A 56,514-nucleotide genomic window follows, 5' to 3' on the forward strand; every position below is an offset into this window, starting at 1 on the left:
GGCACCTGGCCGCTGATCACGACCAACGGGATCGAATCCATGTAGGCGGTGGCGATGCCGGTCACTGCATTGGTGACGCCGGGGCCAGAGGTCACGAGACACACGCCGACCTTGCCGGTGGAGCGCGCGTAGGCGTCGGCAGCATGCACGGCGGCCTGTTCGTGGCGCACGAGCACATGCTGGAATTTGTCCTGCTTGTACAGCTCGTCGTAAATGTAGAGTACCGAGCCGCCGGGATAGCCCCAGATGAACTCGACGTCTTCGTCGGCCAGTGCCTTCATGAGCACGGTGGCGCCGATAGAGTCTGCTTCGTGATGGGGGGTCGTATCCGACGTGGAGAATTCCGCGCTGGGCATATTCATTGATTGACCTTTCGAATTTTCGGCAAAAAATTGATCGGGTGCTCTCTGCCGGGCTTGTGGCTCGGGTTCAAGCGGCGCGTCCAGTTGACAGGCGGGCTTCTTGGGCCCCACCTCAATTGAGACAACTCACTTATGTTGCGAACCTGCGACGATAGCGGCTGCCACGCTGGTGGTCAAGCAAATATTGCCGTGGCTCGCGCGCCGGAGCCCGCGACCGGGTGGAACGTCGACCGTCAGGCAAATGCAAGCTTCGAGCGGGTTTCGCCCTATCGGAGCAAAAGTTTGTTAGCATCCGCGAGTTTTACGACATTTTTCGACCGATTACGCGCACGCTTGCTGCGCCGACCCCCACACGGATGGCATCAGACAAGGAACTCGCCGATTTTCTGGCGGGCGTCGAAAGGCGCGCATTCAAGCAGACGGTCTACGCCGTGCGGGACGACGATGCGTCCCTCGACATCGTGCAGGACGCGATGATCAAGCTCGCCGAGAAATACGGCGACCGTCCGGCTGCCGAGCTACCGCTATTGTTTCAGCGTATTCTGCAGAATGCGACGCACGACTACTTCCGCCGGGCCAAAGTACGCAACACATGGGTTAGTCTGTTCTCGTCGCTTGGCAATGCCGACGACGACGAATTCGATCCGCTGGAAACCCTTGCGGCCGAGACGGGTTCAACCGCCGCGGAGAGCAACGAACAGAAGCTGGAACGCGAGCAGGTCCTGCAGTTGATCGACGACGAAATCCAGAAATTACCGGCACGTCAACGGGAGGCGTTTCTCATGCGTTATTGGGAGGATATGGATGTCGCCGAGACTGCCGCCGCAATGGGCTGCTCCGAAGGCAGCGTGAAAACGCACTGCTCGCGGGCCACCCACACGCTGGCGCAAGCGCTCAAGGCGAAAGGAATTACGCTATGAGCTCCCTCGAAAACACAGAACTCGGGTTTGCGCGTCAACTGCGTCGCGCGCTCGACGAAACCACCGCCAGCCTCCCTCTTGCCACCGTCGACCGGCTCGCCGCCGCGCGTCGCGTCGCGCTGGCTCGCAAGAAGCCCGAAGCCGTCAGTGCACCGGCGTTCGTGCCCGCGTTCGCCGGCATGCCACCCCGGATGGCGGGACTGCCGCAAGGAGGTCTGGAGCCGCGCCGGCGCTGGCCGCTGCGCCGCTTCGCGCTCGCGTGGCCGCTCGCCGCGCTGGTCGTGAGCCTGGTCGGCATCGCGTACTGGGAAGACCACCAGCGCACCGCCGAACTCGCCGATATCGATGCCGCCATGCTAAGCGACGACCTGCCGCTCAATGCCTATCTCGACCACGGCTTTAACGCGTATCTTTCACGCGCCCACTGAGCGGGAGATTCCTCGGGTGAGTTACAAGCGCGGCCTGGCCGTTGTTTTCGGATGCACGATCGCGGCACTGGTGTCGTTTGCCGCGACGTATCCGCGCTTTCACCCGAGCCCGTCGTCGGCAGCCAATCCGTCGCCCGGTGTCAACGTCGCCGCGCCTGCGCCCCCACCCCAACTGTCCGTTGAATTGCCCGGCCTGCCGGGTAGCAATAGCCCGCTCGCGTGGTCGCGTCTGAGCGCCGCCGACCATGCCGCGCTCGCGCCATTCGCATCGCAATGGGATTCCTTTAGCGACGAACGCAAGCGCAAATGGATCAAGATCGCATCCCGATACGCGAAGATGTCGCCGGACGCGCAAAAGCGCCTGCATGAGCGCATGAGTGAATGGGTACGCATGACGCCCGAACAGCGCCGTGTCGCGCGCGAGAACTACCAGGTTTCGAAGCAGTTGCCGCGCGAGGCGCGCCAGAACGCGTGGAAAGCGTACCAACAGTTGCCCGAAGAAACGAAGGAGCGGCTCGCCGCCAGTGAGCACAAGCGGCGCCCTAGCGTCGTCAGCGCGCTGCCGTCGGGCCGCAACGAGATCAAGGGCATCGACCGGCTCGTGAACGCGCGCGAGCACGCCTCCGGCGCCAGCGGTGCCGCGGTGGCGAACCCGGCGCCAGCCGCCTCGGCAGCGGCCGCGGCCCCGCTGCCAGCGTCGCCCGCGATTCCGGCGGCGGGCAGCTTCGTGCCGGCAACGCCGCTGCCAGTGTCGCCGGCAGAAGCGCCGGCAATCTTCCACGGCTCCTGATTCCGATTTCGAGCCCGTTACGTGTCCCAGCCGCTTGCCCCTCCGAACCTGCCCGCCGCCGCACCCGGCGGCACGGCGCCCACCGTCCGGCGACGGCTGGCGGCACTGCTCTATGAAGCGGTCATTCTGTTCGGCGTCGTGTTCCTCGCCGGCTATCTGTTCAGCACGCTGACGCAGCAGCGTAACGGACTCGCGCATCACAATCTGCTCGCCGCCTGGATTGGCATCGTGGTTGGGGTGTACTTCGTCTGGTTCTGGACGCATGGTGGCCAGACGCTGCCGATGAAAACCTGGCGGTTACGGGTGGTCGGCGCTGATGATGCGCCGGTTTCGGTCGGGCGGGCGATTGGGCGGTATTTGTTTGCGTGGTTGTGGTTTTTGCCGCCGCTGGCGTTGCATCCGATGCTTGGGTTGCCCGTGCCGCAGACGCTTGCTGTTGCGGGTGTCTGGTTCGTGGTGTGGGCGGCAAGTGGGCGGTTTGATCCGCAGCGGCGGTTTTTACATGATCGGCTTGCGGGGACGCGGGTAGTTGCCGTTATGCGCTGAACGCGCGTCTCTTGGCTTTGTTCCTTGCGGTGTTGGCCAGAACAACGAAAAAACAGGCCCGCCAGGCCCGCCGTAATAAGAACTTCTCATGACTGTCACGCCGCAGTCACGCGCGCCCGGCCCAATACGGGCACCGCCACTCGACGCGTGAGCCATGGACCCCAATACGTCCGCGACTTCCCTGTTTCGTCAAACCGACCCGAGCGTCGACCCCGTCGCGTTCCGGCCCGCCCCGGGTTCTACCCATCACGGCCTGCCGCTGCCGGCGACGCCATCACTCGATGCCCACGCCGGCCATCCCGACGACAGCCACGACGATCCGCACCGTTATCGCACGATCTGGCTTTCGGATATCCACCTCGGCTCGAGCGGCTGCCAGGCAGGCTATCTGCTCGACTTTCTGCGCCATAACGAATCGGAGTACCTGTATCTGGTCGGCGACATCATCGACGGCTGGCAGTTGAAGAAAGGCTGGTACTGGCCGCAGGCGCACAACGACGTCGTGCAGAAAGTGCTGCGCAAGGCGCGCAAAGGCACCCAGGTCATCTACGTGCCCGGTAATCACGACGAAGCCGCGCGCCAGTTCTGCGATCTCGCGTTCGGCGACATCCACGTGCGCGGCGAAGCGTTTCACACGACGCTCGCCGGCAAGCGGCTGTGGATCGTCCACGGCGATCTGTTCGACGGCGTGATCCAGCACGCGAAATGGCTCGCCTATCTGGGCGACACGCTGTACACGATGATTCTGGTGCTGAACCGCTGGTTCAACCGGATCCGCAGCAAGCTCGGCTTTCCTTACTGGTCGCTGTCGCAATACCTGAAGCATCAGGTCAAGAACGCCGTCAACTTCATCTCGTCGTTCGAACGCGTGATGACCGACGAAGCGCGTCGCCGCGGCTGCGACGGCGTCGTCTGCGGGCACATCCACAAGGCCGAGATGCGCGAGATCGACGGCGTGCTCTATTGCAACGATGGCGATTGGGTCGAGAGTCTGTCGGCGCTCGTCGAGACTTATGAAGGCGAGCTCAAGGTGATCTTCTGGACCGCGCTGCGCGCGCCCCAGGCGGGCACGCAAAAAGCCCGCGCCACTGCCTGAGCACGTCCACTCTCTACTTCCACAGGGCCCGCAGCGATGAACAACGCGATGAAGATCATGATCGTCACCGACGCATGGGAGCCGCAGGTCAACGGGGTCGTGCGCACGCTGAAGAACACGCGGCGCGAACTCACCGCGCTCGGCCATCAGGTCGATCTGCTGACACCGCTCGAATTCCGCACCATCCCGTGCCCCACTTATCCGGAGATACGCTTGTCGCTGTTGCCGCGCCGCCGGGTGCGCGAGCGCATCGACCGTTTCGCGCCCGACGCATTGCACATCGCGACCGAAGGTCCGCTCGGCATGGCCGCGCGCGCGTATGCGCTGGAGCATAAGCTGCCGTTCACGACCGCGTATCACACGCGCTTTCCCGAATACGTGCAGGCGCGCTTTCGCATCCCGCTCGCGGCAACCTACAAATTTCTGCACTGGTTCCACAAACGGTCGCTCGCGGTGATGGCGCCGACGCCCGTCGTCAAGCAGGACCTCGAGAAGTTCGGCTTCACGAACGTCGTGCTGTGGACGCGCGGCGTCGATCTCGAGATCTTCCGCCCGATGGACTCGAAGGTGCTCAACACCGCTCGGCCGATCTTCCTGTACGTCGGACGCGTGGCGGTCGAGAAAAACGTCGAGGCATTTTTGCAGCTCGATCTGCCCGGCTCGAAGTGGGTCGCGGGCGAGGGTCCGGCGCTCGCCGAGCTGAAGTCACGCTATCCGCAGGTCAACTATCTAGGCGTGCTGTCGCAGGCCGAACTCGCGAAAGTCTACGCGGCCGCCGACGTCTTCGTGTTTCCGAGCCGCACCGACACGTTCGGGCTCGTGCTGCTCGAAGCGCTCGCATGCGGCACGCCGGTGGCCGCCTATCCGGTCACGGGCCCGATCGACGTGCTCGGCGACGGCGGCGCCGGTGCGATGCATGAGGATCTGCGCGAAGCCTGTCTCGAAGCACTGAGGATCGATCGAGCGGAGGCGCGCGCGTGGGCCGAGCGTTTCTCGTGGGCGGCGGCGTCCGCGCAATTCGCCACGCATTTGAAGCCGCTGCGCGGCGCGACGTATCGCGAGGAAAGCGCCGCCGCGTGACGCGGCGCGCGCGGAGCTATTCATGCGAAGCAGTCGATCCAGCGCTGAAGGCGCGTCGAACGGCGCGCTACGCGCCGTCGAGTCCGCCCGCGACACCACGAGCATCGAACCGTTCGACGATGTACGCGAGCCGGGTGTGACCGGGCACACGGATGTCACGCCCCGGGTGAACGGCGCCAACAAGCCGATCAAGGGCGACACGCACGTCGCAGAGGACGCGCAACGCAACGCTGCGCACGACTCGACTCACGACTCGACCCGCGACGCCCCTCACGAACCGCTCAGCCCCGACGACCCCCTCGCCCCACTGCCCTTCAACCCCTACAAAGGCAACCGCGGCCTCACGCGCGCGTGGCATGCGATGAAAAACTCGCTGGCCGGCTTTCGCGTCGCGATTCGTGAGGAAAGTGCGTTTCGTCAGGAACTCACGCTGGCCGCGATCCTGATCCCGTGCGGCCTCGTCGTGCCTGTCGATCCCGTGTCGCGCGTATTGCTGCTCGGCTCGGTGCTGCTGGTGCTGATCGTCGAGCTGCTCAATTCCAGCGTCGAAGCGGCGATCGACCGGATCTCGCTGGAACGCCACGAGTTGTCGCGCCGCGCGAAGGACCTCGGCAGCGCGGCCGTGATGGTCGCACTCGGCATGTGTCTGATGACGTGGGGGGTGATCGTCGGGCCGCTTGTCGTCGGCTGGATTCGTGCGTGGCTTTGATGGCTCGATGTGGGTTGCAGCGCGCGCCCGGCCACGTCCCATGGAATGGAAATCCGCACCGCCGGTTGGGTATTAGAACGCTCGGTTTATAATCGTTCGATGGTCTCACAGGACAGCGCCGGCGCAACGCAACACCGTCGGACCTCATCCTGCCCTTTCGAGGGGCCCGCCGCATGGCGGTGGGTTCGGGAGCGCTCAAAATACCAACCGCGTCCGGGTGGAGCACGCAGCAGCGGCACGCCGCCGCGCGCCCAGCCCGGCATAACCAGGGCCGGACGACATGGAAGCCAAACCTCCCCGCCGCACGCGCGAACGGATTCTCGAACTGTCGTTGAAGCTGTTCAACGAAATCGGCGAGCCGAACGTCACGACGACGACGATCGCCGAGGAAATGGAAATCAGTCCAGGCAACCTGTACTACCACTTCCGCAACAAAGACGACATCATCAACAGCATCTTCAGCCAGTTCGAGCAGGAGATCGAGAAGCGTCTGCGTTTCCCCGACGACCATCGCGCGACCATCGACGAAATGTGGTCGTACCTGCAGTACATGGTCGATTTCACGTGGCGCTACCGCTTCCTGTACCGCGACCTGAACGACCTGCTCGCGCGCAACCGCACGCTCGAGACGCACTTCAAGCAGATCATCAGCCACAAGGTGCGCTTCGCGAGCCAGTTCTGCGAGCAGCTCGTCGCCGACGGCGAAATGGTCGCGACGCCGCAGGAATTGGAGGTGATCGCGACCAACGTCGGCGTGATCGGCACGTACTGGCTGTCATATCAGTTCGTGATGAATCCGCGCAAATACAACGAGCAGGAAGCAATCCGCGAGGAGTTGCATCAGGTGAGCGTGCAGATCGTCTCGCTGATGGCGCCCTACCTGCGCGGCCGCTCGCGGCAGCTCTTCGACGACCTCGTCTCGGGCAAGCTGCCCAAGCGCGAGTTCTACGACTACCTGCCCCCCCGTGAAGGCGCCGCGCCTCGCAACGAATCCAAGGACAGTTGAGCATGAAGTCGGTGTGTGTGTATTGCGGCTCCTCGATGGGAGCCAAACCGTTGTATGCGCAGGCGGCGCGCGCCTTCGGCCGCGCGCTGGTCGAGGCCGATCTCGCGCTCGTCTACGGCGGCGGCAAGGTGGGGCTGATGGGCGTCATCGCCGATATCGTGATGGCCGAAGGCGGCCGCGCGATCGGCGTGATTCCCGAACTGCTGGTCAGCAAGGAAGTGGGCCATAACGGCCTGACCGACCTGCACGTGGTGCCCGACATGCATCATCGCAAGAAGATGATGGCCGAGCTGTCCGATGCGTTCGTCGCGATGCCCGGCGGCGCGGGCACGCTCGAGGAGCTGTTCGAGGTCTTCACGTGGGCGCAGCTCGGCTACCACGGCAAACCGGTTGCACTTCTCAACACCGGCGGCTTCTACGAGCCGCTGATCCGCCTGCTTCAACACACGGTCGACGAAGGCTTCTTGCGCAAGACCTATCTCGACATGCTGCAGATCGACGCCGATCCGCTCGCGCTGATCGGCAAGCTGCAACGCTACGCGCCGCCCGCGCGCGACAAATGGGCGGCGGTGCAAAGCGACGCGGTCTGAATCCCGCTTGGTCGAACCCGAGCGAGGCGAGCCGCGCGTACAGCGTTCCCTCCATGAGGTTGCGATGACGAAAGCTGTTCTGATCACCGGCGGCAGCCGGGGCATTGGCCGCGCCACCGCGCGTCTGCTTGGCGCGCGCGGCTGGTGCGTCGGCGTGAACTACGTGCGTGAGCTCGCCGCCGCGCAGCAGACGGTCGCCGAGGTCGAACACGCGGGCGGCCGAGCGGTGCCGATCGCCGGCGATGTCGCGAACGAAGCCGACGTGACCGGCATGTTCGATACACTGCAGCAAGCCTTCGGCCGCATCGATGCGCTCGTCAACAACGCCGGCATCGTCGCGCCATCGAGTCAGCTCGCCGATATGGACTTCGCGCGTCTGAAACGCATGTTCGACGTCAACGTGCTCGGCGCGTATCTGTGCGCGCGCGAAGCGGCGCGTCGCCTGTCGACCCAGCGCGGTGGCGCGGGCGGCGCGATCGTCAATGTTTCGTCGGCGGCGGCGCGGCTCGGTTCGCCGAACGAATACGTCGACTATGCGGGGTCGAAAGGCGCCATCGACACGATGACGCTCGGCCTCGCGAAAGAGCTCGGCCCTCAAGGCGTGCGCGTGAACGCGGTACGTCCGGGCCTGATCGACACTGAGATCCATGCGAGCGGGGGCAAGCCCGAGCGCGCCGCGCAACTGGGCGCGACCACGCCGCTCGGCCGCCCCGGCCGCGCGGGCGAAGTCGCCGAGGCCATCGTGTGGCTGCTCAGCGACGCCGCCTCATACGTGACGGGCGCGCTGTTCGACGTCGCCGGCGGCCGCTGAGCGAGGGCCGCGCGAGAGCGGCCGCAAGCGTCAAACGCAAAGCGCGGTCCGCTACGGCCTCGCGTTTTTCAGCGCTCCCATCTCTCTGCTGTCGTGCTACGAATCCGCGTCGATCTATCGTGAAACCGACACAGCCGCGCGTCCGAATACGCGCGCCTCTCTGCATCTGTAACCTTCAGTAATAATGCCGCGCTACAATCGACCAGATCGTATGCATCCGCAGGCGACGCAAGCAAAAACATAAGTACGAGGCCAGCGCCGCCGCGTACGCTGACCAGAGAGTTCCATGCAAGACAAGCAGCCCGCGCGCTGGCGCGCGCACGATGCCAGCGCGACGACCTCGGCCGCGCCAGCAGGCGGCGCGCATGAGGCCGCGCTGTCCGGCAGCACCGCGCACCCGCTTACCGGCGCGCAAACGCAGCCGGCAGTTGCGGATCCCGCGGCGTCGGCCGCAGCGATGCACAGTGCCGACACCGCCCAGGCATCGGGCTCCGCCGTTTCCGCCGACCGCGCGACGCGCGGCCTGCAGCGTTGGCACGCGCTCGCGGCGATCCGTCCCCTGCTGTGGCTCGTCGCGCTGGCGATCCTGTGCGCGTGGCTGATCCCAGGCATTCTCGGCCACGAGCCGTGGAAGCAGGACGAAACCTACACGTTCGGCATCGTCCAGCACATGCTCGATACCGGCGACCTCGTCGTGCCAACCAATGCCGGCCAGCCCTTCGTCGAAAAGCCGCCGTTCTACGACTGGGTCGCCGCCGGCCTCGCGTGGATGTTCGGCCGCTATCTGCCGCTGCACGATGCGGCACGGCTCGCGAGCGCGCTGTTCGCGGCCCTGACGGTGTACTACACCGCGCGCGTCGCGCGTCGCGCGGTCGATGCGTCGAGCTGGTTCGACCTGCGCGTGATCGGCACGCTCGCGCTGTTCGGCGGCACGCTCGCCGTCGTCAAGCACGTGCACGACATGATGACGGATGTCGCGCTGATGGCCGGCACCGCGCTCGGCTTTTGCGGACTGTTCGAACTCGTTCTCGTGCATCTGCGTGACGACCCGCGCGCCGCGTCGTATTTTCCGATGCATGCGCAGGCCGCGAGGCTGACCAAACCGCTCGATGCCCGCGAGCGGCGTCACGCGATCTTCAGCGGCGCGGCGATGTTCGGTGCGGGCATCGGCGTGTCGCTGCTGGCGAAGGGACTGTTCGTACCGCTCGTGTTCGGCGCGACCACCTGCGCGGCACTGCTGCTCTATCCCGCATGCCGCAGCCGCCGCTTCGCGGGCGCGCTCGGCCTCGCCGCGCTCATCTGCGCGCCGTTCGCGCTCATCTGGCCGATCTGCTTCTACCTGCGCTCCGAGGCACTCTTCAAGGTGTGGCTATGGGATAACAACGTCGGGCGCTTCTTCGGTTTTTCGGTTGCCGAGCTCGGCTCGGAAAACGAGAGCCGCCTGTTCGTGCTGCGCACCGTGCTGAGCGTCGGCTTTCCGGTCGTGCCGCTCGCGCTGGCCGCGCTCGCCGGCGGTGCGTGGCGGCGCTGGCGCGATCCGCGCGTCGCGTTGCCGGTGCTGTTCTCGGGCATCGGCTTCGCGGTGCTGCAAAGCTCGGCGACGGTCCGCGAGCTGTACATCCTGCCGTTCATCGCGCCACTCGCGCTGGTCGCGATGCAGGGCGTCGAGCGCTTGCCGACGCGGCTGCATACCGGCTGGGATATGACCAGCCGAGTGCTGTTCGGCAGCGCGGCCGCACTCGTGTGGATCGCCTGGTCGACCATGACGAGCCCGGCGAGCACGCATGCGTCGCTGCATCTGCTCGGCCGCTGGCTGCCGCTCGACTGGGTGCTGCCGATTTCGCCCGCGATGATCGTCGGCGCGCTGATTCTGACGATCGGCTGGCTGTGGCTGCTGCCGTCGTTCAAGCACGCGGGCAAATGGCGCGGCGCGCTCAGCTGGTGCGCGGGCGCGATGCTCGTCTGGGGGCTCGTCAGCACGCTGCTGCTGCCGTGGCTCGACTACGCGAAAAGCTACCGCTCGGTGTTCCAGGACCTCGGCGCGAAGATGGATATCGAATGGAACGACGGCGACTGCATGGCGAGCGCCGGACTCGGCGAATCCGAAGCGCCGATGCTCTACTACTACACCGGCATCGAGCATCAGCCGAGCGAAGATCCGCGCACTACCGCCTGCACGTGGCTGATCGAGGAAAGCCGCCACGACAACGCGCGGCCGCCGGCCGGCGAATGGCGACTGTTCTGGTCCGGCGCGCGGCCGGGCGATTCCGATGAGCTATTGCGCGTGTTCGTGCGCACGCCGGTGGCAGGCAAGCTGCACGGCAGCCACTAGAGCCGCGCCACGCGTCGCACCGGCCGCGTGGCCCGCGCGTGCGCGTTGATTCAGAACGACGAACCGGACTCGTGCAGGAACGCGATCTCCTCGTCGCTCGATTGCCGCCCGAGCAACACGTTGCGGTGCGGAAAGCGGCCAAACCGCTCGATGACTTTCGCGTGGCGCAGCGCGTACTGATAGTAGCCCTCACCGCCCGGCTCCTGCGCGAGCTGCTTGAACAGACGCAGCGACTCCTGCTGGCTCGCGAGCGTTTCATCGTGCTCGAACGGCAGATACGCGAACGCGCGGTGCTGCGCATCCGGCAACAGTCGATCGGCGCCGCTCGTGACCATCCGTTGAGCGGATTGCAGCGCCTTGTTGTCGGTCGCGAAGGCGCGCCGCGTATTGCGATGGCAGTTGCGCGAAAACTGGTCCAGCACGATGACGAGCGCCAACGCGCCCAACGGCGTGAGCTGCCATGCGTCGAGCTCACCCGCGTTTGCCGCATCGATCAGCTTACCGAACCGTTCGCGCAGCATCGTATCGACGGAGTCATCGCGTTTGAACCAGAGCTTGCGCTCTGTGCCGTGTTCCGGCGTGCCCGGCGCACCGAACCAGCAATCGAGAACCTCGCGCGCCCGCGGCGCAAGCGCCGCATAGTCGGCTTCGAACGAGTACGGTGCCGAGGTGGCGTGGTGCGGCGTGTCAGCCATTGCGGTTGCGCATCCAGTCGGCGGTTTCGAAGAACGAGCCGAGCAGGCGCTCGCGCAGCGGACCCGGCAAACCGGTATCCGCCATCGCCCACGCCATGCACCTCAGCCACTGATCGCGCTCGCTCGACGCGATCGCGAATGGCAGATGCCGCGCGCGCAGACGTGGATGACCAAAGCGGCTGATGTAATGATCGGGTCCGCCGAGCCAACCGCACAGGAACCAGAACAGCTTGTCGCGCGAACCCTCGAGCGACGCCGGATGCAGCGCGCGAATCCCGGCGAAATCCGCTTCGAGATCCATCAGGTCGTAAAACCGGTCGACCAGTTCGCGAACGCGCGCCTCGCCGCCCACCAGTTCGAAGGCCGTCGGCTTGTCCGAGGACACCTCATCGTTCAAATCGCTCATACCCTGCTCAACAGCAAAGAAACACCAGAAAAAAACTCACGCGTCGCGCAGCGATTGCAGCGCCGGCCGCGCCAACACATGGCGCAGGCTCAGCCACCCGCCGACACCCGCACACGCGATGCCAGCGGCAACGCCCGCCGGCAGCAGCCACGGATCGAAGTCCAGATAGAACTCGAACACGTGGGTGGCCAGCACCGAGCCGACGATCTGCGCGCCGAGCGCCGCCATCAGGCCGGCAAGCGCGCCGACCGCGACGAATTCGGCCACCTGCACCGCACGCACCTGACGATGCGACGCGCCCAACGCGCGCAGCAGCGCGGATTCTCGCATACGCTCGTCGCGCGTGCCGGCGAGCGCCGCGTACAGCACCAGCACGCCGGCCGCGAGCGTGAACGCGAACAGGAACTGCACCGCGCCGATCACCTGCTGCAAGACGCGCTGCACCTGGGCGAGGATCGGGCCGGTATCGATCGCGGTCAGATTCGGATATGCGCCGATCAGCCCGTCGATCGTCGACTGTTTGTTCGGCGGTAAATGGAAGCTCGTGATGAACGTCGCCGGGAAGTCCTGCAACGCGGCAGGCGGCATCAGTACGAAGAAGTTGACCTTGAACGAACCCCAGTCGAGCTTGCGCATGCTCGTCACCGGCGCCTCGACCGTGAGGCCGGTCACGTCGAAGCGCAACACGTCGCCGGGCTTCACGTTGATCAGCTTCGCGAGACCCTGCTCGATCGATATCTGCGGCTTCGTCGTCTCGCCGAACCAGCTACCCGCGGCGATCCGGTTGTCGTCGGGTAAATGCGTCGTGTAGGACAGGTTGAACTCGCGGTCCACCAGTCGCCGCGCGTCCTCGCCCTTGAACGAATCCGGGTTGACCGCGCGGCCGTTGATCGCGACGAGCCGCCCGCGCACCATCGGCGACAGCGCCGGGGCGGCGATGCCGTGCGCGTCCAGATACTGCGTGACCGCGTCGCGCTGATCGGGCTGGATGTCGATGATGAACTCATTGGGCGCATCGGGCGGGGTCGATTTGCGCCAGCCCTGCACGAGGTCGTTGCGCGTCATCGCGATCAGCAGCAGGCACATCAGGCCGATGCCGAGCGCGGTGATCTGCAGCGCGCTGGTGCTGCTGCGCCGCTCCAGCGACGCCAGCGCATAGCGCCAGCCGATGCCCGCATTGACGCGCTCGCTGCGTACCAGCCGCGCGGCGCCCCACAACGCGAGCCGCGCGATGCCGGCGAACACCAGCAGCCCGCCCGCGAAACCGCCCGCGACGATGCCGCCGAGCTTCAATTCCCCGGCGGCGAGAATCAGCAGCCCCGCGAACAGCACGATGCCGAACGCGTAGGCGGCCCATGCGGTGCGTCCCGCTTCGCCCCATTCACGGCGCAGCACGCGCACCGGCGGCACGCGCGTGAGCGGCAACAGCGGCGGCAGCGCGAAGCCGAGCAGCAGCACGAGTCCGGCCGCGATGCCCTCGAGCGCGGGCCACAGCGTCGGCTGCGGCAGCACCACGTCGATCAGGCCGCCGAGCCAGGTCAGCAGCGCGAGATGCCCGAGATACCCGAGCGCCACGCCGAGCACGCCGCCGATCACGCCGAGCCCGACGAATTCGAGCGTGAACAGCGCGCGCAGCGCGGCCTGGCTCACGCCAAGACAGCGCATTGCCGCGCAGCCGTCGAGATGCCGGCGCATGTAGCGGTGCGCGGCCATCGCGATCGCGACGGCCGCGAGCAGCGCGGTCAGCAGCGACACGAGCGTCAGGAAATGGCCCGCGCGATCGAGCGTCTGACGCACCTGCGGCTGGCCGTCTTGCAGCGACTCGAGCGCGACACCGCGCATCTTGCCGCCGTCGACACGGTCATGCGCGAATTGCGCGAAGCGCGCGACCGCGTCGTCGGAACCGGCCACCAGCAGCCGGTACGTGACGCGGCTGCCATAGGTGATCAGGCCGGTCGACGGTACGTCAGCGGCGTTCAGCATCAGGCGCGGTGAAAAGTTGACGAACGAAAAGCCGCGGTCGAGCTCGCGCGTGATCAGCGCGCCGACCGTGAAGCTGCGATTGCCGACCTTCACCGCATCGCCGATCTTCAGCTTCAGCGCGTCGAGCAACGCCTGGTCGACCCATACGGTGCCCGGCGCCGGAATCGAGGCCGCCGGATGATCGGCCGCACCCGGCGCCGGCGCAATGCGCAACGCGCCGCGCAGCGGATAGCCCGGCGACACCGCCTTGACGGCGGCGAGCCGCGACGCCGGTGGCGCGCCGGTCGATTTGATCATGCTCGGGAAGATCGCCGTGGTGGCGGTGCGCAGGCCGAGGGCATGCGCGTGGGCGGCGAATTGCGGATCAACCGGATGATCGGCGCGCACGATGAAGTCGGCGGCGATCATGCGCCGCGCGTCGCGCTCGAGCCCCTGATGCAGGCGGTCGCCCAGAAACCCGACGCTCGACAACGCCGCGACCGCCAGCACGAGCGCGAGCAGCAACATGGTCAGCTCGCCCGCGCGCCAGTCGCGCGCCGTCATCCGTATCGCCTGGCGCCACAGATCGATGCCACCAAGCCGCCGCGCCGGCCTCGTGTCAGCGCGCGTGCTTGAACCCGCGTTAGATCCCGGTAGTGCTTCGCTCAATCGTGCCTGCTCCTCACCAATCGCGACACCATGTGCGTGGCCATGCCGCGAAAACCGCCCTGCACGCCACGCCACAAGCGCGGCAGCGCCCACGCCGCGAGCAGCAGGAAGCCTACCATCAGGACCAGAAATACGAGCGGCACGAACAGCGCAAGCAGTACCCCGCCGAACACGAGGCCGTCCTCGGCGGTCGACGTGACAACATTCGACACCGGCTCCGGCGACAGATTGATCAGCGCGCGGGTGCCTGCCTTCGCGAGATGCGCGGTACCGGCGAGCGTGCCGCCCGCAAGCGCCGCAACGCTCAGCAGCGCCGGATCGGTGTGGCCGAGCGCGCCGGCGGCCAGCACGGCGCCGGCCGGAATGCGGATGAAGGTGTGGATCGCGTCCCACAGTGAATCGAACGCGGGGATCTTGTCGGCGAGGAATTCGGCCAGCGTCAGCACGGCCGCCGCGCCGATAACCCATGGCGATGACAGTGCGGACAACGTGTCCGGCAAGTGAATCAGGCCAAGACGTGCGAACACGCCGGCCAGCAGGACCGTCAGATAGAGGCGCAGACCGCTGCCCCATGAAAGGCCCGCTGCAAGCGAAAGTGATTCAAGCATGGCCGCCTCCACGCGCTTTGTGCATGCCGGGCGCCGCGGCGGGAACAAGCGGGTGTTCCGCGCCAAAGCCGTCAGGCTCGCAAGGCCGGCCGCGCCAGCCTGGCCGCGCCAGGCTGGCCGCGGGCAATCTCAAGGTCGTCCGTCTCATTATAGTCACGATAATTCGCAGAACGCAGAGCGGCGAAGCCTCGCTGTGGCTTGCAGGCAATGGCCGCCGGGTCAGCGCCCCGAGGACAGCTTCAGTCCGACGAGGCCGATCACGATCAGCGACGCGCTGGCGACGCGTGCGACCGTCACCGCCTCCCCCATCATCACGACACCGAAGATGAATGCGCCGACCGCGCCGATTCCCGTCCATACAGCATACGCAGTGCCGAGCGGCAACTGGCGCATTGCCAGCGCGAGCAGCACGAAGCTGCCTAGCGCGGTCACGACCGTGAAGACGGACGGCCACAAGCGGGTGAAACCTCCGGAAGTTTTGAGACCGGCCGCCCACGCGACTTCGAGCAAACCGGCGATCAATAGAAGAAACCAGGACATCGAAACAGCTCCATGAAAAATGGGGCCGTCCCCGATGATCGATGCAAGCGTAAGGTCGTCCTTACTTCAGGAAATGATAACCGGTGCGGCATAGTGGCCGGGCTCACACCGCGCCCACCAGCCGATACCCGACGCCCGTCTCCGTGACGATATGCTCGGGCTGCGCCGGATCGCGCTCGAGCTTGCCGCGCAGGTGCGCCATGTAGATGCGCAAATAGTGATGACTCTCGACATGCGACGGCCCCCACACGTCGCGCAGCAACTGCCGGTGTGTAAGCACGCGGCCGGCGTGGCGCACGAGCGTCGCGAGCAGCCGATATTCGATCGGCGTCAGATGGATCGCGGCGCCGTCGCGCGTGACCTGGCGCAGCGCGAGGTCGACGGTGACCGCGCCGAAGCGCACCTGCGGTGATTCGTTCGCGCCGCCGTGATTGCGCCGCCGCAGATGCGCGCGGATCCGGGCGAGCAACTCGGACACGCCGAACGGCTTGGTCAGGTAGTCGTCGGCGCCGGCGTCGAGCGCGGCGACCTTTTCGCTTTCCTGGGTGCGTGCCGACAGCACGATCACCGGCAGCTCGCTCCAGCCGCGCAACTCGCGGATCACGTCGAGGCCGTCGGTGTCGGGCAGGCCGAGATCGACGATCACGAGGTCGGGCTTGCGCGTCGCCGCTTCGACGAGCCCCTGCTTGCCGGTCTCGGCGTCGTACACGGCGATGCCCTCGCCTTCGAGCGCGGTGCGCACGAAGCGGCGAATCTGCTTCTCGTCTTCGATCAGAACGACTGTGATGCTCGGGTCACTCATGGGCGGGTCGGGTGAGCGGGTTGAGGTCGGCGGCGGTGTCGGTGGCGGCGCCCTCGTCTTCGAGCGGATCGGGTGCATCGGGCGGCGTCTTGACCGGCAGCGTGAACCAGAAGCGCGCGCCCTCGACGTGGCCGTTCGCGGCAATCCGGTTGAGCGCGCCGATTGTACCGCCGTGCGCCTCGACGATCGCGCGGCAGATCGCGAGCCCAAGGCCGATCCCCGGTTGCGCCGACTCCTTCTCGCCGCGCGTGAACTTCTCGAACACGCGCGCTTCCATGCCGGCGGGCAGGCCCGGGCCGTTGTCATCGATCGTGATGCGCACGAACGACGCGCCGTCCGCGTCGATCTGCTGCGCGCCGATCGCGAGCGGCGTGCCGGACGGGGTGTACTTGGCCGCGTTCTCGAACAGGTTCGAGAACAGCCGCTCCATCAGCACCGCGTCGAGGTGCAAGAGCGGCAGATCGGCGGGCAGCGTGACCTGTACCGGATGGTCCGCGAGCACGCGCCTGCAAGCGCGCAGCGCGGCGCCGACGGTTTCCTCGAGCAGCGTCCATTGCTGGTTCAGTTGCAGGCTGCCGGCCTGCAAGCGCGCCATGTCGAGCAGGTTCGTGACGATGCCGGTCATGCGCAGCGCTTCTTCGTGGATTGCATCGACGAGTTCGTCGCTGCGCTCCTCCTCGCCCGCCGACCTCTGCTGCCGCCCCTGCGCGAGCATCGACGAAAAGCCGACGATCGTCGTCAGCGGCGTACGCAGATCGTGTGAAATCGCCGACAGCAGCGAATTGCGCAGCCGCTCCGACTCCATGTTGACGAGCGCATCGCGCGCGATATCGACGTAGTGCACACGTTCGAGTGCGAGCGCGATCTGCGCGGCGAACGCATCGAGCATGCGCCGCTGCTCGGGCACGGTCAGCTCGCGCTCGTCACGCACGACGACCGCGAGCACGCCGCGCGTGCGCATCGGCGCCTTCAGCGGCAGATACAGCGCCGCGGCGGCCGGCAAGGTGTCGGTGCCGTGGCCTGCCGGCTTCTGCTGATCGTAAACCCACTGGCCGACGTCGAGATCGAGCGCGTCGCCTTCGAGCGTGATCGCCGCATCGGGGTCCTCGATCTTCTGTTTGACCTGATCGGCGCTGTCGGGCAGCAGAATCGCGACGCGCGCGCCGAACACCTCGCTCACGTGCCGGCTGCCGATCCCGACGATCTGCTCGGTGGTCAGCGCCGCGGCCAACTCGCGCGCCATTTCGTACATCGCGCCGGTGCGCTGCTCGCGGTGTCGCGCGACGCTCGCCTCGCGGCGCAGGCTCGCAGTCAGATTGCTGATCACGAGCGACGTCAGCAGCATGCCGAAGAACGTCAGTAAGTACTGCGTATCGGCGACCGACAGCGACAGGCGCGGCGGCACGAAGAAGAAATCGAACGCGGTGACGCTCGCGAACGACAGCACGACACCCGGCCCGCGCCCGAGTTTCACCGCCGTGAAGATCACGCCGAGCAGATACAACATCACGAGGTTGGTCAGATCGATGCGATCGATCAGCTGGCTCGACAGCAGCGTGATCGCCGTGCCGATCGCGAGCGCGAGCGCGTAGGCGCGCGGCGGTGAACGACGCTCGCGCGCCGCGCTCAACGCCTCGCGCCACGCGTTCGCGGTCGTGTTCAGCAGACGCCGCTGCTCGCCGCCGCCGCGCTCCGACGACACACGAATCAGCGTGAGATCGAGATCGCCGCTCTTCTCGGCGATGCGCTCGCCAACCGGCCGACGCAGCCAGCGGCTGATGCCGGTGCGCGACGACGCGCCCGCCACCAGCTTCGACACGTTGCGCGCCTGCGCATATCCGATCAGCGCGTCGAGCGCATCGGTGGCGGCGAGCGTCGCGGTTTCGGCGCCGAGCTCGCCGGCGAGCTTCAGCGCGTTCAACGTGCGTTCGCGGCGCGCGTCGGGTAGACGCTGCAACGCGGGCGTTTCGACATAGACCGCGAGCCAGTCGGCTTTCAGGCTAGCGGCGAGGCGCGCCGCCGAGCGCACCAGCGCCGGCGCCTCCGGACCGGGACCCACGCACACCAGCAACCGCTCGCGCGCCTGCCAGATACGCTGGATCGAACGATCGGCGCGGTACTCGCGCATCTGCGCGTCGACACGATCGGCAGTGCGGCGCAGCGCGAGTTCGCGCAGCGCGATCAGGTTGCCCTTGCGAAAGAAGTTGCGCACCGCGCGCTCTGCCTGCTGCGCCATGTACACCTTGCCGTCGCGCATGCGGTCGAGCAGTTCCTCGGCCGACAGATCGACGAGCGTGACTTCGTCGGCATGGTCGAACACGCGATCGGGGACCGTCTCCCACACGCGGATGCCGGTGATCTGGCCGATCACATCGTTCAGGCTCTCAAGGTGCTGCACGTTGACGGTCGTATAAACGTCGATGCCCGCATCGAGCAGTTCGTAGACGTCCTGCCAGCGCTTCAGATGGCGCGCGCCCTGCACGTTCGAATGCGCGAGTTCGTCGACGAGGATCAGTTGCGGCTTGCGCGCGAGCGCGGCGTCGAGATCGAATTCGCCGAGCTTGCGGCCGCGATACTCGATATGCGCGAGCGGCAGCACGTCGAGTCCCGCGAGCAGCGCGGCGGTTTCGCCGCGCCCGTGTGTTTCGGCGATGCCGACCAGCACGTCGATGCCTTCCTCCTCGCGGCGGCGCGCGGCCTGCAGCATCGCATAGGTCTTGCCGACGCCGGCCGACGCGCCGAAGAAAATTTTCAGCCGGCCGCGCTGACGTTTTTCTTCGTCGCGCTGCAGCTTGTCGAGCAGTTCGTCAGGATCGGGGCGGTTCATGCTCAGTGGTTTTGATCGTCGTGTGAGCGGCGGTGTCTGCATGGTGGCACGGCGCGCGCCGGCCCGCAAATGGCGGCGCGGCGCCACGCGGACGCCGCTGAGTTATCGATGAACCGCAAGGGCGGCCGGGTTGCCGTTGCGTTTGGGTGTCAACCGCGCTTCATTTCATCGAGCGCGAGATTGAGCTTCAGCACGTTCACGCGTGGCTCGCCGAGCACGCCGAACTGACGCCCCGTCGTATAGCGCTCGACGAGCGCCTGCACGTCGTTCGACGCGAGGTGACGCGCCTGCGCGACACGCTCGACCTGATACGCGGCCGCGGCCGGGCTGATCTCCGGATCGAGGCCGCTGCCCGACGACGTGACCAGATCGACCGGCACCGGCTTCGACATGTCGGTGCCCGCCGCCTTCAGCGCGGCGAGACGGCCCTTGATCTCGTCGAGCAGCGCCGGATTGTTCGGTCCGAGGTTCGAGCCGCCCGAGTTCTGCGGGTTGTACGGCATCGGGCTCGTCGCCGACAGCCGGCCCCAGAAGTACTGCGGCGCGTCGAACTGCTGGCCGATCAGCTGCGAGCCGACCACCTTGCCGTTCTGCTCGATCAGGCTGCCGTTGGCCTGTTGGTGGAAGGCCGCCTGGCCGAACGCGGTCATCACGGCGGGATAAGCGAGTCCGGTGATCGCGCTCAGCACCGCGAAGATCACGATCAACGGACGGAACAGATTTTTCATGATGGGTCTCTTTCCCTTTTCATCACTGCAGGTTACTTCGTAGCGACGCGGTTCGCGCTCAAACCCAATCGAACGCGGCCAGCACCATATCGATCAGCTTGATGCCGATGAACGGCACGATGATCCCGCCGAGGCCATAGATCAGCAGATTGCGGCGCAGCAGGATCGCCGCGCCGAGCGCGCGATAGCGCACGCCCTTCAGCGCGAGTGGAATCAGCAGCACGATGATCAGCGCGTTGAAGATCACCGCGGACATGATCGCCGAGGTCGGCGTCGCCAGATGCATCACGTTCAGCGCATTGAGCGCCGGATACGTCGATGCGAACGCGGCCGGAACGATCGCGAAGTACTTGGCGACGTCGTTGGCGATCGAGAACGTGGTCAGCGAACCGCGCGTCATCAGCATCTGTTTGCCGATCTCGACGATCTCGATCAGCTTGGTCGGATTCGAATCGAGGTCGACCATATTGCCCGCCTCTTTCGCCGCTTGCGTGCCGGTGTTCATCGCGACCGCGACGTCGGCCTGCGCAAGCGCGGGCGCGTCGTTGGTGCCGTCGCCGGTCATCGCGACGAGACGCCCTTCAGCCTGGTGCGCGCGAATCGTCGCGAGCTTGGTTTCGGGCGTTGCTTCGGCGAGGAAGTCGTCGACACCCGCTTCGGCCGCGATCGCGGCGGCGGTCAGGCGGTTATCGCCCGTCACCATGATGGTCTTGATGCCCATCTTGCGCAGCTCGGCGAAGCGCTCTTTGATGCCGCCCTTCACGACGTCCTTCAGCTCGATCACGCCGAGCACGCGCGCGCCCTGCTCGCCCTTCTCGGCGACCACGAGCGGCGTGCTGCCGCGTCGCGCGACATCGGCGACCGCGTTGCTGACTTCGTTCGGGAAACGGCCGCCGTGCGCTTCGACGTAGTGCTTGACCGCATCGGCCGCGCCCTTGCGGATTTCGCGGCGGGGCGTCCCGGAAGAAGTCCCCTGGGGGGACAGATCGACGCCGCTCATGCGAGTCTGCGCGGTGAACGCGAGAAACACCGCGTGCAGCGAGGCCATGTCGCGCTGACGGATGTTGAAGCGCTGCTTCGCGAGCACGACGATGCTGCGGCCTTCCGGCGTTTCGTCGGCCAGCGACGACAACTGCGCGGCATCGGCAAGCGCCTCTTCGCTCAGACCCGGCGCGGGCAGGAACTGCGACGCCTGGCGATTGCCGAGCGTGATCGTGCCGGTCTTGTCGAGCAGCAGCACGTCGACGTCGCCGGCCGCTTCAACGGCGCGGCCCGAGGTCGCGATCACGTTCGCCTGCATCATGCGGCTCATGCCGGCCACGCCGATTGCCGACAACAAGCCACCGATCGTCGTCGGGATCAGGCACACGAGCAGCGCGGCGAGCGCGGTGATCGTCACGACGTGACCGGCCTTCGCCGCTTCGACGGAGAACATCGAGAACGGCAGCAGCGTCGCGGTGGCGAGCAGCATCACGATGGTCAGCGCGACCAGCAGGATGGTCAGCGCGATTTCGTTCGGCGTCTTCTGACGCTTCGCGCCTTCGACCATCGCGATCATGCGGTCGAGAAACGCCTCGCCCGGATTCGCCGTGACGCGCACGACGATCCAGTCCGACAGCACCCGCGTGCCGCCCGTCACCGACGAAAAGTCACCACCCGACTCGCGGATCACCGGCGCCGACTCACCGGTGATCGCCGATTCGTCGACCGACGCGACGCCGTCGATCACTTCGCCATCGGCCGGAATCACGTCACCGGTCTCGACCAGCACGACGTCGCCTTTGCGCAGATCGGTCGCGGTTGTGATGCGAATTGGCGACTTCGGATGCGGCTCGTTGAGCTTCTTGGCCATCACGTCTTTCTTCGCGCTGCGCAGCGACGCGGCCTGCGCTTTCGAGCGGCCTTCGGCGATCGCCTCCGCGAAGTTCGCGAACAGCACCGTGAACCACAGCCACAGCGTGACCGCGAGAATGAAGCCCGCGGGCGCCTCGGCCTGACCGCCGAGCGCGGCGATCCACAGAATGGTCGTCAGAATGCTGCCGACGTACACGCAGAACATCACCGGGTTGCGAAACTGCGTGCGCGGCGTGAGCTTTTTGAAGGAGTCCACGATCGCCGGGCGCAGCAGCGCCGGGTCGAACATGGACCGCGTAGCGTTATGTTCAGTCATCGAATCCTCGAATATCCGTGTGCGCTTGCTCGGTTTCTGCGCGCAAGCGCCTGTTCGGTCGTTGTTCCCGGCCGCGCGTCACTGCACGCCGATCATCATCAGATGCTCGACGCCGGGACCGAGCGCGAGCGCCGGGACGTAGGTCAGCGCGCCGACCAGCAGCACCGTGCCGAGCAGCAGCACGACGAACAGCGGTCCATGCGTCGGCAGCGTGCCGCCGGTGACGCCGATGCGCTTCTTTCCGGCCAGCGAGCCGGCGATCGCGAGCACCGGCACGATCGTGCCGAAGCGGCCGAACCACATCGCGATCGCGGTGAGCCAGTTGTAGAACGGCGTATTCACCGACAGACCCGCGAATGCGCTGCCGTTGTTGTTCGCGGCCGAACTGAACGCGTAGAGGATTTCGGAGAAGCCATGCGCGCCAGGGTTCGCGATGCCGGCCTTGCCCGCATCGCTGAGCACCGCGATCGAGGTGCCCACGAGCACGAGCAGCGGCGTGAGCAGCACGACGATCGAGACCATCTTCATCTCGTAGGCTTCGATCTTCTTGCCGACATACTCAGGAGTACGTCCGATCATCAGACCCGCGACGAACACCGCGAGCAGCGCGAATACGAGCATGCCGTACATGCCTGAACCGACACCGCCGAAGATCACCTCGCCGAGCTGTATCAACAGCATCGGGTACAGGCCGCCGATCGGCGTCAACGAATCGTGCGTGTTGGCGACCGCGCCGCACGAAGCCGCCGTCGTCGCGACCGTGAAAATGCCCGACTGCGCGATGCCGAAGCGCGTTTCCTTGCCTTCCGCATTGCCGCCCGCCTGCAGCGCGTTCGCCGACTGATCGACGTTGAGCGCCGTGAACGCGGGGTTGCCGCTCTGCTCCGCACTGATTTCACCGAACACGCAGACACCGAACGCGATCGTCATCGCCGCGAGCACGGCCACGCCTTGCCGGCGGTCGCCGATCACGCGGCCGAACACGAGCGCGAGCGCGGCCGGGATGATCAGGATCGACAAGATCTGCACGAAGTTCGAGAACGGTGTCGGGTTTTCATACGGATGAGCCGAGTTGCCGTTGAAGAAGCCGCCGCCGTTGGTGCCGAGCATCTTGATCGCTTCCTGCGACGCAACCGGGCCCATCGCGATGGTCTGCGTCTTCACGGGCGTGTCGACCGTCACCGGATTGCCCTTCGCGTCCTTGACCGGATTGCCTTGCGCGTCGAGCTTCGGCGCGGCGTACGTGGTGGCCTGCAGCGTTGGTACGTCCTGATACGCCTTGAAGTTCTGGATCACGCCCTGGCTCATCAGCAGTGCGGCGATGATCGCCGCCATCGGCAGCAGCACGTACATCGTCACGCGCGTGATGTCGACCCAGAAGTTGCCGATCGTCTGCGCGGTATGACGCGCGAAGCCGCGAATCAGCGCGATCACGACGACGATGCCCGTTGCCGCCGACAGGAAGTTCTGCACGGTCATGCCAAGCATCTGCGTCAGATAGCTGACCGTTTGCTCGGGCGTGTAGTCCTGCCAGTTCGTGTTGGTGACGAAGCTGACCGCGGTGTTGAACGCGCTGTCGACCGACATCGCGCCGAACTGCTGCGGATTGCCCGGCAGCCAGCCCTGTACGCGCAGCAGCACGTACAGGAACACCACGCCGAGCACATTGAACGCGACCGTGGCGATCGCATAGTGCTTCCAGCCCATTTCCTGCGATGGATCGACGCCGGCGATACGGTAAAGCAGCCGTTCGAGCGGCGCGCCGAAGCGCACCACGCGCGAGCTGCCGTCCATCACGGCGCCGATGTAACTTGCCACCGGCACCGCGGCGGCCAACAGCACGACGATAAAAAGGCTCGCCTGCAGGACATTGTTCGCATTCATTCGATGTCCTCCGCGCGCAGCAGCGCATACACGAGATAAATGAACAGCAGCACGGTGGACGCGCCGGCCAGCCACAGCATCCAGGTCATGAGCGCGCTCCCTGCCCGCGGCGGAATTGCATCAGCTCTTCGCAGCCGCCAATCAGCCCAAAGGTCAGCGCGGCGAACACCACGAGTCCCCCGACATACAGCACATCCATTTTTGTTCCCCATGTACGGATTCTGGATAGCTGCAACGGTATGCCGATCCGCCTAAAGGGCTGGTCAAAGATGGCGGGGTGCGCGTAAAAATCGCGTAAACGCACAAGGCCGTTTCATCTCGCGATGAAACGGCCTTGATGGATGGCGTAGATCGCGGCCTGGGGCCGCGCCGTTACTTTTTACGGCAACAGAATCGTCGACCCGGTCGTGCGGCGGGCCTCGAGGTCGGCGTGGGCCTGCCCGACGTCCTTCAGCGCATAGCGCTGATTGATGCTCGTCTTGACCTTGCCGGAGGCCAGCACGTCGAACAGTTCGGCCGACATCGCCTCGTAATCGCTGCGTTTGGCCATATAGGTGAAGAGCGTCGGGCGCGTAAAGAACAGCGAGCCGCGTCCCGCGAACTCCGACGAATCGATCGGCGGCAGCGGACCCGACGCGTTGCCGAAGCTCACGAACAGGCCGAGCGGCGCGAGGCAGTCGAGCGACTTTTCGAAGGTGTCCTTGCCGATCGAATCGTAGACGACCGGCACGCCCGCGCCGTTGGTGATCTCGCGTACGCGCTTCGTGAAGTTCTCGCGCGTATAGACGATCGCGTGATCGCAGCCGTGCGCTTTCGCGATGTCGGCTTTCTCGTCGGAACCGACCGTGCCGATCACCGTCGCGCCGAGCGCTTTCGCCCACTGGCACACCAGCAGGCCGACACCGCCCGCCGCGGCCTGAATGAGGATCGTGTCGCCGGCCTTCACGCGGTACGTACGGCGCAGCAGATACTGCGCGGTCAAGCCTTGCAGCATCACCGACGCGGCCTGCTCGTCGCTGAGCGCATCGGGCAGCTTGACGGCCTGCGCGGCCTGCAGCAAGCGCTCCTGCGCGTACGCGCCGGGCGGCCGCGCGACGTACGCGACGCGATCGCCGACCTTCAGACCGCTCACGCCCGAGCCGATCGCGCTGACTTCGCCGGCCGCTTCCATTCCGAGTCCGCCCGGCAGCGGCAGCGGATACAGACCGGTGCGGAAATACACGTCGATATAGTTCAGGCCGACCGCCGTCTGGCGAATACGGATCTCGCCCGCGCCGGGCTCGCCCACGTCGACGTCGACCCATTTCATTACTTCGGGGCCGCCGGTTTTGTCGAATCGGATTGTCTTGACCATCATGTCTCCTTCATCTGGACGGATGTGGGTGCGGCGACGCGCGCGCTCACGCGTCGCCCGACAGGCGCAGCGTCAGCACGTCGAGCACCATGCGCGCGGTCGAAATGTTCGTCGCGCACGGAATGTTGTGCACGTCGCACGCACGCACGAGCGCGTTGATGTCGGGCTCGTGAGGCTGCGGCGTCATCGGATCGCGCAGGAAGATCACCATGTCGACGCGCCCTTCGGCGAGTTGCGCGCCGATCTGCAGGTCGCCGCCGTGCGGGCCCGACAGCATGCGCTCGACCGTGAGGCCGTGCGCGTCGCTGATGCGTCCGCCGGTCGTGCCGGTCGCGACGATCTCGCAGCGCGCGAGCGTGTCGACGTATTCGCCGGCCAGTTTGACGATGTCGTCCTTCTTGTGATCGTGCGCGATCAGCGCAATGCGGGTGCTCATGACTTAAGACTCCTCAGACCGTTGTGACTATCGTTGTTGTGATGTGACGTGCGTCGTTCGGGTGCGTGCTCCGCGCACGAGGCGGCTCCGAACCTGCCAGCTCAGTACGTACCTGCTCAGTACGTACCGGGATAGGCGCCGCCGTCGATCAACCAGTTCTGCCCGGTGATGTAGCCCGCGTGCACGCTGCACAGGAACGCGCAGGCGCGGCCGAATTCGTCGCGAGTGCCGAAGCGCCCGGCGGGGATCGTCTTGATGCGCTGCTTGCGTGCTTCGTCGATCGAAATGCCGTGCGTTTTCGCCTGCGCCTCGAACGTGACCGCGATGCGGTCGGTGTCGAACAGGCCCGGCAGCAGGTTGTTGATCGTCACGCCGGTCGGCGCGACCTTGCGCGCGAGACCCGCGACGAAACCGGTCAGCCCCGAGCGCGCGCCGTTCGACAGACCGAGCACGTCGATCGGCGCCTTCACCGCCGAGCTCGTGATGTTGACGATGCGCCCGAAGCCGCGCGCGCTCATCGTATCGATGGTCTGACGGATTAGCTCGATCGGCGTCAGCATGTTGGCTTCGAGCGCGCGGATCCAGTCCTCGTGCGTGAAGTTGCGGAAATCGCCCGGCGGCGGGCCGCCGGCGTTGTTGACGAGGATGTCCGGATGCGGGCACGCGGCCAGCGCGGCGGCGCGCCCTTCGGGCGTGGTGATGTCGCAGGCAACCGTCTTCACGTCGACGCCACTCTGCTTGCGGATCGCCTCGGCGGTCGCTTCGAGCGTTTCGGCGGTGCGCGCGACGATCGTCAGGTTGACGCCCTCGGCGGCGAGCGCTTCCGCGCAGCCGCGCCCCAGACCCTTGCTCGCCGCGCAAACGAGCGCGGTACGTCCTGCGATTCCCATGTCCATGTGTACGTCCTCGTGGCGAAGTTTCCCCAGATTCTAGAAGAATCGCTGCCGGACTGTGCCGCGCCGCTGAAATCTCAGGTATCGCCGGGCACCACTCTTTCGCTAAACTTGCGCGGTGGCGCGCTTTTCCTGCCTTCCGCCCGGCTTCCGGGGTGCGGACGAGACGAACGGAGCAGCGCGCCGAACCGATCCACCTTGCCGCCGCGCGCGAGCCCGCCATGACCCAGGACAGCCGTTTCCCCAATCTCTTCATCCTCGATCACCCGCTGATCCAGCACAAGCTGTCGCACATGCGCGACCGGGACACGTCGACGCGCACGTTCCGCGAACTGCTGCGCGAAATCACGCTGCTGATGGGCTACGAAATCACCCGCAACCTGCCGATGACCACGCGCCGCATCACCACGCCGCTCGTCGAAATCGACGCGCCGGTGATCGCCGGCAAGAAGCTCGCGATCGTGCCGGTGCTGCGTGCGGGCGTCGGCATGTCGGACGGCCTGCTCGAGCTGGTGCCGTCGGCGCGCGTCGGCCACATCGGCGTGTATCGCGCGGAGGATCATCGGCCGGTCGAATACCTGGTGCGACTGCCGGACCTCGAAGACCGCGTTTTCATCCTTTGCGATCCGATGGTCGCGACCGGCTACTCGGCCGTGCACGCTGTCGATGTGCTCAAGCGCCGCAACGTCGCCGCCGAGAACATCATGTTCCTCGCGCTCGTCGCCGCGCCCGAGGGCGTGCAGGTGTTCCAAGACGCGCACCCGGACGTCAAGCTGTTCGTCGCGTCGCTCGACTCGCATCTGAACGAGCATGCGTACATCGTGCCAGGCCTGGGCGACGCGGGCGACCGGTTGTTCGGTACCAAGAACTGACGCGCCGCGCCCCCTCTGCCGCACCCGCGCGGCGTGATAAAATTCGAATCCGTTCGACGAGCGGCTCGACCGCACGATCACGCGCGACGCCGCCTGCAATTTCGACTGACGCACCACGCCTTCGCATCAAGTCATGCGGCAGATGGCCGCGCAAGCTGCTCCCCATCGCGCTGCCGCCCTGCCGCCCCGCCTGGCCGGCCGGTCACGCAAGAACCGGCCCGACATCTACCGGCGGGCAAGCGTGGAACGACGCGCGGGAACGGCGAGGCTGAGATCGGCGGCGGCAGTGGCCGCCCCGACGGGCCAGCACGAGCGGCCGGCAGCCTTTCGCCTGACGGTTTGACATCGAGGCGCAATACGCGAGGCGCCCGACATCGCAACGACAATTGCACTATGCGTGCGCCCCGCTGGCGCGCGCGACGGAGAAAAGTATGGCGGGTCATTCGAAATGGGCCAACATCAAGCATAAGAAAGCAGCGGCCGACGCCAAGCGCGGCAAGGTCTGGACGCGGCTCATCAAGGAAATCCAGGTTGCGGCCCGTCTGGGCGGCGGCGAAATCGACTCGAACCCGCGTCTGCGGCTCGCGGTCGACAAGGCGTACGACGCCAACATGCCGAAAGACAACATCAACCGCGCGATCCAGCGCGGTGTCGGCGGCGCGGACGGCGCGAACTACGAAGAAATCCGCTACGAGGGCTACGGCATCGGCGGCGCGGCGGTGATCGTCGACACGATGACCGACAATCGCACGCGCACGGTCGCGGAAGTGCGGCATGCGTTCTCGAAGAACGGCGGCAACATGGGTACGGACGGCTCGGTGTCGTTCATGTTCGATCACATCGGCCAGTTCCTGTTCGCGCCCGGCACCGCCGAAGACGCGCTGATGGAAGCCGCGCTCGAAGCGGGCGCCGACGACGTCGTGACGAACGAGGATGGCAGCATCGAAGTGCTGTGCTCACCGCACGATTTTTCGAAGGTGAAGGCTGCGCTCGAAGCAGCGGGCTTCAAGGCCGAATTGGCCGAAGTCACGATGAAGCCGCAGACCGAAGTCGAATTCACCGGCGACGACGCGGTGAAAATGCAGAAACTGCTCGACGCGCTGGAAAATCTGGACGACGTGCAGGAAGTCTATACAAACGCATCGATCGCCGACGAGTGATGGCGCGCCGAACGCGAATCCGTTCGCCTTTGCTGTTGATGGTTTGTTGCACGGCCGACCACACCGCTCGGCCGTTTATGGTTTTTAAGTCTCGGGGATTCACATGAAGTTACTCGTCGTCGGTTCCGGCGGTCGCGAACATGCGCTCGCATGGAAGCTCGCGCAATCGCCGCGGGTCCAGCTCGTCTACGTCGCGCCGGGCAACGGCGGCACCGCTCAGGATGAGCGTCTGCTCAACATCGACATCACCGAGCCGGCCGCGCTCGCGGATTTCGTCGAAAAAGAACAGATCGCGTTCACGCTGGTCGGGCCGGAAGCGCCGCTCGCGGCAGGCATCGTCAACCTGTTCCGCTCGCGCGGTCTGAAGATCTTCGGGCCGACCAAAGAAGCCGCGCAGCTCGAAAGCTCGAAAGATTTCGCCAAAGCGTTCATGAAGCGCCACGGCATCCCGACCGCGGCATACGAAACCTTCGCCGACGTCGCCGCAGCGCACGCGTATCTGGACGCCAAGGGCGCGCCGATCGTGATCAAGGCCGACGGCCTCGCCGCCGGCAAGGGCGTGGTGGTCGCGCAGACGCTGGAAGAAGCGCACGCCGCAGTCGACATGATGCTGTCGGACAACAAGCTCGGCGACGCCGGCGCGCGCGTCGTGATCGAGGAATTCCTCGCCGGCGAGGAAGCGAGCTTCATCGTGATGGTCGATGGCAAGCACGTGCTCGCGCTCGCGTCGAGTCAGGATCACAAGCGTTTGCTCGACGGCGACCAGGGCCCGAACACGGGCGGCATGGGCGCCTACTCGCCCGCGCCGATCGTCACGCCGCAACTGCATGCGCGCGTGATGCGCGAAATCATCCTGCCGACCGTGCGCGGCATGGAGAAGGAAGGCATCCGCTACACCGGCTTCCTGTACGCGGGCCTGATGATCGACGCGCAAGGCAACCCGAAGACGCTCGAATTCAACTGCCGGATGGGCGACCCCGAAACGCAGCCGATCATGGCGCGTCTGAAGGGCGACTATTCGAAGGTGGTCGAACACGCGATCGCCGGCACGCTGGACACCGTCGAACTCGAATGGGACCGCCGCACCGCGCTCGGCGTCGTGCTCGCCGCGCACAACTATCCGGACACCCCGAGGAAGGGCGACCGCATCAACGGCATTCCCGCCGAAACCGCGGATTCGGTCACGTTCCACGCCGGCACCACGCTGACGGACGGCAAGCTGACGACCTCGGGCGGGCGCGTGCTGTGCGTCGTCGGTCTGGCGGATTCGGTGCGCACCGCGCAGGCGGCCGCCTATGAAACGATCAATCAGATCGCGTTCGACGGCATGCAGTATCGCCGCGACATCGGCTATCGCGCGCTCAATCGCAAGCACGACGCCAGGTAAGCGGCGCTTGCGTCGGCCGCCGTGCGAGCGGCGGCCACGCCAAACGACGCGCGCTACACTGCATCTTTCGCGCTCGTCGCGACGAACGGGCCCGAAGCCCGCTGATCGGCCGAAGCGGCGAGCCGCCTCCCAGATCCGCCTCCGGCCCCCACGCAATCCGATTAAGCGGTCCGATCGCGCAGCATCCAGCCTGACGCTAACGCGGCCGTCGCCCACTTTCGACGAACCCGCGGCACGACAAGCGTGCCGCCCCCGGCACCTGCATTCATGAGCAATTCGAGCTACGACGCACAAGCCGTGCGCAGCTGGCTGCAAGGCCTGCAATCGCATATCGCGGACACGCTCGGCGCCTTCGACGGCACCGCGTTCGCGACCGACGCGTGGCAGCGCGCGCCCGGCGAGAAGCTGCGCGGCGGCGGCGTCACGCGGATTCTCGAAGGCGGGCAGTTCTTCGAGCGCGCGGGCATCGGCTTCTCGGACGTCGCGGGCGACGAGCTGCCAGGCTCGGCGAGCGCCGCGCGGCCGCAACTGGCCGGGCGCGGATTCGAGGCGATGGGCGTGTCGCTCGTGCTGCATCCGCACAATCCACACTGCCCGACCGTGCACATGAACGTGCGCCTGCTGATCGCGACGAGGCAAGGCGAAGAACCGGTGTTCTGGTTCGGCGGCGGCATGGACCTGACGCCCTACTACGGCTACGAAGAGGACGCGCGGCATTTCCATCAGGTGTGCCGCGACGCGCTTGCGCCGTACGGCGCGGACCTGTACCCGCGCTTCAAGCGCTGGTGCGACGAGTACTTCTTCCTGAAGCACCGCAACGAACCACGCGGCATCGGCGGGATTTTCTTCGACGATTTCTCGGCGCCGGGCTTCGACGAGTCGTTCGCGATGCTCAGGAGCGTCGGCGAGGGCTTCCTCAACGCGTACCTGCCGATCATAGAGCGGCGCCGCAATACGCCGTACGGCGAAGCCGAGCGCGCGTTCCAGGCCTACCGGCGCGGTCGCTACGTCGAGTTCAATCTGGTCTTCGACCGTGGCACACTGTTTGGACTGCAGAGCGGCGGGCGCACCGAATCGATCCTGATGTCGATGCCGCCCGTGGCGAACTGGCGCTACGACTGGCAGCCCGAGCCGGGCACGCCGGAAGCGCGTTTGTACAGCGATTTCCTCGTGCCGCGCGAGTGGGTGTGACGCGCCACCTGTCTCGCTTACGGTCTCGACAAAGGATCCTCATCTGAAGCCGAACGCTCACCCTGTCGCCCTGCCTCGCCGGATCGGTCTGCTGGGCGGCACATTCGATCCGATCCACGACGGCCACCTCGCGCTCGCGCGGCGGTTCGCCGACGTGCTGCGGCTGACCGAACTGGTGCTGCTGCCGGCCGGCCAGCCGTGGCAGAAAGCCGACGTGTCGCCCGCCGAACATCGACTCGCGATGACGCGCGCGGCGGCCGCTTCTGTCGCGATCCCCGGCGTGACGGTGCGCGTCGCGACCGACGAAATCGAGCACGATGGCGCGACCTACACGGTCGACACGCTGCGACGCTGGCGCGAGCGCGAAGGCGACGACGCATCGATCACGCTGCTGATCGGCGCAGATCAACTGGTGCAGCTCGACACATGGCGCGACTGGCGGCGCCTGTTCGAGTTCGCGCATATCGGCGCGGCCACGCGGCCCGGCTTCGAGCTCGCGTCGAGCGCCCCCGCGGTCGCCCGCGAGATCGCCGCGCGCCGCGCGAGCGCCGCCGTGCTGCGGGGCACGCCCTGCGGTCATCTGCTGATCGACACGACGCTCGCGTTCAACGTATCGGCCACCGACATTCGCGCGCATCTGCGCGAGCAGCTCAACCAGCGGCTCGCCCACGCGGGCGCGGGCAGCGCACAGGATCAGGCCGCAAGTCATGTCCCCGCCGCGGTGTGGGACTATATTCTTCAACATCATCTGTACCACCGGTAACTCCATGGATATTCGCAAACTGCAACGTGTGATCGTCGACGCTCTCGAAGACGTCAAGGCGCAAGACATCAAAGTGTTCAACACCAGCCACCTGACCTCGCTGTTCGATCGCGTGATCGTCGCGAGCGGTACGTCGAACCGGCAAACCAAGGCGCTCGCGTCGAGCGTGCGCGAAGGCGTGAAGGAAGCCGGCGGCGATATCATCAGCACCGAGGGCGAGGATATCGGCGAATGGGTGCTGGTCGATTGCGGCGACGCGGTCGTGCACATCCTGCAGCCGGCGCTGCGCCAGTACTACAACCTCGAGGAAATCTGGGGCGACAAGCCGGTGCGCATCAAGCTGTCGACGCCGAACCCGTTCGGTGGCGCGCGCGCAAGCGAGCCCGACGACGAGGAAGACGACGAAACGCCGGCCGCGAAACCCGCGCGCAAGACCACGGCGCGCCGCAAGTAAGCGCGCCGTGTCGGGCACACCGCTACTGCCCTCGAAATGAAACTGCACATCCTCGCCGTCGGCCACAAGATGCCGGACTGGATCGCGACCGGCTTCGACGAATACGCGAAGCGCATGCCGCCCGAGCTGCGCATCGAGCTGCGTGAGATCAAACCGGAGCAGCGCTCGTCGGGGCGTTCGGCCGAAAGCGTGATGGCCGCCGAGCGGCAGAAGATCGAAGCCGCGTTGCCGAAGAACGCCCGCATCGTCGCCCTCGACGAACGCGGCAAGGACTGGACCACGATGCAGCTCGCGGGCGCGTTGCCGGGCTGGCAGCAGGACGGCCGCGACGTGGCCTTTCTGATCGGCGGCGCGGACGGGCTCGATCCCGAGCTAAAGGCACGCGCCGATATGATGCTGCGCGTGTCGAGCCTCACGCTGCCGCACGCGATGGTGCGCGTGCTGCTGGCCGAGCAGCTTTACCGCGCGTGGACCATTACGCAGAATCATCCTTATCATCGCGCGTGAGTGGTGAGCCAGGCGAGGCGACGCCTGCCAACCGTTCGTTGCTGATGGCGCGTCGTGGGGGCTCTGTCGACACGCCTGAACGTATCGTTGCCGCTTCATGCGATGATGCGCGCGACGCGCTGCGCATCGATGCCGTAAATGGATGCCGCGCATCGATCGCGTCACCGAGTCAACCGCCACGCATTCACGCTCCCCCAGCGTTCACCGCCCTCGCGCCATCCGTTTCCCGCTCCGTCGAGACCCGTTCATGCCCACGTCCTCCGCTTCTCTGCATCCGTTCGTCTACCTCGCCTCGCAAAGTCCACGCCGCCAGGAGCTGCTGCAACAGCTCGGCGTGCGTTTCGAATTGCTGCTGCCGCGTCCCGATGAAGACGCCGAAGCGCTCGAAGCCGAACGGACTGGCGAACATGCACGCGACTACGTGCAGCGCGTGTGCATCGCGAAGGCGCATGCGGCGCGCGCGCGGCTGGTCGACGGCGGCCACGCGGCGCAGCCGATCCTCGTCGCCGACACCACCGTCACGATCGACGACGCGATTCTCGGCAAACCCATCGATGCCGACGACGCGCTCGCCATGCTCACACGCCTCGCGTGCCGCACGCACGAAGTGCTGACCGCGCTCGCCGTGATCGACGCCGATGGTACGTTGCTGCCCCCGGCGCTGTCGGTCTCGAAGGTGCGTTTTGCTGCAGTGCACGCAGACGCGCTGCGTCGCTACGCGGCGAGCGGCGAGCCGCTCGGCAAGGCAGGCGCTTATGGCGTGCAGGGACGCGCGGCGGAGTTTATCGAGCGTATAGACGGGTCCTATTCGGGTATCATGGGTTTGCCGCTTTTTGAAACCGCTGCCCTGCTGCGGGCAGCGCGCATCGACTTCTAGAACAACACCATGAATGAAGAAATCCTGATCAATGTCACGCCGCAGGAAACGCGCGTCGCGCTCGTTCAACAGGGCGCCGTCCAGGAACTTCATGTCGAACGAACGCTGTCGCGCGGGCGCGTCGGCAATGTGTATCTCGGCAAGGTCGTGCGTGTGCTGCCGGGCATGCAATCGGCGTTCATCGACATCGGCCTCGAACGCGCCGCGTTCCTTCATGTCGCCGACATCTGGCATCCGCGCATCGCCGGCGAAGCACAACATCAAACGCCGCATCAACCGATCGAAAAGATCGTCTTCGAAGGCCAGACGCTGATGGTGCAGGTCGTCAAGGACCCGATCGGCACGAAGGGCGCGCGGCTGTCCACGCAAGCGAGCATCGCCGGGCGCACGCTCGTGTATCTGCCGCAGGAGCCGCACATCGGCATCTCGCAGAAGATCGAAAGCGAAGCCGAGCGCGAGGCCGTGCGCGCGCGTCTGACCGCGGTGCTGCCCGCCGACGAGAAAGGCGGCTACATCGTGCGCACGATCGCCGAGGACGCGACGAGCGAAGAACTCGCCGCCGACGTCGCGTATCTGCGCAAGACGTGGGCGACGATTCTGTCGCAGGCGCAGCGCATGCCGCCCACCAGCCTGCTCTACCAGGATCTGAATCTCGCGCAGCGCGTGCTGCGCGATTTCGTCAACGACGAAACGTCGCGCATTCAGGTCGATTCGCGCGAGACGTATCAGATGCTCGCCGATTTCGCGGCCGAATTCACGCCGGCGGTATCGTCGAAGCTGCACCACTACACCGGCGAGCGGCCGCTCTTCGATCTGTACAACATCGAGGCCGAGATTCAGCGCGCGCTGTCGCGTCGCGTCGATCTGAAGTCGGGCGGCTATCTCGTGATCGACCAGACCGAGGCAATGACGACGATCGATGTGAACACCGGCGGTTACGTCGGCGCGCGCAACTTCGACGACACGATCTTCAAGACCAACCTCGAAGCCGCGCACACGATCGCGCGGCAACTGCGGCTGCGCAATCTGGGCGGCGTGATCATCATCGATTTCATCGATATGGAAAACGTCGAACATCGCGACCAGGTGCTAGGAGAATTGAAGAAGGCGCTGTCGCGCGATCGCACGCGTGTGACCGTCAATGGCTTCTCGCAACTCGGGCTCGTGGAGATGACGCGCAAGCGTACGCGCGAGTCGCTCGCGCATGTACTGTGCGAGCCGTGCCCGGTTTGCCAAGGCAAGGGGCAAGTGAAGACCGCGCGGACGGTTTGCTATGACGTGTTGCGCGAGATTCTGCGCGAGTCGCGGCAGTTCAATCCGCGCGAGTTTCGCGTGATCGCTTCGCAGCAGGTGATCGATCTGTTTCTCGAGGAAGAGTCGCAGCATCTGGCGATGCTGATCGATTTCATCGGCAAACCGGTGTCGTTGCAGGTGGAGTCGAATTTGAGTCAGGAGCAGTACGACATTGTGTTGATGTAGTGGGTGCGAAAGACCTACGCGAGTGTCAGGCTGTGGTGATGTGCGCCTTTTGGGCGACGCAGAGGGGGCGCATCAAAGCCGTCCGTAGTCAGCCGGTCTGGCGTCCGGCCAGCGGCAAATCACAAAGGCGACGGCTTACCCGCTTTTATCTCTACTTCAAGTGATCGCATGCGGTACCGTGCCTATCGCTTCATTTGTCATTGCATGAAGCTAGCAGATCGTCGAAAGCGATTAATTACGGGATAGATCGGCAGACCGCAAAACATCGGCTCAAGCGTTTGGAACACCCTTTGGTAGTGGATCTGAGTAGAACATCGGAAGTCGAATTGCCTTCTGAATAAGGTCAACAAGCGTTAACGATTGGACGATCCGCGCTGCCCCATCTATCGCAACGGCAACGCAGAGAATTTCAACCTCGAATTCTCTAGCAGCCGCGAAGAACGCATCCGGCGACCTGACCCACGCCGCGATCCGCAACGTCGCGCCGCCATCCGCCGGATAGTCCGCAACCGATACCACCGGCGCCAGCGTCGAGCCGCTCAGCACGCGCGGCTCGTCGGCCACGAGTTTCTGCAGTTGCCCGATCGCCGCATCCACGTCCTTGCGCTGCGCGAGTTCCACGTCGACCTCGATGCGCTGCGTGCCGCCACAACTGTAGTTGATCACCGGATTGCTCCAGATCTGGCTGTTCGGCACGAACACGATGTTGCCGTCGCCTCGTTCGATCCGCGTCGTGAAGAGCCCCACCTCGCGCACGATGCCCGCCGCCGCGCCGCTGCCCTCGATCACGTCGCCGACGCGAAACGGTCGCAGCAACAGCAGCATCATGCCGGCCGCGATGTTCTGCAACGTGCCTTGCAGCGCGAGGCCGATCGCGAGGCCAGCCGCGCCGAGCACCGCCGATACGCTGGCGGTTGCGATGCCGACTTCACCGAGCGCCGCGATGAAGACGAACACGCGCACGGCCCACGGACCCAACGCGGCCAGCATCGGCGCGAGGGTCGGGTCCGCGCCCGTGCGCGCGAGCGCCTTCGCGAACATCGCGCCGACGCGGTTCGACAACCACCAGCCGACCACGACGATCAGCACCGCGATCGCGATATGCACGACGTCGTGCGTCAGCGTGACGAGCAGCGACGGCTGAAGATGAAATAGACGGTAGAGGGTGTCGTTCATCGTCGGCTCGATTCGTTTGTTAGTCCCGACGCAGATCAAGCACGATACGTTCCTGTCCAGCCGTTACACCGCGCGGTACGCGAGTTGCTTGCCGGAGCGAATCGGCGACACTACACGACGCGCGGCAGCGCTGCCTCGATAAACACCGCGCACAGCGCTTCCATGCCCTTGGCGTCCTCGTCGTCGAAGCGAGCGATGAGCGGGCTATCGACATCCCACACGCCGATCAGCGTGCCGTCGGGCGTGACGAGCGGCACGACGATTTCCGATTGCGACGCCGAATCGCAAGCGATATGGCCGGGAAACTCATGCACGTCGCGTACGATCTGGGTCTGACGGGTTTGCGCGGCGGTACCGCAGACACCCTTGCCGAGCGCAATGCGCACGCATGCGGGCTTGCCCTGGAACGGGCCGACCACCAGTTCGCGGCCGTCGTGAAAGTAAAAGCCGGCCCAGTTCAGATCGCTCAACGAATGAAACACAAACGATGAAAAATTCGCCGCGTTCGCGATCCAGTCGGTTTCGCCGGCGAGCAGCGCGCGCGCCTGCGTGACCAGTTCGTCGTATTGCGCGGCTCTGGGCAGATGCGAGGAGGAGGAAACTTCGAACATGACGGCGTCCGTGATCAATGCGGGATGGAAAGCGCCAACAGGTGACGCTCACACGATTGTTTCTGGATGGGACGGCATCATCGTTCGCGCCATACGCGATACCGGAGCCCCTTACTGATCGACACCGATAATCACGCTCGACGCCTTGAAAATCGCCGTCGCCGTCTTGCCGCTCGCGAGGCCGAGGCGCTCGACGCTGTCGTTCGTGATGATCGCCGCGATCTGCGCGCTACCCGCGCTGATCGTCACTTCTGAATTGACCGCGCCCTTCGTCACGGCCGCGACGGTCCCTTCGATGCAGTTGCGCGCCGACACCTGGTGCTTCGCGACATCGACCATCACGATCACCGACGATGCCTTCACGAGCGCAAACGCCTGCTTGCCGGCCGCGAGCCCGAGCGACTTCGCGCTGCCGTGCGTGATGATCGCGACGACCTCGAGACCGTCCGGCGTGCGCAGCGTGACTTCGTCGTTGACGGCGCCGTGCTTGACTTCGGTGACTTCGCCGCTGAACTGATTGCGTGCGCTGGTTTTCATGCCGGGCTCCCTATCGATTCAAGCGCGTGGCGACGCGCGGGGTGGACGGATAAAGGAGTGTAATGGAAGCCGCGCGCCGCCGCTAAACATCCAATCCGCCGTGGGCATCGCCGACACCGTATCATCGTGCCCCTGGACCTCATCCGCCTGATCTTTATGCCCGTCGCCGCTCTCTCCCGCCGTGCCTGCCACGCCCTTGTTCTGTGCGCCGCGATCACGACGCTCGTCGCGTGCAGCACGCCGACGCCGCCGCGCGATACGCACGCGTTCGTCGACAACGTCACGCTGTTTCCGCTCGCCCATTACGACCAGAACGTCGATCACTGGTTCGACCCCGACAGCCCTGACTACGATCGGCCGTTTCTCAGCGCCGCCGAGCAGCGCGCGCATTTCGACGCGCTGTTCGCGCGCTACTTCGGCACGGGCGCGAACGCGCCATCGCCGTGGAATCCCGCCTGGGTGACGACGCGCGTGTTTCGCGACGAGGGCGAGGACATCGCCGCACTGCAACAGCGCCGTATCGACAAGTTCGACAACACCCGCAAGCATGGCAGCATCATCGCTTACGGCGAAAACTTCCGGCCGCACGACAAGGCGTGGATCGACGCGATCGCGCACAACATCAACGTCGCGCAGTTCACGCAAACCCCGGTTTATCAGGCCGCGCGGCGCGCGATCGCGACCGGCAACCTGATGGTGCGCGAGTTGCCTACCACCGATCCGTCGTTCTACGACCATCGCCTGGCCGGCGAGGGATACCCGTTCGACAACCTGCAGATTTCGGCGGTGCGGCCCGGCACGCCGCTCTATGTACTCGGCAGCAGCGTCGACGGCGCGTGGCATTACGTGCAGACGCCCGACGTGCAGGGCTGGGTGCGCAGCGACGGCGTCGCGTTCGCAGACGATCGTTTCATCGATCAATGGCGCGCGGCGGCCGGGAAGTCGCTGGGCGCGGTGATCGTCGCGTCGGCGGCGATCAACGACAGCCGTGCCGTGTTCCGCTTCGACGCTCCGGCCGGGACGATGCTGCCGCTGGTGACGGGTGCCCCGGCATCATCGGCTGCGACCAGCAGCAACGCAGCCACGCTCCAGTTGCTCGTACCCGCGCGCGACGTCGACGGCCGCGCCCTGATCCGCAGCGCGTCGCTCGACGCCACGCAGATCACGCCGATGCCGCTCGCCGCGACGCCGCGCCATCTCGCGATGCTATTGAAAGCGCTGATCGGCCGGCCGTACGGCTGGGGCAATAGCGGGCTCTACAACGACTGTTCGTCGGAACTGCAAAGCATTTTCGCCGCGTTCGGCGTGTGGCTGCCGCGCCATTCGTCGACGCAGATGAGCGCCGGCCGCATGGTCGATCTGTCGGACTCGACGCCCGCCGGGCGGCTCGACTATCTGGCGCGGCATGGGGTGCCGCTGCGCACGCTGATCTACATCGGCGGGCACGTGATGCTGTACCTCGGCAACACGACGCGCGACGGCGTCTCGGTCCCCGTCGTGTATCAGGACGTGTGGGGCTTGCGCCCGGCCGACGACAGCCGCCGCGCGGTGATCGGCGGCTCGGTGATCCTGCCGCTCGACGAGCGCATCCCCGAGGACGCGACGCTGCAGTCGCTCGCCGCGACGCACACGTTTCAGATCAGCATCCTCGGCGCGCCGGCGGGCAGCGCGGCGCCGTCGGCCGCGCCGCCCGCGGACGAGGACAATCCGGCGGGATAAATGGCCGGGCCGCCCTCGCCCTTGCCTGAAAATATTTTTTTTCGGGGTGTCGATCCGACGGCCGCGAACTCGTCGTAACGTTGAAGACCCAGCTCACGCAGCCGGTCTTTCCACTGAGGAACCGTTACTTCAAGGAGTCACCGTCATGTCCAGCGCCGCCGTCAAACCGATCCCGGACGGGATGCACTCGCTCACGCCGTACCTGATCTGCAAGAACGCCGCCGAAGCGATCGCGTTCTACACGAAAGCCTTCAACGCCGTCGAACAGGTCCGCCTGCCGGGCCCCGACGGCAAGGTGATGCACGCGACGCTGAAAATCGGCGACTCGATGCTGATGCTGACCGACGAATGGCCCGAGCATCAATCCTTCGGCCCCATCACGCTGAAGGGCACGCCGGTCACGATTCACTACTACGTCCAGGACGTCGACGCGAGTTTCAAACAGGCGGTCGACGCGGGCGCCACCGTCACGATGCCCGTCACCGACATGTTCTGGGGCGACCGCTACGGCCAGCTCAAGGACCCGTTCGGTCACAGCTGGTCGCTCGCGACGCACAAGCGCGACCTGAGCGCCGAGGAAATCCAGCAGGGGATGGCCGCGATGAACTGTTCGTCCGAAGAGAAGAAGTAAGCAGCCGGCGGGCGTCGGGCGAACATACGCCCGCCGCCCGCCGTCACCCGTCGCGAAGGAGCAACGTCATGCAGAAAATCGCGCCGTGCCTATGGTTCGACGGCAATGCGGAAGAAGCCGCGGCGTTCTACACGTCCGTGTTTTCGGCTTCGCGCATTGCAACCACGCTGCACTACACGGACGCTGGGCCCGGACCGGAAGGCAAGGTAGTGGCCATCGTCTTCGAAATCGAAGGCCAGGAGTTCATGGCCCTGAACGGCGGCCCGCAATATCCATTCACGCCGGCCATCTCGCTGTTCGTGCACTGCGACTCGCAGGAAGAAGTCGACCGCTACTGGTCGAAGCTGCTCGACGGCGGCGGCGAGCCGTGGGCGTGCGGCTGGCTGCGGGACCGCTTCGGCGTGTCGTGGCAGATCGCGCCCAACGTATTGATGGACATGCTGCGCGACCCGGACCGCAAGAAGGCAAGCCGCGTGATGGCGCAGATGATGAAGATGGTCAAGCTCGATATCGCGCCGCTCGAGCACGCGTATCGCAGCGAGTAGCAGAGCACACGGGCGCGTGCGCGTACCTCGCACGCGCGAACTTTTGATAGCATCGGTCTCGACCCCAACACGGCGAGACAACCACGGTGCGCGTCAACCATCAGGCCTTCTTCTGCTCGCTGTTCATCGCGCGTCTCGCCGATCAGATCCTGCTCTTTCTGGTGCCGCTCGTCGTGTTTCAGACGACGCGCCAAGTCTCGTGGTCGGGCCTCGCGTTCTTCATCGAAACGCTGCCGCGTTACCTCGTGTTCCCGTTCTTCGGCGCGCTGTGCGACCGCTTCCCGCCACTGCGTCTGATGCGGCTGAGCCAGGCGGTGCGCGCGCTCGCATGCTTCGGCGGTATCGCCGCGTATGCGCTGTTCGGCGGCATCGGCTGGCTGATCGCGCTGTCGGCCGCGTGCGGCGTGCTGACGAGCCAGGGACTCGTCGCGCGCGAGGTGATGCTGCCGCAGATCTTCAGCACTCAGCAGATCCAGAAGGTGCTCGCGTATTCGCAACTGGCCGATCAGCTCGGCTTCGTGCTCGGGCCGATGCTCGCCGCGCTGCTGCTCGGCTTGTGGCGCTGGGAATGGGTAGTCGCCGCGACCGGCGTGCTGTTTCTCTGCGCCGACGCCGCGCTGTTCGTCTGGCAGCGACTAAGCGGTTTTCGCGCGCCCGCTGATTCGTCCGCTGATTCGTCCGCCCATTCGCTCGCACCCACCGCTCACTGGAGCACGCCGCTGCGCATCGCGCTCAATCACGTGTGGACCCTGCCGGGCCTGAGAAAGGTCATCATGCTCGCGGCCGCGGAGAACCTCGTAATCGGTGTGACACTCGCGACATCGGCGGCGATGGTGACGGGCTTGCATGCGCAATCGAACCGCTACTACGCGGGTTTGCAAACGGCCGGCGCGATCGCCACGGTGCTGGTGCTGCTGACGGTGGCGCGCGCCGGCTGGCCCGCGCGCGTGCTCGGTCTCGTCGCGTTCGTGATGATCTGCGCGGGCGGCGTGATCGCGGGCGCGAGCGCGTCGCCGTGGGGCTATGCGCTCGGCTTTCTGCTGATCGTCGGCTTTGACAAGATGTTCAACGTCTACATCCGCAGCGCGCGTTTGCAGATCATTCCGCCTGAGGATTACGGCAAGACGATCGGCGTCGCGATTCTGCTGAACAACCTGACGCAGCCTCTCGCCGGCCTGCTCGTCGGCGTGTTCTCCGCGCGCACGCAAACCGGCCCACTGATCGTCGCACTATCGCTGACGATGGGCGGCATCGGCGCGGCGGTAGCGATCGGCCCGGCGCTGCTGCGCCGCAAGCGCGCGTGGGCTCTCGAAAACTGACGGCGCGTCGACGCGCGGCGAAGCGCGCGACGACACGGCAAAGTTACCCACAGTTTTTGTTGGCAAATCTGTGCATAACTTCCCGGAAAGATCTGCAAGCCTTTGATACGGCTGTCGTTTTTTCGTCTGCATCGAAGGTGCGGCAGCGCACGGAGTTTTACCGGGGTTCATGCGTGGCCGATTGCGCGCAGACTGTCGTCAGCGCGGCGCGCCAGGCCAGCGGCGGACCTACCCGATCCATTTGCGCTCAAGCCGCCACAGCCTGCGGCAACGCGAACCCTTGCTCGCTCTGCTCGCCGCCCAACGCATCGATCAGATCGCGCAGCATGCGGTCGAGTTCGGCCGTCATCAGCGCGACGTCGGAATCGAAGCGCTCGTCGTCGTTCTGCGCGGTCGGGTCGCTCGCTTCCTTGAGCACGTCGAGCGGCGCGACGCGCTTGATCGTCAGCGACGGCGTCAGCACGAACGACACGCGATCGTTCCACGTCATCGCAAGCCGCATGCATTGTTTGCCGGCCTCGATGTGGCGGCGCATGTCTTCGGCATCCAGCGCATGGCCGACATAGCGCACCATCGCGTTGCCCTCGGTGGGCGAACGCAGCTCGGTGTCCTGGTCGAGCGTGAAACCCGCCGGCGCGTCACCGTCGAGCAGCCAGCCGGTCATCGCCGCGACCGGCGACTGCGCGACGCGCACCGTCATCATCGGCAACGAGTCGATCGACTTCACGAGCAGACCGCGCACATCGTCGGCGACCGCCTGCGACGCCGCGTCGATCACGAGCCAGCCGTTCGTGCAATCGATCCACACGCGCGTATCGCGGCGGATGCTGAACGCGCGCGGCCGCAGCTCGTCGGTGACCTGCTCCTTCAGATCACGCATTTGCTTGCGGCCAGGCTTGAAGCCCTGCTGCTCCTCGAGCTCGGCCGCGCGCTCGCGCGTGACCTGCGTGACGACCGATGCGGGCAGCAGCTTCTTCTCGGCGCGAAACGTCAGCAGCATCTGTCCGTTCATCGCGTAGACGAGCGAGTCGCCGTCACGCGGCGGCGCCCAGCCTTGGGCCTGCATCTCGATGCTCTGGCCGGGCGCGAACGCGTACGGCGCGAGCCATTTCTGCATCTGTTCAGGGGTAACGGACCACGGAGCGGGCAGACGGTGCAGCTGAAGGTTTTTGAACCACATGAGCGAAGTCGGATTTGGGCAAAGCGCAGCATTTTATCCGACGCGAGCTGGCAGGGGCGTTCTGGCGAGCCTGGCGGCCCGCCCGCGCGTTCTGGCGGTAAATCACCTAGACTTCTGGACAGGACAGACTTAGACGGAGGCGGCCATGGCCGACGAAACCGCAGCCTGGCAGACGGTGCAATACGAGGGCTTCGAAATACACGTTTCACCTGTCGCGAAGGACCCGCCCGACGCGGCGCATGGCGCAGGAGCGGCCGCGCAAAGCAGCCGCTACACGTATCTCGGCTATGTCTGCCAACCGGGCGCCAACCCCCAGCTTCCCGGCCATGCGGTGCCGTTTCACGCGGACGGCGAGGAGAGTTTCGCAAGCCTCGACGACGCGCTATACGAAGCGGTGCACGTGGGGCGCAGCATCATCGACGGCACGCATCCGGACCTGACCGTGCTGCCGCTCGTGACGGGCGGCGTTTGACACGCGCCGCGCGTCAGGCAGCCGCTTTCGGCTCGACGCCCGTCAGCCCAGCGCGCGCTTGATGCGCGACTTCAAAAGCGCACGGCGCAGCCGGCCGGTGCGCTCGGGCTCGCTGAGCGCGAGCGCACCGGCGAGGGCGGTGCCGCGGCGCAGATAATAGCGGTCGAAGGTCGCCTGCGTCATCCCCCACTTGTTGAGGAACTGGCGACGCCCGTCGTTCTTCACGATCTTGCCGGTGCTCTTCTGCTGGAAGTGATAGACGAGACTGTCGCCGACACCGACGAACACGCGACAGCCCGCGTCCCACAGCTTCATCGAAAAATCGTTGTCGCTGCTCATGCCGGGGCTCAACTCGCTGCTGTAGCCGCCCACCTTGAACCACCAGTCACGATGCACGAGCGTCGGCGGCCACGTCGCGCCGCGCCAGTCGGCGCGCGCGAGGCCAGGCGCGGCGGCGACCAGCTCGTCGGCGCGGAACACCTGCGCGTCGCGGCCGAAGTCGCGCACGACCACGCACGGATTGCCCGAATCGACCGGCTCGATCATCGTGCCCGACAGCATGAACAGGTTGTCGGCCGGCATCTGGACAAGACGCTTGACGAGAGCTTCGTCCCAGCCGGGGCAGCAGTACATGTCGTCGTTCATGTAGACGATGTAGTCCTGCGTGGCGCGCGCCGCCGCGATGTTGACCGCGTGGCAAATGCCGATATTGCCGGGCGACGCCGTGTGCTCGATGCCCTCGTCGCGCACCCACGCGAGCGTGCCGTCCGAGCCGTCGTTCACGTGCACGATGAGCTGGTGCGGATGTGTCGAATGACGGCGCAGGCTTTTGATCACGAGCCGCAGATAAGGCAGGTTGTTCCAGGTCGGGATGATGATTGAGAACATCGAGTCGGTCCGTTGAGCTGGGCGCGGGCGCGGCATGCGCCGCGCGCCGGCCATGAGTGTCGCGCGATTGTACCGCCCCCGTCTGCTCGCACGACAGACGCCGCCCGCCCCCGCCCCGCCGCATGCCGCGCGCCAGTAGAACCCTACCGCGTGCGGCAGCAAGCATTTCGCAAGGAAGCGCATGGTTATAATCCGGATCGCTCTGCCGTCTTGAAAAACTCAAATGGTCCGGCGCCTCCTGCAATTTCACCACCGGAACGGTAGTGTTCATCGATAACGTAGACCTATGATTTTTGCATCCAGTCTGGTCTGGCTCACGTCGGCTCTGCTGTTTCTCGCGCCCGCGGTCAATCTGATCTGGCGCGGCGGCACCGGCTACTGCTTTTTCGCGCTCGTCGCGCTTGCGCTGGGCGCGGCCATCGTCAACCGGCGCATGCCGGGCTATTTCTCCGCGTTGCGCACCTATCGCTGGTTCACGGTCGGCATGCTCGCGTTCGTCGTCGGGGTCGGCGTGCAGCAGCTGGCGCTCGGCTACTGGCTGCCACGCGAGTTCGACTCGTTGACGCGCTTCGTGCTCGCACTGCTGGTGTTCCTGCTGCTGCGGCAATTGCCGTCGCGCAATCTGCGCATGATCGGCTGGGGCTGCGCGGCCGGCGCGCTCGCGGTCGGCGCATGGGCGATCATCGATCAGCCGCCCGGCGGCTGGACCGACGCGAAACGCCTGAACAACTCGTACACGAACGCGATTCCGTTCGGCGATACCGCGCTGCTGCTCGCGTTCCTGTCAGTATTCACGCTCGGCTGGGACAATCCACGCGACTGGCGCGTGCTCGTGCCGCGGGTCCTCGCGCTGGTGTCGGGCGGCTATGCGTCGTTTCTGTCGGGCTCACGCGGCGGCTGGCTCGCGGTGCCGGCGTTCGTCGTGCTGCTCGGCATGCAGTACCAGTGGTTCGCCCATAAAAAGCGCATGCTGATCGCGACGCTCGTGATCGTGATCGCGGCGGGTGGTCTGCTATCGACCGAACGGGTTCGCAAGCGCTTCGCCGAAGTGCCGAACGACGTATCGATGATGCACAAGGGCGAGGATTTCACGGCCACGGGTCTGCGCCTGCAACTGTGGGATGCGTCGCGGATGATCTTCGAGCGACATCCGGTGTGGGGCATCGGCAAGGGCCGTCTGGTCGACGAACTCGGCGTGATGGCAAAGCGCGGCGAAGTGAAGGCCGAAATCGTCAACGAGCGCGCGCATAGCGACTTTTTCTCGACGCTCGCCGAGATGGGCGCGGTCGGCGTGATCTGCCTGCTGCTGTTCTACTATGGGATGGGGGTGTATTTCTGGCGGCACCGGCACGCGACCGATCCAGCAATTCGCGCCGCGTCGTACGCGGGTCTTGCGGTCGCGGCCAGCACGGTGATCTTCGGGCTCACGATCGACGTGCTGGTGCCGATCATGGTGACGGTGCTGCTCGCGTTGCTGGTAGCGACGCTGCTGGCGGTGATCGATGCGCGCAAACGCGAATTGCGAAGCGAAGCGCGTCCCACGCCGACGCCAGCGGCGCTGGTGCGCGAGAAGCAGCCGCGCGATTGATTTCGATTCGAGCAGGAGCGGCGAGCAGAAGCGGCGAGCCGAGCGCGGCGCGCCGCTGTCATCCGCGCGTGAACACCTCGTAAAGCGCCGCGACGTGCGCATCGACGCTCGGGTCGTACACGAGGCTGTCGCGCGGCGCCGCGATGCGGGCACCACCGCTCTTCACGCGCGCGATCGCCTGCTCGATCGCGCGCTCGAAACTGCCCGCGGACTGCCGCGAGAACTCGATCTTCGCCGCGCCGGTCACGGTCTCCGCCGAGCCGACGTTGTCGGCGATTACGAGCGGCGTGCCGCACATCACCGACTCGACGCCGACGAGTCCGAACGGCTCGTACGCCGACGCGACGACCGTGAAATCGGCGGCCGCGAACAGCTTCTCGATGTCCTTGCTATAGCCCGCGTAACGGATCGTGTCACTGGTCTTTGGCACCGGGCGGCCCGCGACGACGAGACACACCGGCAGGGTCGTCCGCGAGAAAAACGCTTCGAGCAGCGCATAGCCCTTGCGCTCGTGACTCGTCGACGAGAACACGAACATCATGCGATCGTCGGGCACACCAAGCTGGCGGCGCACGGCCGCGCGCGCGGCGGCGTCGAGCGGCCTGAAGCGTTCAGTGTCGACCGGCGGATACAGCACGTCGATGCGCGCGGCCGGCACGTGATAGAAACGCTGCAACTCCCGGCTCATCAATTGCGAATGCGCGACGATCGAGCGCGCCCGCGTGTAGACGCGCCGCTCGAGCTCGATCTGCCATGCGTCGCTGCGGCGCGGCGCGCGGCCCGCGGCTTCGAGCGAGCCCGGGTGCGTGCCGCCGCACAACGCGACGTCGGCATGCGTCGAGTGATTGATCGAGAACACGCACGCCGGACGATGCCGCTTCAAACGCTGCTTCAGACGCCAGTCGAACGCGAGGTTGCGCAGCTTGCGCGGCGCCCAGCGCACGTTGAGCGGCTGCGCATCGATCCACGCGGCCTCGGGCAGCGCGCGATCGATCTCGCGCGCGAACAGCGTCGGGCGCAGACCCATGCGATGCAGTCCGGCGATCACATCGCGCGTGTAGCGCTCGGCGCCGCCGCTGTTCTTCAGCGCCTGGGCGGTCAGCGCGATGTCGACGAGGGGACGGCGGTGCGGGTCGAGGGCTGCGTCGCGGGTTGGCTCTGACAAGGATCGGTCTCGGTGAGACGCACGCGCGGACGGGGCCGTGGGTGCGCAGTTTCGGGGCAGCGGCAATTGTAAAGGATGGTTTCGCCGGGCTCAGCTCGCAGTGCTCAGGTTTGCCGCGTGCGTCGCGCGGCGCGGCCGTCAGCGGCTAGAATCTAGGCCAATCGCCTTCGCCTCGACCTTATGACCGATAGCCCGCCGCGCCTCGCAACCCCTGCAACCGCCGACACCACCCGTCCGCTCGTCTCGATGCTCGTGATCGCCTACGACCAGGCGGAGCAGATCGGCGACGCCGTGCGCAGCGCGCTCGCGCAGACCTACGAGCCGCTCGAAATCATCGTCTCCGACGACGCGTCCAGCGACGCCACCTACGCCTCGATCGAAGCGGCGCTCGCCGGCTACGCAGGGCCGCATCGCGTGATCGCGCGGCGCAATAGCGCGAACCAAGGCATCAGCGCGCACCTGTCGCAACTCGCGCAGCTCGCGCACGGCGAACTGCTGTTCGTCGCCGCCGGCGACGACATGTCGGCGCCCGAACGCTGCGAACGCGTCGTCGACTGCTGGCTCGCGCATGGGCGCCGCCCCGACCTGATCGCGACCGATCTCGCCGACATGGACGAAGCGGGTCAGGTGCACGAGCGCGTGAGCCCGACCGGGCTCGACCGCTATCGCAGCTTCGACGACTGGCTCGTCGAGCGTCCATGGCTGATCGGCGCCGCGCATACGTGGTCACGACGCCTGATAGAACGCTTCGGGCCGATGCTGCCCGGCGCCGCGGCCGAGGATCAGATCATGGTGCTGCGCGCGATCCTGTCGGGCGGTGCGATCAGTCTGCGCGAGCCGCTGGTCCGCTACCGGCGCGGCGGGCTATCGCGCAAGCGCCGTTACCAGTCGGTCGACGAGTTGGTCGCGCGGATGCGGCAGAGCAATCGCTACGGATTGGCGGAACTCGCGCAGCTGCAGCGCGACGCTGAAATCGCCGGCGTCGCCGAACGCATGCGCGCGGCGATGGCGCCGAAGCTCGCGCGCGAGCAGTTCATCCACGCGATGTTCGAAGCGGGCGGCCTCGGCGAACGCATCGGGCTGGTGACGCGCAGCGCCGGCGTGAAGCTCGGGCTGCGGATTCGGATGTTTCTTTATGCGAGTTGCCCGGTGGTGTATGCGCCGGGCATCTGGATCAAGCGGGTCGTGCGGGGCAGAAAGGCATGACGAGAGCGCGCATGGCCGTCTTCACAGACGCGAGCGTCGCGAAACACTGCGCTTCGCTCCCCGCCGCTGCCGCAAGCGTCGCACGAGGCTCGGCCGTCGCACCTCGACGCCAAAGCTCAACACGCTCGCGCGCAAACGCCGCAGTATCTTCACCGAGCGCACGAACGTCTCGCCGGTGTGGCTGATCATCACGAACTCGAACGCGCCGCGCCAGCTCGCGACACCGCGCGAAAACGCGTACATGTCGTGGCGCGCGTCGACGGGCAGCTCGGCGCCGAAGCGCCGCGCGAACGCCCGCACCTGATCCGCGATGGCTTCGATCTGCCGCTGCCGGCTCGCGCCGCGTCGCCGTGCCGCCTCGGCGCCGCATTCGTCGCGCGCCGCGCCGCGCTCGTTGGTCGCGCTCGCGCCGACCGCGTTGCCGTCATGCTGCCGATACTTCAGATGCGACGCCTCGACGTGACGAATCTCGCCGAACGACGCGACCACCATCGCGAGCCACCAATCATGCATCGCGATGCCGGGCGGGAATGGCAGCGCGCGTTCGAGCGTCGCGCGATTGACGAGCATCGCGCAGCCGGGCACGTGGTTGCTCAGCAGAAAATCGCGCAGTCGCGTCGCGCAGCGCGACTTCGCGGTGATATCGAACAGCGAGCGCGATAAACAGCACAGCGTCGAGTCGACGAGCTCGATGTCGCAGAACGCGAGCGCCGGCTTCGCGGCGCCGCCTCCCGCGCTCTCCGCGCGCCGCAGCTCGCGCATCAGATCGGTGACTTTGTCGGGCGCCCAGACGTCGTCCTGGTCGGCGAGCGCGATGTAGTCGCCGCGGCAACCGGCGAGCGCGCGCTCGAAATTGCCGACGATGCCGGCCCGCGTACCATCGCCGACGAGCCGCACCGACACGCGTCCCGCATAGGACGCGAGCAGTTCGCGGGTGCCGTCGCTGGAGGCGTCGTCGGACACCACGACTTCGAGACGGGGCCAACTCTGCGCTTCGAGTGAGGCCAGCAGCTCGGGCAGATAAGTGCGGCCGTTGTACGTCGCGAGCGCGATGGAGACGAGCGGCTTGCTCGGATCGTCGTGAAACATGGGCAGTCGATTTCCGCCAGACGGGCCGTGGTTGCCCGCCAGCATGCGATTAGCGCCGAAAAAGCGCAACCAATTGAGACTTAAACACAACACCGGCCCGCGCTCCCGTCCGCAACGTGCCGGATCAAACCGCGCTTTGCTGGAACTGGATGCGGTGCAGATGCGCGTACAAGCCGTCGTGCTCGAGCAGTTCGCGATGGCTGCCGCGCTCGACGATCCGCCCCGCCTCCATCACGAGAATGCGGTCGGCGCGCTCGATCGTCGAGAGCCGGTGCGCGATCACGAGCGTGGTGCGGCCCTTCATCAGCGTTTCGAGCGCCGCCTGCACGTGGCGTTCGGACTCGGAATCGAGCGCGGACGTCGCTTCGTCGAGAATCAGGATCGGCGCGTCCTTGTGGATCGCCCGCGCGATCGCGAGACGCTGACGCTGGCCGCCCGACAGCATCATGCCGTTGTCGCCGACGAGCGTCTCGATGCCCTGCGGCATCGCCTGCACGGTGTCCCACAGGTTCGCGGCGCGCAGCGCCGCCTTGACCTTGTCCGGATCGACCGCCTGACCGTACGCGACGTTGTGCGCGATGGTGTCGTTGAACAGCACGACATCCTGGCTCACCATCGCGATCTGGCTGCGCAGCGCGTGCAGGTCGTATTCGGGCAGCGCCACGCCGTCGACCAGAATCGCGCCGCCGGTCGGATCGAAGAAGCGCGGCAGCAGGTTCACGAGCGTGGTCTTGCCGCTGCCCGACGGACCCGCGAGCGCGACCATCTCGCCCGGCGCAACCTTGAACGACACCTGGTCGAGCGTGTGACGGTTGTGCGTGGAGTTCGCGCCGTAGTTGAACGACACGTCGCGGAACTCGACCTCGCCACGCGCGCGGGCGAGCGGCTTGCCGCCGCCTTTTGGCTCGGCCGGCTCGTCGATCAGGCCGAAGATCAGTTCGGCCGCGGTCATGCCGCGCTGCAACGGCTGATTCACGTCCATCAGATGCTTGAGCGGCGAGATGATCAACAGCATCGACGTGACGAACGCGACGAAGCCGCCGACCGTCGTCTGATCCGACGACGACTGCACCACCGCAATCGTGATCACGACCGCGAGCGCGATCGACGCGAGGAACTGCGTCAACGGCTGCGCGAGGCCGCCGGACACCGTCATGCGCATCGCGTAGCCGCGCAGGCGCCGGCTCATTTCAGTGAAGCGGTCCGTCTCGTACTGCTCGCCGTTGTGCACCTTGACGACCTTGTAGCCGCCCACCGTCTCCTCGACGATATACGACAGCTCGTTCGTCAGCAGCTGATGCTCGCGGTTCAGGCGCCGCAGCCGGCGGTTGATCTTGCCGACCAGCCAGCCGATGCCCGGCAACAGCACCGCGACGATCAGCGTCAGGCGCCAGTTCAGATAGAACAGATAGCCGAGCAGGAAGATCACCGTCAGCGAATCGCGCACCAGCGTGATCATCACGCTCAGCAGCACGTTGAGGATCTGGTTGACCTCGAAGACGATCGCGTTGATCACCGTGCTCGCGGTTTCGCGCTGGAAGAACGCGACGCTCGTGTGAATCATGCGGTCGAACATCTTCAGACGCAGTTCGAGCAGGATCTTGTTCGACACGTAGGCGAGCAGATAGCCGGACGCGTACTGCGACACGCCGCGAATCAACGCGAGGCCGATCACCGCGGCTGGCACGAGCCACCTGGTCCTGTCGACCGCATGCGAGCCGAAACCCTTGTCGAGCAGCGGCTTGAGCAGCGCGGGAATGGCGGCGTCGGTGCCGGCGCTCACCGCCATCGCGACGATCGCGCCGAGCACGACCCACAGCAGCGGCTTGATGAATGGCCACAGACGCCGCAGGACGACGGCCGGCGACGATGCATCGCCTGAACCCATGGGTTTGCTTAACGTTGGCTTGGCGCTCAAGGAATCCTCTGGAAATGCCGAACAGCGAGCACGCGGCGCAGGGTTGGCCCGCCGCGTGGAATATCGAAAAAGAGCATTGTAATCGGTTGAAGATCACGGCCGGTGCCCGGTGCGCGCCGCCATGCGCGGAACCCCTGGCGAAGCGGCGCTGTGGTGTGGGGCGGGATGGGGTGTGTATACTCGCTGCTCGATTGCCGGGTCGCAGCCCGCTCCGTCACTTCGTCCTCCACGCAACTCAGGTATGCAAGAAACCACTCTTGGCGTTGCCATCATCACCCGCAACGCGGCGGCGCGGCTAGCCGAATGCCTGCAAGCCGTGGCCTTCGCCGATCAGATCGTCGTGATCGACGGCGGCAGCAGCGACGGCACCGCCGACATTGCCCGCGCGCACGGCGCTCGGGTCATCGAACAGACGGACTGGCCGGGCTTCGGCCCGCAAAAGAATCGCGCGGTCGAGGCACTGACGACAAGCTGGATCCTGTCGCTCGACGCCGACGAAATCGTCACACCGGAACTTGCCGCATCGATTCGCGCGACGCTCGCCGCGCCCGCCGCCGACGTCTACGCGCTGGACCGTCTGTCGAGCTTCTGCGGCCATTGGGTCCATCACAGCGGCTGGTATCCCGACTGGATTCCGCGTCTCTTTAAACGCGGCACCGCGCGCTTCTCCGACGACCTCGTGCACGAGCGCCTCGTTTTCGACACGCCCGCGCAACGCCTGACCGGCAAGCTGATGCACTACTCGTACGAGGACTACGAGGGCGTGCTGCGCAAGCTCGACGCGTATTCGACAGCCGGCGCGCGGCAGCGTTACGAGGCCGGGCAGAAAGGCAGCATTCGCCTCGCGCTCGGGCGAGGCCTGTGGGCGTTCGTGCGGACCTATCTGCTGCGCCGCGGCTTTCTGGACGGCCGCGCCGGGTTGATGATCGCTCTGTTCAACGCGGAGACCGTGTACTACCGGTTTCTGAAGCTGGCACGTCTGGAACAAACGGGCGGCCGGTAAGGTCAGCCGCTACACCCGGCACCGGCCACCACGCCACCGGCCCCGCTCAATACACGATCTCGATCGAGCTTCCCGCAAACTCGCCGCGCAGCGCGGCGAGCAGTTCATCGGTCGGCTTCACGCGCCATGCGTCGCCCAGACGCATTTCGCCTTGCGCATGCTCGCTGCGATAAACGACCTGCACCGCGAGCCCGTTCGGAATCTGCACCGCCTGACGCTGACGGCCGCCATCGCCGCCGAAGCCGCCCCGCCCGCCGCCATTGCCGCGTGACGCGGCCGCCGGCGCGGCTGTGACGGACGGCTCGTCCTTGCCCGCGGTGTGCGCTTCGAGCACCCGGCGCAATGCTTGCGCGTCCGCGTTGCCGTTCATCTGCACCTTGAGGGAGTCAGCGTAACGGCAGCGCGCGCGGCCGAGATCCATCACCGTTTCGACCGTGAAGCGGATGCCGCCCGTGAACGCGTCGTTACGCGCCTGGCCCTGCACGACCAGCAGTTCGTCTTCCTTGAACAACTGCTTGTGCTCTTCGAAGACCTCGTTGAAGACGGTCACTTCGCACTGGCCGGTGCCGTCGTCGAGCAGCGCGATCAGCATCTTGCCGCGCTGGGTCATCTGCGTGCGCAGCGACACGATCACGCCCGCGACCAGCTTGTCTCGCCCTTCCTTCAACTCGCCGATCTTCTGGCGCACGAAGCGACGCACTTCGTCCTTGTAGGCATCGAACAGATGGCCCGACAGGTAGAAACCGAGCGCGGCCTTCTCTTCCTGCAGCTTGCGCTTTTCCGGCCATTCCGGTTCGTCGACGAGTTCGTGGCCTTGCGACGGCGCATCGCCCATGTCGAACAGCCCCGCTTGCAGCGCATTGGCCGCCGCCTGCTCAGCCGCTTCCATCGCGAGCGACACCGACGCGATCAGCTGCGCGCGGTTCGGATGCAGCGTGTCGAACGCGCCGGCGCGAATCAGTGCCTCGACGGTGCGGCGATTGACGATGCGCCGATCGACGCGGTTGCAGAAATCGAAGATGTCGATGAAGCGGCCTTCCTCGCGCGCGCGCAGGATTTCTTCGATCGCGTTCTGGCCGCTGCCCTTGATCGCGCCGAGGCCATAGCGGATCGTGCGCGAGCGCTTGCCGTCGGCTTCGGCGACCGGCTCGAAACGGTACGCGGACAGGTTCACATCTGGCGGCAGCACGGCCATCCGGTTCGCGAAGCAGTCTTCGAACAGGATCTTGACCTTGTCCGTGTCGTCCATCGCGAGCGACATGTTGGCCGCCATGAATTCGGCCGGATGGTGCGCCTTCAGCCACGCGGTGTAGTACGCGAGCAGCGCGTAGGCGGCCGCGTGCGACTTGTTGAAGCCGTAGCCCGCGAACTTCTCCATCAGGTCGAAGATTTCGTCGGATTTCTCGCGCGTGAGTCCGTTGGTGGCCGCGCCTTCCGCGAAAATTTCGCGGTGCTTCGCCATTTCCTCGGGTTTTTTCTTACCCATCGCGCGACGCAGCAAGTCGGCGCCGCCAAGCGAGTAGCCGCCGATGATCTGCGCCATCTGCATCACCTGCTCCTGGTAGACCATGATGCCATAGGTCTCTTTCAGAACAGGTTCGACACGCGGGTCCGGATATTCCACCACCTCGCGGCCGTGCTTACGCGCGCAGAAGCTCGGGATCAGATCCATCGGACCCGGACGGTACAAAGCGACGAGCGCGATGATGTCTTCGAAGCGGTCGGGCTGCGCGTCCTTCAGCATGCCCTGCATGCCGCGGCTTTCCAGCTGGAACACGGCGACCGTGTTCGCTTTCTTCAGGATCGAGAACGACGCCGGGTCGTCGAGCGGCACCTGGGCGAGCGACCAGTCCTGCTTCGACGGATCGAGGCGGCGGATGTAGCGTTCGGCCCAATCCAGAATGGTCAGCGTGGTCAGGCCCAGAAAGTCGAACTTCACGAGGCCGACCGCTTCGACGTCGTCCTTGTCGTACTGGCTGACGACGCCGCTTTCGTCGCCCTGCGTGTACAACGGGCAGAAATCGGTCAGCTTGCCGGGCGCGATCAGCACGCCGCCCGCGTGCATTCCGACGTTGCGCGTCAAGCCTTCCACGCGCTGCGCGAGTTCGAGCAGCTGATGCACTTCGTCTTCGTTGTCGAAGCGCTCCTGCAACAGCGGCTCTTCCTTCATCGCGTCGGCGATCGTCACGTGCTTGCCCGGCTTGAACGGGATCAGCTTCGCGATGCCGTCCGTGAACATGTAGCCGAGATCGAGCACGCGGCCGATGTCGCGCACCGCCGCCTTCGCTGCCATCGTGCCGAACGTCGCGATCTGCGACACCGCGTTCGCACCGTATTTCTCCTTCACGTACTGGATCACGCGATCGCGGCCGTGCTGGCAGAAGTCGATATCGAAGTCGGGCATCGACACCCGCTCCGGATTCAGGAAACGCTCGAACAGCAGGTTGTAGCGCAGCGGATCGAGATCGGTCACGCCGAGCGCATACGCGACCAGCGAACCCGCGCCCGAACCCCGGCCGGGACCGACCGGCACGCCGTTGTTCTTGGCCCAGTTGATGAAGTCCGCGACGATCAGGAAGTAGCCCGGAAAGCCCATCTTGATGATCGTGCCGCACTCGAATTCGAGGCGCTGATAATACGTCGCGCGCTGCGCGTCGCGCTCGGCCGCGTCCGGATACAGCTGTTCGAGCCGCTTTTCGAGGCCTTCTTTCGACAGCTGCACGAGGTAGTCGTCGAGCGACATGCCGTCGGGCGTCGGAAACAGCGGCAGCTTCGGCTTGCCCAGTTCGAGCGTCAGATTGCAGCGCTTCGCGATCTGCACGGTGTTCGCGAGCGCCGAAGGAATGTCCGCGAACAGCGCGGCCATCTGCTGTTGCGAGCGGAAATACTGCTCGGCCGTAAAGCGCTTCTGGCGACGCGGATTCGCGAGAATGTCGCCTTCGGAAATGCACACGCGCGCTTCGTGCGCGGTGAAGTCGTCCGGCGTCATGAACTGCATCGGGTGCGTCGCGACGACCGGCAGTTTCAGCGATGCCGCGAGCGCAACCGCCTGCTGCACGTACTGCTCGCCGCCAGGCTGGCCATAGCGCTGCAGCTCGATATAGAAGCCGCCCGGGAACACCTTCGCCCAATGCTGCGCGTTGCGCTTCGCCGCCTCTTCGTTGCCGGCCGCCAGCGCGAGACCGATGTCGCCCTGCTGCGCGCCCGACAGCGCGAGCAGCCCTTCGCCCAGACCGGATTCGAGCCAGCCGGCTTCGATTTCCGCGCGGCCGCGATACTGGTTCGTCAGCGAGGCCTTGCTGAGCAATTCGCAGAGGTTCAGGTAACCGCGGTGGTCCTTGACCAGCAGCAGCAGGCGGGAAGGCTTGTCGCGGTCGTCAGGATTGGTGATCCAGACGTCGCAGCCGGCAATGGGTTTGATACCTTTGCCACGCGCTTCCTGGTAGAAACGGACGAGGCCGAACGCGTTGCCGAGGTCGGTGAGCGCGAGCGCGCCCTGACCGTCTTTGGTCGCCGCCTCGACGATGTCGTCGAGACGCACGATGCCGTCGGCAATCGAGAATTCGGAGTGAACGTGGAGATGAACGAAGCGGGGATCTGACATGGGCGACATTGTAACCCCACCCTTCCGCAGATTTCAGGTCGAAACGGCGTTGGCCAAGCGGCCAGGACGGGGGCGGCGCGAATGCTGTTTGAGCTGGCGCAACCCCTTGGCCGTTCGGCCAGGTCGGGGAAAATGCCGGGTTGGGGGATAATAGCGGTTTCGCCTCTTTCGACATGGCCATCTGGCCGCCCCAACCGCGCGCCAAACCGCGGCGCTTATACGGGGGCACGACAGCGCGGGCACAACAGCGGCGGCACAGCCCGCCGCACGTCGCCACGCAGGCCATCTTTACCGCAGAACACACATGAGTATCGTCAATCTCGCCGCGTATCAATTCGCGACCATCGAAGACACCGCCGCCTGGCGCCCGCTCGTCACCGAGCGCTGCAATGCGCTCGGCCTGCGCGGCACCATCCTGCTGGCGCCGGAAGGCATCAATCTGTTCATCGCCGGCGCGCGCGCGAACACCGACGCGTTCATCGACTACCTCCGCCACGATCCGCTGTTCGAAGGCAAGTTCGCGAATCTG

The 56,514-nt window shown here is 65.9% G+C and carries 54 protein-coding genes (2 of these 54 running past the window's edge); 29 read left to right on the forward strand and 25 right to left on the reverse strand.

The features are described from left to right. On the reverse strand, window positions 1-362 hold the beginning of the coding sequence (locus F6X42_RS15235; protein WP_187635012.1) for an acetolactate synthase 3 catalytic subunit. 1,402 nt of this gene lie to the left of the window's left edge; the window shows 362 of its 1,764 coding nt (coding positions 1-362); its start codon is at window positions 360-362; the stop codon falls past the left edge of the window. A 356-nt stretch (window positions 363-718) separates the two neighbouring features. Here F6X42_RS15235 and F6X42_RS15240 point away from each other — a divergent pair, with 356 nt between their 5' ends. The 11 genes from F6X42_RS15240 (at window position 719) to F6X42_RS15290 (ending at window position 10,670) form a co-directional block, all read left to right on the forward strand. Continuing rightward, the gene (locus F6X42_RS15240) at window positions 719-1,282 is read left to right on the forward strand and encodes an RNA polymerase sigma factor (RefSeq protein ID WP_187635148.1); all 564 of its coding nucleotides are present in this window, start codon (window positions 719-721) and stop codon (window positions 1,280-1,282) included. Then, a complete protein-coding gene (locus F6X42_RS15245; protein ID WP_187635013.1) occupies window positions 1,279-1,710 on the forward strand; it encodes a DUF3619 family protein in 432 nt (143 codons plus the stop codon). The genes F6X42_RS15240 and F6X42_RS15245 overlap by 4 nt, the downstream gene beginning before the upstream one ends. Before the next feature lie 16 nt (window positions 1,711-1,726). Then, entirely contained in the window at window positions 1,727-2,500 is a 774-nt protein-coding gene (locus F6X42_RS15250; RefSeq protein ID WP_187635014.1) for a DUF3106 domain-containing protein, read from the forward strand. Window positions 2,501-2,521: 21 nt separating this feature from the next. Next, complete coding sequence (locus F6X42_RS15255; protein WP_187635015.1) at window positions 2,522-3,046, forward strand: RDD family protein; 525 nt, start codon at window positions 2,522-2,524, stop codon at window positions 3,044-3,046. Between the two features lie 154 nt (window positions 3,047-3,200). After that, window positions 3,201-4,142 (forward strand): UDP-2,3-diacylglucosamine diphosphatase, encoded by a 942-nt coding sequence (locus F6X42_RS15260; RefSeq protein ID WP_187635016.1) that lies wholly within the window; start codon window positions 3,201-3,203, stop codon window positions 4,140-4,142. A gap of 48 nt (window positions 4,143-4,190) precedes the next feature. Further along, the gene (locus F6X42_RS15265; protein WP_187635149.1) at window positions 4,191-5,222 is read left to right on the forward strand and encodes a glycosyltransferase family 4 protein; all 1,032 of its coding nucleotides are present in this window, start codon (window positions 4,191-4,193) and stop codon (window positions 5,220-5,222) included. Window positions 5,223-5,244: 22 nt separating this feature from the next. Next, window positions 5,245-5,931, forward strand: coding sequence for a diacylglycerol kinase (locus F6X42_RS15270; RefSeq protein WP_187635017.1), 687 nt, complete (start codon window positions 5,245-5,247; stop codon window positions 5,929-5,931). Between the two features lie 280 nt (window positions 5,932-6,211). After that, window positions 6,212-6,937, forward strand: a complete 726-nt coding sequence (locus tag F6X42_RS15275) for a TetR/AcrR family transcriptional regulator (RefSeq protein ID WP_187635018.1) — start codon at window positions 6,212-6,214, stop codon at window positions 6,935-6,937. A 2-nt stretch (window positions 6,938-6,939) separates the two neighbouring features. Further along, entirely contained in the window at window positions 6,940-7,527 is a 588-nt protein-coding gene (locus tag F6X42_RS15280) for an LOG family protein (protein WP_187635019.1), read from the forward strand. 64 nt (window positions 7,528-7,591) lie between these two features. Continuing rightward, window positions 7,592-8,338: an SDR family oxidoreductase gene (locus F6X42_RS15285; protein ID WP_187635020.1), complete on the forward strand. Its 747-nt coding sequence runs from the start codon at window positions 7,592-7,594 to the stop codon at window positions 8,336-8,338. Between the two features lie 286 nt (window positions 8,339-8,624). Next, window positions 8,625-10,670, forward strand: coding sequence for an ArnT family glycosyltransferase (locus F6X42_RS15290; RefSeq protein ID WP_187635021.1), 2,046 nt, complete (start codon window positions 8,625-8,627; stop codon window positions 10,668-10,670). Window positions 10,671-10,720: 50 nt separating this feature from the next. Here the strand turns inward: F6X42_RS15290 and F6X42_RS15295 are convergent, their stop codons facing one another. From F6X42_RS15295 to F6X42_RS15365, 15 genes are all read right to left on the reverse strand, one after another. Then, window positions 10,721-11,365: a DUF924 family protein gene (locus tag F6X42_RS15295; protein ID WP_187635022.1), complete on the reverse strand. Its 645-nt coding sequence runs from the start codon at window positions 11,363-11,365 to the stop codon at window positions 10,721-10,723. After that, window positions 11,358-11,771, reverse strand: a complete 414-nt coding sequence (locus F6X42_RS15300; protein ID WP_187635023.1) for a group II truncated hemoglobin — start codon at window positions 11,769-11,771, stop codon at window positions 11,358-11,360. The genes F6X42_RS15295 and F6X42_RS15300 overlap by 8 nt, the downstream gene beginning before the upstream one ends. Before the next feature lie 36 nt (window positions 11,772-11,807). Next, entirely contained in the window at window positions 11,808-14,297 is a 2,490-nt protein-coding gene (locus F6X42_RS15305; protein ID WP_187635150.1) for an ABC transporter permease, read from the reverse strand. 101 nt (window positions 14,298-14,398) lie between these two features. Beyond that, window positions 14,399-15,010 (reverse strand): DUF4126 domain-containing protein, encoded by a 612-nt coding sequence (locus tag F6X42_RS15310; RefSeq protein WP_187635024.1) that lies wholly within the window; start codon window positions 15,008-15,010, stop codon window positions 14,399-14,401. Between the two features lie 219 nt (window positions 15,011-15,229). Then, window positions 15,230-15,550 carry a quaternary ammonium compound efflux SMR transporter SugE gene (gene sugE / locus F6X42_RS15315; protein ID WP_187635025.1) on the reverse strand — a complete coding sequence of 107 codons (321 nt, stop codon included), beginning with the start codon at window positions 15,548-15,550 and terminating at the stop codon, window positions 15,230-15,232. A gap of 103 nt (window positions 15,551-15,653) precedes the next feature. Continuing rightward, on the reverse strand, window positions 15,654-16,352 hold the full coding sequence (kdpE, locus tag F6X42_RS15320; protein ID WP_187635026.1) for a two-component system response regulator KdpE: 699 nt from the start codon (window positions 16,350-16,352) through the stop codon (window positions 15,654-15,656). Beyond that, window positions 16,345-19,179, reverse strand: a complete 2,835-nt coding sequence (locus F6X42_RS15325; RefSeq protein ID WP_187635027.1) for a DUF4118 domain-containing protein — start codon at window positions 19,177-19,179, stop codon at window positions 16,345-16,347. Before F6X42_RS15325 ends, kdpE begins: the two co-directional genes overlap by 8 nt. 149 nt (window positions 19,180-19,328) lie before the next feature. Further along, the gene (gene kdpC, locus F6X42_RS15330) at window positions 19,329-19,907 is read right to left on the reverse strand and encodes a potassium-transporting ATPase subunit KdpC (RefSeq protein WP_187635028.1); all 579 of its coding nucleotides are present in this window, start codon (window positions 19,905-19,907) and stop codon (window positions 19,329-19,331) included. Between the two features lie 58 nt (window positions 19,908-19,965). Next, on the reverse strand, window positions 19,966-22,077 hold the full coding sequence (gene kdpB / locus F6X42_RS15335) for a potassium-transporting ATPase subunit KdpB (RefSeq protein ID WP_187635029.1): 2,112 nt from the start codon (window positions 22,075-22,077) through the stop codon (window positions 19,966-19,968). Window positions 22,078-22,155: 78 nt separating this feature from the next. Then, on the reverse strand, window positions 22,156-23,961 hold the full coding sequence (gene kdpA, locus F6X42_RS15340) for a potassium-transporting ATPase subunit KdpA (RefSeq protein WP_187635030.1): 1,806 nt from the start codon (window positions 23,959-23,961) through the stop codon (window positions 22,156-22,158). Further along, a complete protein-coding gene (gene kdpF / locus F6X42_RS15345) occupies window positions 23,958-24,050 on the reverse strand; it encodes a K(+)-transporting ATPase subunit F (protein WP_187635031.1) in 93 nt (30 codons plus the stop codon). The genes kdpA and kdpF overlap by 4 nt, the downstream gene beginning before the upstream one ends. After that, entirely contained in the window at window positions 24,047-24,160 is a 114-nt protein-coding gene (locus F6X42_RS15350; protein ID WP_187635032.1) for a potassium ABC transporter ATPase, read from the reverse strand. Before F6X42_RS15350 ends, kdpF begins: the two co-directional genes overlap by 4 nt. Before the next feature lie 180 nt (window positions 24,161-24,340). Next, the gene (locus F6X42_RS15355; protein WP_187635033.1) at window positions 24,341-25,315 is read right to left on the reverse strand and encodes a quinone oxidoreductase family protein; all 975 of its coding nucleotides are present in this window, start codon (window positions 25,313-25,315) and stop codon (window positions 24,341-24,343) included. Between the two features lie 46 nt (window positions 25,316-25,361). Further along, window positions 25,362-25,751: a methylglyoxal synthase gene (locus F6X42_RS15360; protein WP_187635034.1), complete on the reverse strand. Its 390-nt coding sequence runs from the start codon at window positions 25,749-25,751 to the stop codon at window positions 25,362-25,364. 116 nt (window positions 25,752-25,867) lie between these two features. Beyond that, window positions 25,868-26,647 (reverse strand): SDR family oxidoreductase, encoded by a 780-nt coding sequence (locus tag F6X42_RS15365; protein ID WP_187635035.1) that lies wholly within the window; start codon window positions 26,645-26,647, stop codon window positions 25,868-25,870. A gap of 218 nt (window positions 26,648-26,865) precedes the next feature. Between F6X42_RS15365 and upp the strand changes: the two genes are divergently transcribed. The 9 genes from upp to rng all read left to right on the forward strand — a co-directional run bounded on the left by upp (window position 26,866) and on the right by rng (window position 35,334). After that, window positions 26,866-27,516 (forward strand): uracil phosphoribosyltransferase, encoded by a 651-nt coding sequence (upp, locus tag F6X42_RS15370; protein ID WP_062126416.1) that lies wholly within the window; start codon window positions 26,866-26,868, stop codon window positions 27,514-27,516. 431 nt (window positions 27,517-27,947) lie between these two features. Continuing rightward, window positions 27,948-28,676 carry a YebC/PmpR family DNA-binding transcriptional regulator gene (locus F6X42_RS15375; RefSeq protein WP_187635036.1) on the forward strand — a complete coding sequence of 243 codons (729 nt, stop codon included), beginning with the start codon at window positions 27,948-27,950 and terminating at the stop codon, window positions 28,674-28,676. Between the two features lie 103 nt (window positions 28,677-28,779). Continuing rightward, window positions 28,780-30,063: a phosphoribosylamine--glycine ligase gene (gene purD, locus F6X42_RS15380; protein WP_187635037.1), complete on the forward strand. Its 1,284-nt coding sequence runs from the start codon at window positions 28,780-28,782 to the stop codon at window positions 30,061-30,063. A 267-nt stretch (window positions 30,064-30,330) separates the two neighbouring features. Then, window positions 30,331-31,254, forward strand: a complete 924-nt coding sequence (hemF, locus tag F6X42_RS15385; protein WP_187635038.1) for an oxygen-dependent coproporphyrinogen oxidase — start codon at window positions 30,331-30,333, stop codon at window positions 31,252-31,254. Between the two features lie 43 nt (window positions 31,255-31,297). Next, window positions 31,298-32,017, forward strand: coding sequence for a nicotinate-nucleotide adenylyltransferase (locus F6X42_RS15390; RefSeq protein ID WP_222945618.1), 720 nt, complete (start codon window positions 31,298-31,300; stop codon window positions 32,015-32,017). A gap of 4 nt (window positions 32,018-32,021) precedes the next feature. Beyond that, the gene (gene rsfS, locus F6X42_RS15395; protein WP_187635039.1) at window positions 32,022-32,471 is read left to right on the forward strand and encodes a ribosome silencing factor; all 450 of its coding nucleotides are present in this window, start codon (window positions 32,022-32,024) and stop codon (window positions 32,469-32,471) included. 36 nt (window positions 32,472-32,507) lie between these two features. After that, window positions 32,508-32,978, forward strand: a complete 471-nt coding sequence (rlmH, locus tag F6X42_RS15400) for a 23S rRNA (pseudouridine(1915)-N(3))-methyltransferase RlmH (RefSeq protein ID WP_008919684.1) — start codon at window positions 32,508-32,510, stop codon at window positions 32,976-32,978. A 247-nt stretch (window positions 32,979-33,225) separates the two neighbouring features. Then, window positions 33,226-33,855: a Maf family protein gene (locus F6X42_RS15405; RefSeq protein ID WP_187635040.1), complete on the forward strand. Its 630-nt coding sequence runs from the start codon at window positions 33,226-33,228 to the stop codon at window positions 33,853-33,855. 9 nt (window positions 33,856-33,864) lie between these two features. Continuing rightward, window positions 33,865-35,334 carry a ribonuclease G gene (rng, locus tag F6X42_RS15410; RefSeq protein WP_187635041.1) on the forward strand — a complete coding sequence of 490 codons (1,470 nt, stop codon included), beginning with the start codon at window positions 33,865-33,867 and terminating at the stop codon, window positions 35,332-35,334. A gap of 270 nt (window positions 35,335-35,604) precedes the next feature. On the opposite strand, the gene F6X42_RS15415 is transcribed toward rng, so the two are convergent. The 3 genes from F6X42_RS15415 to F6X42_RS15425 all read right to left on the reverse strand — a co-directional run bounded on the left by F6X42_RS15415 (window position 35,605) and on the right by F6X42_RS15425 (window position 37,658). Then, window positions 35,605-36,510 carry a mechanosensitive ion channel family protein gene (locus tag F6X42_RS15415; protein WP_246530101.1) on the reverse strand — a complete coding sequence of 302 codons (906 nt, stop codon included), beginning with the start codon at window positions 36,508-36,510 and terminating at the stop codon, window positions 35,605-35,607. A 110-nt stretch (window positions 36,511-36,620) separates the two neighbouring features. Further along, the gene (msrC, locus tag F6X42_RS15420; RefSeq protein ID WP_187635042.1) at window positions 36,621-37,121 is read right to left on the reverse strand and encodes a free L-methionine (R)-S-oxide reductase MsrC; all 501 of its coding nucleotides are present in this window, start codon (window positions 37,119-37,121) and stop codon (window positions 36,621-36,623) included. A 111-nt stretch (window positions 37,122-37,232) separates the two neighbouring features. Further along, window positions 37,233-37,658, reverse strand: coding sequence for a TOBE domain-containing protein (locus F6X42_RS15425; protein ID WP_187635043.1), 426 nt, complete (start codon window positions 37,656-37,658; stop codon window positions 37,233-37,235). Between the two features lie 156 nt (window positions 37,659-37,814). On the opposite strand from F6X42_RS15425, the gene F6X42_RS15430 reads away from it, so the two are divergent. From F6X42_RS15430 to F6X42_RS15445, 4 genes are all read left to right on the forward strand, one after another. Beyond that, window positions 37,815-39,377, forward strand: a complete 1,563-nt coding sequence (locus F6X42_RS15430; RefSeq protein WP_187635152.1) for an SH3 domain-containing C40 family peptidase — start codon at window positions 37,815-37,817, stop codon at window positions 39,375-39,377. Between the two features lie 145 nt (window positions 39,378-39,522). Then, window positions 39,523-40,008 (forward strand): VOC family protein, encoded by a 486-nt coding sequence (locus tag F6X42_RS15435; protein ID WP_187635044.1) that lies wholly within the window; start codon window positions 39,523-39,525, stop codon window positions 40,006-40,008. A gap of 68 nt (window positions 40,009-40,076) precedes the next feature. Beyond that, window positions 40,077-40,553 (forward strand): VOC family protein, encoded by a 477-nt coding sequence (locus tag F6X42_RS15440; RefSeq protein WP_187635045.1) that lies wholly within the window; start codon window positions 40,077-40,079, stop codon window positions 40,551-40,553. Window positions 40,554-40,639: 86 nt separating this feature from the next. Further along, window positions 40,640-41,872 (forward strand): MFS transporter, encoded by a 1,233-nt coding sequence (locus tag F6X42_RS15445; RefSeq protein ID WP_187635046.1) that lies wholly within the window; start codon window positions 40,640-40,642, stop codon window positions 41,870-41,872. A gap of 247 nt (window positions 41,873-42,119) precedes the next feature. Here F6X42_RS15445 and F6X42_RS15450 read toward each other — a convergent pair whose 3' ends face one another. Further along, entirely contained in the window at window positions 42,120-43,052 is a 933-nt protein-coding gene (locus F6X42_RS15450; protein ID WP_187635047.1) for a recombination-associated protein RdgC, read from the reverse strand. A gap of 145 nt (window positions 43,053-43,197) precedes the next feature. Here F6X42_RS15450 and F6X42_RS15455 point away from each other — a divergent pair, with 145 nt between their 5' ends. Further along, a complete protein-coding gene (locus tag F6X42_RS15455; RefSeq protein WP_187635048.1) occupies window positions 43,198-43,524 on the forward strand; it encodes a hypothetical protein in 327 nt (108 codons plus the stop codon). Window positions 43,525-43,566: 42 nt separating this feature from the next. Here F6X42_RS15455 and F6X42_RS15460 read toward each other — a convergent pair whose 3' ends face one another. After that, on the reverse strand, window positions 43,567-44,412 hold the full coding sequence (locus tag F6X42_RS15460) for a glycosyltransferase family 2 protein (RefSeq protein ID WP_187635049.1): 846 nt from the start codon (window positions 44,410-44,412) through the stop codon (window positions 43,567-43,569). A 286-nt stretch (window positions 44,413-44,698) separates the two neighbouring features. Here F6X42_RS15460 and F6X42_RS15465 point away from each other — a divergent pair, with 286 nt between their 5' ends. Further along, on the forward strand, window positions 44,699-46,000 hold the full coding sequence (locus F6X42_RS15465) for an O-antigen ligase family protein (RefSeq protein WP_187635050.1): 1,302 nt from the start codon (window positions 44,699-44,701) through the stop codon (window positions 45,998-46,000). A 58-nt stretch (window positions 46,001-46,058) separates the two neighbouring features. On the opposite strand, the gene F6X42_RS15470 is transcribed toward F6X42_RS15465, so the two are convergent. Next, window positions 46,059-47,165: a glycosyltransferase gene (locus F6X42_RS15470; protein ID WP_187635051.1), complete on the reverse strand. Its 1,107-nt coding sequence runs from the start codon at window positions 47,163-47,165 to the stop codon at window positions 46,059-46,061. 180 nt (window positions 47,166-47,345) lie between these two features. On the opposite strand from F6X42_RS15470, the gene F6X42_RS15475 reads away from it, so the two are divergent. Then, complete coding sequence (locus F6X42_RS15475) at window positions 47,346-48,371, forward strand: glycosyltransferase family 2 protein (protein ID WP_187635052.1); 1,026 nt, start codon at window positions 47,346-47,348, stop codon at window positions 48,369-48,371. Between the two features lie 21 nt (window positions 48,372-48,392). Here F6X42_RS15475 and F6X42_RS15480 read toward each other — a convergent pair whose 3' ends face one another. After that, complete coding sequence (locus F6X42_RS15480; protein WP_187635053.1) at window positions 48,393-49,460, reverse strand: glycosyltransferase family 2 protein; 1,068 nt, start codon at window positions 49,458-49,460, stop codon at window positions 48,393-48,395. A 124-nt stretch (window positions 49,461-49,584) separates the two neighbouring features. Next, window positions 49,585-51,378 (reverse strand): lipid A export permease/ATP-binding protein MsbA, encoded by a 1,794-nt coding sequence (msbA, locus tag F6X42_RS15485; protein WP_187635054.1) that lies wholly within the window; start codon window positions 51,376-51,378, stop codon window positions 49,585-49,587. A 241-nt stretch (window positions 51,379-51,619) separates the two neighbouring features. Between msbA and F6X42_RS15490 the strand changes: the two genes are divergently transcribed. Further along, window positions 51,620-52,381 carry a glycosyltransferase family 2 protein gene (locus F6X42_RS15490; RefSeq protein ID WP_187635055.1) on the forward strand — a complete coding sequence of 254 codons (762 nt, stop codon included), beginning with the start codon at window positions 51,620-51,622 and terminating at the stop codon, window positions 52,379-52,381. Between the two features lie 46 nt (window positions 52,382-52,427). Here the strand turns inward: F6X42_RS15490 and dnaE are convergent, their stop codons facing one another. Then, window positions 52,428-55,994 carry a DNA polymerase III subunit alpha gene (gene dnaE, locus F6X42_RS15495; RefSeq protein ID WP_187635056.1) on the reverse strand — a complete coding sequence of 1,189 codons (3,567 nt, stop codon included), beginning with the start codon at window positions 55,992-55,994 and terminating at the stop codon, window positions 52,428-52,430. A 295-nt stretch (window positions 55,995-56,289) separates the two neighbouring features. Between dnaE and F6X42_RS15500 the strand changes: the two genes are divergently transcribed. After that, window positions 56,290-56,514: the beginning of a sulfurtransferase gene (locus F6X42_RS15500; protein ID WP_187635057.1), read on the forward strand. The gene runs 639 nt beyond the window's last position; 225 of the gene's 864 nt are visible here — the first part of the coding sequence; the start codon lies at window positions 56,290-56,292; the stop codon falls past the right edge of the window.

Source organism: Paraburkholderia podalyriae, assembly GCF_014397785.1.
Lineage (GTDB): Bacteria > Pseudomonadota > Gammaproteobacteria > Burkholderiales > Burkholderiaceae > Paraburkholderia > Paraburkholderia podalyriae.

Excerpts from the sequence above, each read along its gene's own strand:
- F6X42_RS15240 (WP_187635148.1), top strand. The coding sequence starts at position 719 with ATGGCATCAGACAAGGAACTCGCCGATTTTCTGGCGGGCGTCGAAAGG.
- F6X42_RS15245 (WP_187635013.1), top strand. The coding sequence starts at position 1,279 with ATGAGCTCCCTCGAAAACACAGAACTCGGGTTTGCGCGTCAACTGCGT.
- F6X42_RS15260 (WP_187635016.1), top strand. The coding sequence starts at position 3,201 with ATGGACCCCAATACGTCCGCGACTTCCCTGTTTCGTCAAACCGACCCG.
- F6X42_RS15265 (WP_187635149.1), top strand. The coding sequence starts at position 4,191 with ATGAAGATCATGATCGTCACCGACGCATGGGAGCCGCAGGTCAACGGG.
- F6X42_RS15270 (WP_187635017.1), top strand. The coding sequence starts at position 5,245 with ATGCGAAGCAGTCGATCCAGCGCTGAAGGCGCGTCGAACGGCGCGCTA.
- F6X42_RS15275 (WP_187635018.1), top strand. The coding sequence starts at position 6,212 with ATGGAAGCCAAACCTCCCCGCCGCACGCGCGAACGGATTCTCGAACTG.
- F6X42_RS15280 (WP_187635019.1), top strand. The coding sequence starts at position 6,940 with ATGAAGTCGGTGTGTGTGTATTGCGGCTCCTCGATGGGAGCCAAACCG.
- F6X42_RS15285 (WP_187635020.1), top strand. The coding sequence starts at position 7,592 with ATGACGAAAGCTGTTCTGATCACCGGCGGCAGCCGGGGCATTGGCCGC.
- F6X42_RS15290 (WP_187635021.1), top strand. The coding sequence starts at position 8,625 with ATGCAAGACAAGCAGCCCGCGCGCTGGCGCGCGCACGATGCCAGCGCG.
- F6X42_RS15295 (WP_187635022.1), bottom strand. The coding sequence starts at position 11,365 with ATGGCTGACACGCCGCACCACGCCACCTCGGCACCGTACTCGTTCGAA.
- F6X42_RS15300 (WP_187635023.1), bottom strand. The coding sequence starts at position 11,771 with ATGAGCGATTTGAACGATGAGGTGTCCTCGGACAAGCCGACGGCCTTC.
- F6X42_RS15305 (WP_187635150.1), bottom strand. The coding sequence starts at position 14,297 with ATGACGGCGCGCGACTGGCGCGCGGGCGAGCTGACCATGTTGCTGCTC.
- F6X42_RS15310 (WP_187635024.1), bottom strand. The coding sequence starts at position 15,010 with ATGCTTGAATCACTTTCGCTTGCAGCGGGCCTTTCATGGGGCAGCGGT.
- sugE (WP_187635025.1), bottom strand. The coding sequence starts at position 15,550 with ATGTCCTGGTTTCTTCTATTGATCGCCGGTTTGCTCGAAGTCGCGTGG.
- kdpE (WP_187635026.1), bottom strand. The coding sequence starts at position 16,352 with ATGAGTGACCCGAGCATCACAGTCGTTCTGATCGAAGACGAGAAGCAG.
- F6X42_RS15325 (WP_187635027.1), bottom strand. The coding sequence starts at position 19,179 with ATGAACCGCCCCGATCCTGACGAACTGCTCGACAAGCTGCAGCGCGAC.
- kdpC (WP_187635028.1), bottom strand. The coding sequence starts at position 19,907 with ATGAAAAATCTGTTCCGTCCGTTGATCGTGATCTTCGCGGTGCTGAGC.
- kdpB (WP_187635029.1), bottom strand. The coding sequence starts at position 22,077 with ATGACTGAACATAACGCTACGCGGTCCATGTTCGACCCGGCGCTGCTG.
- kdpA (WP_187635030.1), bottom strand. The coding sequence starts at position 23,961 with ATGAATGCGAACAATGTCCTGCAGGCGAGCCTTTTTATCGTCGTGCTG.
- kdpF (WP_187635031.1), bottom strand. The coding sequence starts at position 24,050 with ATGACCTGGATGCTGTGGCTGGCCGGCGCGTCCACCGTGCTGCTGTTC.
- F6X42_RS15350 (WP_187635032.1), bottom strand. The coding sequence starts at position 24,160 with ATGGATGTGCTGTATGTCGGGGGACTCGTGGTGTTCGCCGCGCTGACC.
- F6X42_RS15355 (WP_187635033.1), bottom strand. The coding sequence starts at position 25,315 with ATGGTCAAGACAATCCGATTCGACAAAACCGGCGGCCCCGAAGTAATG.
- F6X42_RS15360 (WP_187635034.1), bottom strand. The coding sequence starts at position 25,751 with ATGAGCACCCGCATTGCGCTGATCGCGCACGATCACAAGAAGGACGAC.
- F6X42_RS15365 (WP_187635035.1), bottom strand. The coding sequence starts at position 26,647 with ATGGACATGGGAATCGCAGGACGTACCGCGCTCGTTTGCGCGGCGAGC.
- upp (WP_062126416.1), top strand. The coding sequence starts at position 26,866 with ATGACCCAGGACAGCCGTTTCCCCAATCTCTTCATCCTCGATCACCCG.
- F6X42_RS15375 (WP_187635036.1), top strand. The coding sequence starts at position 27,948 with ATGGCGGGTCATTCGAAATGGGCCAACATCAAGCATAAGAAAGCAGCG.
- purD (WP_187635037.1), top strand. The coding sequence starts at position 28,780 with ATGAAGTTACTCGTCGTCGGTTCCGGCGGTCGCGAACATGCGCTCGCA.
- hemF (WP_187635038.1), top strand. The coding sequence starts at position 30,331 with ATGAGCAATTCGAGCTACGACGCACAAGCCGTGCGCAGCTGGCTGCAA.
- rsfS (WP_187635039.1), top strand. The coding sequence starts at position 32,022 with ATGGATATTCGCAAACTGCAACGTGTGATCGTCGACGCTCTCGAAGAC.
- rlmH (WP_008919684.1), top strand. The coding sequence starts at position 32,508 with ATGAAACTGCACATCCTCGCCGTCGGCCACAAGATGCCGGACTGGATC.
- F6X42_RS15405 (WP_187635040.1), top strand. The coding sequence starts at position 33,226 with ATGCCCACGTCCTCCGCTTCTCTGCATCCGTTCGTCTACCTCGCCTCG.
- rng (WP_187635041.1), top strand. The coding sequence starts at position 33,865 with ATGAATGAAGAAATCCTGATCAATGTCACGCCGCAGGAAACGCGCGTC.
- F6X42_RS15415 (WP_246530101.1), bottom strand. The coding sequence starts at position 36,510 with ATGAACGACACCCTCTACCGTCTATTTCATCTTCAGCCGTCGCTGCTC.
- msrC (WP_187635042.1), bottom strand. The coding sequence starts at position 37,121 with ATGTTCGAAGTTTCCTCCTCCTCGCATCTGCCCAGAGCCGCGCAATAC.
- F6X42_RS15425 (WP_187635043.1), bottom strand. The coding sequence starts at position 37,658 with ATGAAAACCAGCGCACGCAATCAGTTCAGCGGCGAAGTCACCGAAGTC.
- F6X42_RS15430 (WP_187635152.1), top strand. The coding sequence starts at position 37,815 with ATGCCCGTCGCCGCTCTCTCCCGCCGTGCCTGCCACGCCCTTGTTCTG.
- F6X42_RS15435 (WP_187635044.1), top strand. The coding sequence starts at position 39,523 with ATGTCCAGCGCCGCCGTCAAACCGATCCCGGACGGGATGCACTCGCTC.
- F6X42_RS15440 (WP_187635045.1), top strand. The coding sequence starts at position 40,077 with ATGCAGAAAATCGCGCCGTGCCTATGGTTCGACGGCAATGCGGAAGAA.
- F6X42_RS15450 (WP_187635047.1), bottom strand. The coding sequence starts at position 43,052 with ATGTGGTTCAAAAACCTTCAGCTGCACCGTCTGCCCGCTCCGTGGTCC.
- F6X42_RS15455 (WP_187635048.1), top strand. The coding sequence starts at position 43,198 with ATGGCCGACGAAACCGCAGCCTGGCAGACGGTGCAATACGAGGGCTTC.
- F6X42_RS15460 (WP_187635049.1), bottom strand. The coding sequence starts at position 44,412 with ATGTTCTCAATCATCATCCCGACCTGGAACAACCTGCCTTATCTGCGG.
- F6X42_RS15465 (WP_187635050.1), top strand. The coding sequence starts at position 44,699 with ATGATTTTTGCATCCAGTCTGGTCTGGCTCACGTCGGCTCTGCTGTTT.
- F6X42_RS15475 (WP_187635052.1), top strand. The coding sequence starts at position 47,346 with ATGACCGATAGCCCGCCGCGCCTCGCAACCCCTGCAACCGCCGACACC.
- F6X42_RS15480 (WP_187635053.1), bottom strand. The coding sequence starts at position 49,460 with ATGTTTCACGACGATCCGAGCAAGCCGCTCGTCTCCATCGCGCTCGCG.
- F6X42_RS15490 (WP_187635055.1), top strand. The coding sequence starts at position 51,620 with ATGCAAGAAACCACTCTTGGCGTTGCCATCATCACCCGCAACGCGGCG.
- dnaE (WP_187635056.1), bottom strand. The coding sequence starts at position 55,994 with ATGTCGCCCATGTCAGATCCCCGCTTCGTTCATCTCCACGTTCACTCC.